Annotated in this window: 51 protein-coding genes and 2 riboswitches (2 of these 53 running past the window's edge); of the genes, 34 read left to right on the forward strand and 17 right to left on the reverse strand. The window is 35.0% G+C overall.

The window, feature by feature from the left end:
- Positions 1-111, reverse strand: partial view of a mandelate racemase/muconate lactonizing enzyme family protein gene (locus BGI23_RS01940; protein WP_070805120.1) — the start only. It extends 999 nt beyond the left edge of the window; only the first 111 of its 1,110 coding nucleotides appear in the window; the start codon lies at positions 109-111; its stop codon lies off the left edge, out of view.
- Positions 112-203: 92 nt separating this feature from the next.
- On the opposite strand from BGI23_RS01940, the gene BGI23_RS01945 reads away from it, so the two are divergent.
- On the forward strand, positions 204-1,475 hold the full coding sequence (locus BGI23_RS01945; protein WP_000972829.1) for a hypothetical protein: 1,272 nt from the start codon (positions 204-206) through the stop codon (positions 1,473-1,475).
- Here the strand turns inward: BGI23_RS01945 and nhaC are convergent.
- Positions 1,464-2,885: a Na+/H+ antiporter NhaC gene (gene nhaC, locus BGI23_RS01950; RefSeq protein WP_000711543.1), complete on the reverse strand. Its 1,422-nt coding sequence runs from the start codon at positions 2,883-2,885 to the stop codon at positions 1,464-1,466. The two genes, BGI23_RS01945 and nhaC, sit on opposite strands and share 12 nt — an antisense overlap.
- A 293-nt stretch (positions 2,886-3,178) precedes the next feature.
- Here nhaC and BGI23_RS01955 point away from each other — a divergent pair, with 293 nt between their 5' ends.
- Positions 3,179-4,294: a M20 peptidase aminoacylase family protein gene (locus BGI23_RS01955; RefSeq protein ID WP_070805121.1), complete on the forward strand. Its 1,116-nt coding sequence runs from the start codon at positions 3,179-3,181 to the stop codon at positions 4,292-4,294.
- 173 nt (positions 4,295-4,467) lie between these two features.
- Positions 4,468-5,076: an SAM-dependent methyltransferase gene (locus BGI23_RS01960; RefSeq protein ID WP_070805122.1), complete on the forward strand. Its 609-nt coding sequence runs from the start codon at positions 4,468-4,470 to the stop codon at positions 5,074-5,076.
- A gap of 47 nt (positions 5,077-5,123) precedes the next feature.
- Here BGI23_RS01960 and ahpF read toward each other — a convergent pair whose 3' ends face one another.
- Both ahpF and ahpC read right to left on the reverse strand, forming a co-directional pair.
- Positions 5,124-6,650 (reverse strand): alkyl hydroperoxide reductase subunit F, encoded by a 1,527-nt coding sequence (gene ahpF / locus BGI23_RS01965; protein WP_000599492.1) that lies wholly within the window; start codon positions 6,648-6,650, stop codon positions 5,124-5,126.
- A 14-nt stretch (positions 6,651-6,664) separates the two neighbouring features.
- Positions 6,665-7,228 (reverse strand): alkyl hydroperoxide reductase subunit C, encoded by a 564-nt coding sequence (gene ahpC / locus BGI23_RS01970; protein ID WP_000924422.1) that lies wholly within the window; start codon positions 7,226-7,228, stop codon positions 6,665-6,667.
- 588 nt (positions 7,229-7,816) lie between these two features.
- On the opposite strand from ahpC, the gene mtnK reads away from it, so the two are divergent.
- The 3 genes from mtnK to BGI23_RS01985 are packed head-to-tail and all read left to right on the forward strand — an operon-like array spanning position 7,817 to position 10,798.
- The gene (gene mtnK / locus BGI23_RS01975) at positions 7,817-9,046 is read left to right on the forward strand and encodes an S-methyl-5-thioribose kinase (RefSeq protein WP_070805123.1); all 1,230 of its coding nucleotides are present in this window, start codon (positions 7,817-7,819) and stop codon (positions 9,044-9,046) included.
- 12 nt (positions 9,047-9,058) lie between these two features.
- Positions 9,059-10,102, forward strand: coding sequence for an S-methyl-5-thioribose-1-phosphate isomerase (mtnA, locus tag BGI23_RS01980; RefSeq protein WP_070805124.1), 1,044 nt, complete (start codon positions 9,059-9,061; stop codon positions 10,100-10,102).
- 54 nt (positions 10,103-10,156) lie between these two features.
- Positions 10,157-10,798, forward strand: a complete 642-nt coding sequence (locus tag BGI23_RS01985; protein WP_000926550.1) for an L-fuculose-phosphate aldolase — start codon at positions 10,157-10,159, stop codon at positions 10,796-10,798.
- Between the two features lie 40 nt (positions 10,799-10,838).
- Here the strand turns inward: BGI23_RS01985 and BGI23_RS01990 are convergent, their stop codons facing one another.
- From BGI23_RS01990 to BGI23_RS02000, 3 genes are read right to left on the reverse strand one after another with little or no spacing between them, the layout of a single operon-like run.
- Positions 10,839-11,846, reverse strand: coding sequence for a FecCD family ABC transporter permease (locus BGI23_RS01990; RefSeq protein WP_070805125.1), 1,008 nt, complete (start codon positions 11,844-11,846; stop codon positions 10,839-10,841).
- Complete coding sequence (locus tag BGI23_RS01995) at positions 11,843-12,883, reverse strand: FecCD family ABC transporter permease (RefSeq protein WP_070805126.1); 1,041 nt, start codon at positions 12,881-12,883, stop codon at positions 11,843-11,845. The genes BGI23_RS01990 and BGI23_RS01995 overlap by 4 nt, the downstream gene beginning before the upstream one ends.
- A 48-nt stretch (positions 12,884-12,931) precedes the next feature.
- Positions 12,932-13,849, reverse strand: a complete 918-nt coding sequence (locus BGI23_RS02000; protein WP_044790831.1) for an iron-hydroxamate ABC transporter substrate-binding protein — start codon at positions 13,847-13,849, stop codon at positions 12,932-12,934.
- Between the two features lie 332 nt (positions 13,850-14,181).
- Between BGI23_RS02000 and BGI23_RS02005 the strand changes: the two genes are divergently transcribed.
- Positions 14,182-15,231, forward strand: coding sequence for an NAD(P)/FAD-dependent oxidoreductase (locus tag BGI23_RS02005; RefSeq protein WP_070805127.1), 1,050 nt, complete (start codon positions 14,182-14,184; stop codon positions 15,229-15,231).
- Between the two features lie 59 nt (positions 15,232-15,290).
- Here the strand turns inward: BGI23_RS02005 and BGI23_RS02010 are convergent, their stop codons facing one another.
- The gene (locus tag BGI23_RS02010; protein ID WP_052587746.1) at positions 15,291-15,788 is read right to left on the reverse strand and encodes a transcriptional regulator; all 498 of its coding nucleotides are present in this window, start codon (positions 15,786-15,788) and stop codon (positions 15,291-15,293) included.
- 391 nt (positions 15,789-16,179) lie between these two features.
- On the opposite strand from BGI23_RS02010, the gene BGI23_RS02020 reads away from it, so the two are divergent.
- Positions 16,180-16,629, forward strand: coding sequence for a YkvA family protein (locus tag BGI23_RS02020; protein ID WP_000482304.1), 450 nt, complete (start codon positions 16,180-16,182; stop codon positions 16,627-16,629).
- A gap of 190 nt (positions 16,630-16,819) precedes the next feature.
- On the opposite strand, the gene BGI23_RS02030 is transcribed toward BGI23_RS02020, so the two are convergent.
- Entirely contained in the window at positions 16,820-17,188 is a 369-nt protein-coding gene (locus BGI23_RS02030; protein ID WP_000235479.1) for a hypothetical protein, read from the reverse strand.
- Positions 17,189-17,537: 349 nt separating this feature from the next.
- On the opposite strand from BGI23_RS02030, the gene tnpB reads away from it, so the two are divergent.
- The 7 genes from tnpB (at position 17,538) to BGI23_RS02065 (ending at position 23,391) form a co-directional block, all read left to right on the forward strand.
- On the forward strand, positions 17,538-18,656 hold the full coding sequence (tnpB, locus tag BGI23_RS02035) for an IS200/IS605 family element RNA-guided endonuclease TnpB (protein ID WP_070805128.1): 1,119 nt from the start codon (positions 17,538-17,540) through the stop codon (positions 18,654-18,656).
- Between the two features lie 136 nt (positions 18,657-18,792).
- Positions 18,793-19,032 carry a helix-turn-helix domain-containing protein gene (locus BGI23_RS02040; RefSeq protein ID WP_080559614.1) on the forward strand — a complete coding sequence of 80 codons (240 nt, stop codon included), beginning with the start codon at positions 18,793-18,795 and terminating at the stop codon, positions 19,030-19,032.
- 236 nt (positions 19,033-19,268) lie between these two features.
- Entirely contained in the window at positions 19,269-19,784 is a 516-nt protein-coding gene (locus BGI23_RS02045; RefSeq protein WP_000051637.1) for a hypothetical protein, read from the forward strand.
- Positions 19,785-19,804: 20 nt separating this feature from the next.
- Positions 19,805-20,248: a hypothetical protein gene (locus BGI23_RS02050; protein WP_000242037.1), complete on the forward strand. Its 444-nt coding sequence runs from the start codon at positions 19,805-19,807 to the stop codon at positions 20,246-20,248.
- 162 nt (positions 20,249-20,410) lie between these two features.
- Positions 20,411-21,079 carry an LSm family protein gene (locus BGI23_RS02055; protein WP_001004273.1) on the forward strand — a complete coding sequence of 223 codons (669 nt, stop codon included), beginning with the start codon at positions 20,411-20,413 and terminating at the stop codon, positions 21,077-21,079.
- 237 nt (positions 21,080-21,316) lie between these two features.
- Positions 21,317-22,582 (forward strand): hypothetical protein, encoded by a 1,266-nt coding sequence (locus tag BGI23_RS02060; protein WP_000434741.1) that lies wholly within the window; start codon positions 21,317-21,319, stop codon positions 22,580-22,582.
- Between the two features lie 428 nt (positions 22,583-23,010).
- Positions 23,011-23,391, forward strand: a complete 381-nt coding sequence (locus tag BGI23_RS02065; RefSeq protein ID WP_000424113.1) for a hypothetical protein — start codon at positions 23,011-23,013, stop codon at positions 23,389-23,391.
- A gap of 27 nt (positions 23,392-23,418) precedes the next feature.
- On the opposite strand, the gene BGI23_RS02070 is transcribed toward BGI23_RS02065, so the two are convergent.
- Positions 23,419-24,051 carry a cyclase family protein gene (locus BGI23_RS02070; RefSeq protein ID WP_070805129.1) on the reverse strand — a complete coding sequence of 211 codons (633 nt, stop codon included), beginning with the start codon at positions 24,049-24,051 and terminating at the stop codon, positions 23,419-23,421.
- Between the two features lie 86 nt (positions 24,052-24,137).
- A riboswitch (SAM riboswitch) is annotated at positions 24,138-24,250 on the reverse strand.
- Positions 24,251-24,399: 149 nt separating this feature from the next.
- Here BGI23_RS02070 and BGI23_RS02075 point away from each other — a divergent pair.
- From BGI23_RS02075 to BGI23_RS26925, 3 genes are all read left to right on the forward strand, one after another.
- Entirely contained in the window at positions 24,400-25,509 is a 1,110-nt protein-coding gene (locus BGI23_RS02075; RefSeq protein WP_044790828.1) for a PRK06851 family protein, read from the forward strand.
- Positions 25,510-25,630: 121 nt separating this feature from the next.
- Positions 25,631-26,413, forward strand: a complete 783-nt coding sequence (locus tag BGI23_RS02080; RefSeq protein WP_001208295.1) for a nucleotidyltransferase domain-containing protein — start codon at positions 25,631-25,633, stop codon at positions 26,411-26,413.
- A gap of 56 nt (positions 26,414-26,469) precedes the next feature.
- Positions 26,470-27,824, forward strand: a protein-coding gene (locus BGI23_RS26925; protein ID WP_157441011.1) for an IS3 family transposase whose coding sequence is annotated in 2 segments (ribosomal slippage) — positions 26,470-26,923 and positions 26,923-27,824 — 1,356 coding nt in all. Because the reading frame shifts where the segments join, the coding sequence is not laid out codon by codon here.
- A gap of 50 nt (positions 27,825-27,874) precedes the next feature.
- On the opposite strand, the gene BGI23_RS02095 is transcribed toward BGI23_RS26925, so the two are convergent.
- Positions 27,875-29,176, reverse strand: coding sequence for an MFS transporter (locus BGI23_RS02095; protein WP_001183073.1), 1,302 nt, complete (start codon positions 29,174-29,176; stop codon positions 27,875-27,877).
- 143 nt (positions 29,177-29,319) lie between these two features.
- Positions 29,320-30,846 (reverse strand): FAD-dependent oxidoreductase, encoded by a 1,527-nt coding sequence (locus BGI23_RS02100; RefSeq protein ID WP_000199950.1) that lies wholly within the window; start codon positions 30,844-30,846, stop codon positions 29,320-29,322.
- A 730-nt stretch (positions 30,847-31,576) separates the two neighbouring features.
- Here BGI23_RS02100 and desB point away from each other — a divergent pair.
- Positions 31,577-32,662, forward strand: a complete 1,086-nt coding sequence (desB, locus tag BGI23_RS02105; RefSeq protein ID WP_000661225.1) for a Delta(10) desaturase DesB — start codon at positions 31,577-31,579, stop codon at positions 32,660-32,662.
- A 52-nt stretch (positions 32,663-32,714) separates the two neighbouring features.
- On the opposite strand, the gene BGI23_RS02110 is transcribed toward desB, so the two are convergent.
- From BGI23_RS02110 to BGI23_RS02120, 3 genes are all read right to left on the reverse strand, one after another.
- Entirely contained in the window at positions 32,715-33,407 is a 693-nt protein-coding gene (locus BGI23_RS02110) for an amino acid ABC transporter permease (RefSeq protein ID WP_070805131.1), read from the reverse strand.
- Between the two features lie 91 nt (positions 33,408-33,498).
- On the reverse strand, positions 33,499-34,293 hold the full coding sequence (locus BGI23_RS02115) for an ABC transporter substrate-binding protein (protein ID WP_070805132.1): 795 nt from the start codon (positions 34,291-34,293) through the stop codon (positions 33,499-33,501).
- Between the two features lie 121 nt (positions 34,294-34,414).
- A complete protein-coding gene (locus tag BGI23_RS02120) occupies positions 34,415-35,137 on the reverse strand; it encodes an amino acid ABC transporter ATP-binding protein (RefSeq protein ID WP_070805133.1) in 723 nt (240 codons plus the stop codon).
- Between the two features lie 210 nt (positions 35,138-35,347).
- On the opposite strand from BGI23_RS02120, the gene BGI23_RS02125 reads away from it, so the two are divergent.
- The 12 genes from BGI23_RS02125 (at position 35,348) to BGI23_RS02180 (ending at position 51,866) form a co-directional block, all read left to right on the forward strand.
- Positions 35,348-36,640, forward strand: coding sequence for a methyl-accepting chemotaxis protein (locus BGI23_RS02125; protein ID WP_070805134.1), 1,293 nt, complete (start codon positions 35,348-35,350; stop codon positions 36,638-36,640).
- A gap of 152 nt (positions 36,641-36,792) precedes the next feature.
- Positions 36,793-37,242, forward strand: coding sequence for an arginine repressor (argR, locus tag BGI23_RS02130; RefSeq protein WP_000711841.1), 450 nt, complete (start codon positions 36,793-36,795; stop codon positions 37,240-37,242).
- Between the two features lie 268 nt (positions 37,243-37,510).
- A complete protein-coding gene (gene arcA, locus BGI23_RS02135) occupies positions 37,511-38,743 on the forward strand; it encodes an arginine deiminase (protein WP_070805135.1) in 1,233 nt (410 codons plus the stop codon).
- A 30-nt stretch (positions 38,744-38,773) separates the two neighbouring features.
- Complete coding sequence (argF, locus tag BGI23_RS02140; protein ID WP_070805136.1) at positions 38,774-39,772, forward strand: ornithine carbamoyltransferase; 999 nt, start codon at positions 38,774-38,776, stop codon at positions 39,770-39,772.
- 99 nt (positions 39,773-39,871) lie between these two features.
- The gene (gene arcD, locus BGI23_RS02145) at positions 39,872-41,287 is read left to right on the forward strand and encodes an arginine-ornithine antiporter (protein WP_070805137.1); all 1,416 of its coding nucleotides are present in this window, start codon (positions 39,872-39,874) and stop codon (positions 41,285-41,287) included.
- A gap of 37 nt (positions 41,288-41,324) precedes the next feature.
- On the forward strand, positions 41,325-42,287 hold the full coding sequence (arcC, locus tag BGI23_RS02150) for a carbamate kinase (protein ID WP_070805138.1): 963 nt from the start codon (positions 41,325-41,327) through the stop codon (positions 42,285-42,287).
- A gap of 199 nt (positions 42,288-42,486) precedes the next feature.
- On the forward strand, positions 42,487-43,176 hold the full coding sequence (locus BGI23_RS02155) for a Crp/Fnr family transcriptional regulator (protein WP_001081912.1): 690 nt from the start codon (positions 42,487-42,489) through the stop codon (positions 43,174-43,176).
- Positions 43,177-43,331: 155 nt separating this feature from the next.
- Positions 43,332-43,997, forward strand: a complete 666-nt coding sequence (locus BGI23_RS02160) for an ABC transporter permease (protein ID WP_070805139.1) — start codon at positions 43,332-43,334, stop codon at positions 43,995-43,997.
- Positions 43,998-44,393: 396 nt separating this feature from the next.
- Complete coding sequence (locus tag BGI23_RS02165; RefSeq protein ID WP_070805140.1) at positions 44,394-46,058, forward strand: glycoside hydrolase family 13 protein; 1,665 nt, start codon at positions 44,394-44,396, stop codon at positions 46,056-46,058.
- Between the two features lie 206 nt (positions 46,059-46,264).
- On the forward strand, positions 46,265-47,902 hold the full coding sequence (locus BGI23_RS02170; RefSeq protein ID WP_070805141.1) for a PTS transporter subunit IIBC: 1,638 nt from the start codon (positions 46,265-46,267) through the stop codon (positions 47,900-47,902).
- A gap of 4 nt (positions 47,903-47,906) precedes the next feature.
- Positions 47,907-48,698 carry an endonuclease/exonuclease/phosphatase family protein gene (locus BGI23_RS02175; protein ID WP_070805142.1) on the forward strand — a complete coding sequence of 264 codons (792 nt, stop codon included), beginning with the start codon at positions 47,907-47,909 and terminating at the stop codon, positions 48,696-48,698.
- Positions 48,699-49,004: 306 nt separating this feature from the next.
- Complete coding sequence (locus BGI23_RS02180) at positions 49,005-51,866, forward strand: YhgE/Pip domain-containing protein (RefSeq protein ID WP_070805143.1); 2,862 nt, start codon at positions 49,005-49,007, stop codon at positions 51,864-51,866.
- 40 nt (positions 51,867-51,906) lie between these two features.
- Here BGI23_RS02180 and topB read toward each other — a convergent pair whose 3' ends face one another.
- The gene (gene topB, locus BGI23_RS02185) at positions 51,907-54,096 is read right to left on the reverse strand and encodes a DNA topoisomerase III (protein WP_070805144.1); all 2,190 of its coding nucleotides are present in this window, start codon (positions 54,094-54,096) and stop codon (positions 51,907-51,909) included.
- A 269-nt stretch (positions 54,097-54,365) separates the two neighbouring features.
- Positions 54,366-54,475, forward strand: a riboswitch (TPP riboswitch).
- A gap of 72 nt (positions 54,476-54,547) precedes the next feature.
- Here topB and thiM point away from each other — a divergent pair.
- The 3 genes from thiM (at position 54,548) to BGI23_RS02200 (ending at position 57,045) form a co-directional block, all read left to right on the forward strand.
- Positions 54,548-55,354 (forward strand): hydroxyethylthiazole kinase, encoded by an 807-nt coding sequence (gene thiM, locus BGI23_RS02190; protein WP_070805145.1) that lies wholly within the window; start codon positions 54,548-54,550, stop codon positions 55,352-55,354.
- 16 nt (positions 55,355-55,370) lie between these two features.
- Positions 55,371-56,030, forward strand: coding sequence for a thiamine phosphate synthase (gene thiE, locus BGI23_RS02195; RefSeq protein WP_044790816.1), 660 nt, complete (start codon positions 55,371-55,373; stop codon positions 56,028-56,030).
- A gap of 79 nt (positions 56,031-56,109) precedes the next feature.
- Positions 56,110-57,045, forward strand: a complete 936-nt coding sequence (locus BGI23_RS02200) for an alpha/beta hydrolase (RefSeq protein WP_044790815.1) — start codon at positions 56,110-56,112, stop codon at positions 57,043-57,045.
- Between the two features lie 58 nt (positions 57,046-57,103).
- On the opposite strand, the gene BGI23_RS02205 is transcribed toward BGI23_RS02200, so the two are convergent.
- Positions 57,104-57,671, reverse strand: partial view of an anaerobic C4-dicarboxylate transporter family protein gene (locus tag BGI23_RS02205; protein ID WP_000498726.1) — the final stretch only. It continues 746 nt past the right edge of the window; the window shows 568 of its 1,314 coding nt (coding positions 747-1,314); the start codon falls outside the window, past its right edge; it ends in the stop codon at positions 57,104-57,106.

Genomic DNA, 57,671 nt, shown 5'->3' on the forward strand with positions numbered 1-57,671 from the left:
TTCCATTTTGACAATAATAGAAGGCATATCAGAATAAGAACCGTAACTAATAACAAACGGATCGCGAAGCGGTAAACGAATTGCATAAAGATGAATAGCTGTAATTTTCATTAGGTAGAGACCCCTTCCTGTTTACAATGGTTTTGTACATTTGATATAGTTGACGTTAAATAGTCGTTAATTAATGATAAGGAGTTAGAGAAATGATGATAAAAATTGCAGTTGTCGGTTCAAAAGAGTTTATGGAGACAATTTTACCTATTGCTCATAAACTAGAAGAAATAGAGATTGATCCATATATTTACCTTCATCCGGCGGAATCTTCTGAACTATTAAAGCGTTTAAAGCCTTGTGATGTCATCTTTTTCTCAGGTGCTTTACCTTATTATATGGCAAAAGAAATAAGAGAACAATTACGAATTCCAAGTACGTACTTACAGCAAGACGAGACAACTGTCGCATCTTCTATTCTTTCTATCATGTATCATCAAAGTATTCAACCACATAACATTTCTATCGATTTAGTAGACCGCTCGTTTATTACAAATGTGTTCCATGATATCGGTATAAAAGAAAGTCCACAAGTGTTTGATTATGAAAATATGCTGTGGAGTAAAGATGAAATAAATAGAGTTATTGATTTTCATGTAGCTAAATATCAATCTGGAGAGGCTCATTTAGCTTTAACTAGTATTCACGCTGTTTACGACGAGCTTCAAAAACTAGGTGTTCCTTCAGAGCGAATGATTGATCCAACACAGTCCATTATACATGGGTTAAAAGGTGCAAAAATAAAAGCTGAGTTAGCAAAAAGCTATTCAGCTACTGTTGGTGCTTGTATTATTTCTTCCTTAGAATTACGAACGAATTTGCTTGAAAAACTAGATGTCATTTCAAAAGAACTACGTGGTTCATTTAAACAAGTGGATGAAATGACATGCATTTTGTATACAACTCGTGGTGATATCGAATCCATTATAAAAACAAATATAATAAATAATTTATTTGCGAGTATAGAAGGAACGATAGCTATTGGATTTGGTTACGGAAAAACTGTGAAAGAAGCGGAGCAAAATGCAAAAATTGCTCAAAGTTTTGCAAAGAATAATCCAATAGATCGTTGTTTTTATATACTAACAAGTGATAAAGATTTATTTGGTCCGTTCCCGAAAGAACAGAGAGTACAAAGTTTGAAAAATGATAATCCGGAACTAATGAAAATAGCGAAGGAAACGAAGCTTAGTCCGGCCAACTTGTCAAAAATTATTCAATTTAGTCAATCGCATCCGTCATTGAAGTTTACAGCAGCTGACCTTTCTGAGTACTTACAAGTGACTCGAAGATCGACAGAAAGGTTGTTAAAGAAATTAGTTGATTACGGGTATGCTCATATTTGCGGCGAGGAAATGCCCTATCAACAAGGGCGACCTCGCGCACTATATGAACTGAATTTACCGCTATTTTTAAGCTTCTAGTTGAGCTTTTTGTTTCTTTAGTAGTTCTGCTTTTTCAATGTCTGATAGTTTTGTAATTGTGAGACCAGTTATACCGTAAATGATTGAGATAATAGGTACAATGAAATTCAAAATAGCATAAGGGGCATATTCAAATGCACCTACGCCAAGTGTTGCGAGAATAAATACACCGCACGTATTCCAAGGAACAAAGACAGAAGTTAATGTTCCACCATCTTCTAATGCTCTGGATAAGTTTTTTGAATGTAGTCCTTTTTCCGTGTATGCATTTGCGTACATTCTTGAAGGGACGACAATTGAAATATATTGTTCAGAGCAAGTAAGGTTTGTTGCAAAGCAAGATGCGATAGTAGAAGCGATAAGCCCTTTTGCTGATGTCGCTAATTTTAAAATTTGATTTACAATGGAGCGAAGAATACCTGTATGTTCTAGTACTCCTCCGAAAGTCATAGCGACAATTGTCATAGAGACTGTATTCATCATCGAATCTAAGCCACCGCGGTTAAATAGTTCGTCTACTAGCTTGTTTCCAGTGTCTATAACAAATCCAGCTTGGAGTGCACCGACAGATGCGGAGACAGAACCACCTTGAATAAAGACTTGTGATAAAAATCCTAAAATAATACCTACGAGAATAGCTGGTATAGCAGGAACTTTTTTAGCAACCAATACCATAACGACTACAGGTATAATTAATAGAAAAGGTGAGATAACAAAGTTTTGCTGCAATACTTGTAATGTTTGCTCGATACTTTTGGCATCAATATTGTTAGCACCGAAGCTTCTTCCTAAGAACGCATAAACGATAAGAGTAATAATTAAACCTGGAATTGTAGTAAATAACATATGACGAATATGTGTGAATAAATCTGTATTTGTTAATCCAGCGGCTAAGTTTGTTGTGTCTGAAAGCGGTGACATTTTATCGCCGAAATAAGAACCGGAAATGATAGCACCGGCAACCATCGGAGCTGGGATTCCCATACTTAGGCCAATGCCCATTCCTGCAACACCAATTGTTCCCATTGTAGACCAAGAGCTACCAATAGCTAATGCAACAATAGAACAAATAATTGTAATTGAAACTAAAAATAGTGATGGAGTTAATAGATTTAAACCGTAATAAATCATTGTTGCGACGATTCCACCACCAATCCAAGCACCGATCGTTAAACCTACTAGGATAATGATAACGATAGCGGGTAATGCGAGGCGAATTCCTTTATACATTGCTTCTTCAATGTCGTTCCATTTGTAACCGTAACGCCAAGCGACGATGGAAGCAACGGTTGTACCGATAATAAGTGGGACGTGAGGGCTTTGTTTTAATACAACAATTGTAACCATCATAACTGCAACTGTAATGATAATAGGGATCATGGCTACACCAAAAGGTATTTCTTTTTTCATAAATGTCCTCCTTGTTATGTATGTTTGTTTGTATTTTTAGAATTGTCGTAAAATAGACGTTTATTAGGTTATGATAACTAAAAATATATGTAAGCGTCAACATAAAAGACAGAAAATAAGTAATATTCTAGTTGTTTGTTTAGTTTGTAATATAGATGTAGAGTAAGCTTTTTTAGTGTTTAAAAATAAATAATTGACTTTTTTCTTAAAATTCAATATGTTCATAAAAATATCTGTTTTTCATAAGTATAATTAACCTGAATGGTTTGGAATTTGGGAAGGAGAATGTAGCTTTGAAAACATTAGAACTACAAGAGCGTTTAACTGAAATTTTTCAGCATTTACATGAAAACCCTGAAGTGAGTTGGAAAGAGTATGAAACGACAGCGTATATTACTAACTTTTTAAAAGAAGAAGGAATTTCATATAAAATATTTGATGATTGCCCAGGCGTGATTGCTGAAATTGGAAGCGGAAATCCTGTTATTGCAATTCGCGCTGATATGGATGCACTTTGGCAAGAAGTGAATGGAGAATTTAAAGCGAATCATTCGTGTGGTCACGATGCTCATATGACGATTGTAATGGGACTTATTTTACAATTAAAGAATATGAGATGGAAAAGTGGTACAGTTAGATTTATTTTTCAGCCAGCAGAAGAGAAAGGGAATGGCGCTTTAAAAATGGTAGAGAAGGGTGCTGTGGATGATGCGGATTTCCTATTCGGTGTTCATTTGCGCCCGATTGAAGAACTATCTTTGAAACAGGCTGCCCCATCAATTCGTCACGGAGCAGCAGGATTTTTAGAGGGTATGATTCACGGAGAAGATGCACATGGAGCACGCCCACATCAAGGGATAAATGCGATTGATGTTATTTCCATGATTAATATCGGTTTGAAAAACATATGGCTACCACCGCAAAGTTCCTATTCAGTAAAGATGACGAGGTGCCAAGCTGGTGGTGATAATTTAAATATTATTCCGGGTAACGGGCATTTTAGCTTAGATGTCAGAGCGGAGAGTAATACATTATTAGAAGAATTGAAGAAAAAAATAGAGCATGTCATAGAATCAGCTGCATCGATGGGATCGAAAACTTCATATGAGTGGATGGATCTCGCGCCAGGAGCTGAAGTTTCAGAAGAAGCTGAGCGATTTATGCGTAAAGGTATTCTTGAAGTGTATGGGGAAGATAAATGTACGGGACCACTTTATACGACAGGAAGCGATGATTTCCATTACTACACAGTGAAGAGACCACATTTAAAAGCTGTCATGCTTGGATTAGGAGCAGACCTACAACCTGGATTACACCATCCGTATATGAAGTTCGATCATAGTTGTATTATGGATGGGGTAGAAATATTAAAACAAACTGTATTGAAAGTGTTAGAAGACAGGGGCTAGGGAGCTCCTGTCTTTTTGTAGAAATTTGTCATTAAGTCGATATCCTTTGTCGAAACGTCGATATATTGAGAAAATCGTCGATATAATTTCACGTACCTATTAATTTGATGAAAAATGAGCATCCAGTACATGGTGTATAATAATAAGTACCATTTCTTAATAGGAGAAAACGAATGAACGAACAATATTACGATGCAGTTTTACATATAAAAACAGTCGGTGAGCAAAAAGGATTTAACAAGTCTATGCATTATCATCGTTATGAACCGACGCCATATAGCGGATTAGATGAGTTATTGAATCAATATGAAATAAGAAGTAGCGACCAGATTGTAGACTTTGGATGTGGAAAAGGACGATTAAACTTTTACATGCACCATAAGTTTGGTGCTTCAGCGGTTGGAATTGAAATGAATGAAGAGTTTTATAAAGAAGCGATGGATAATCGAGATCGTTATGCCCGAAAGGTAAGAAACAGTAAAGACAAAATTCGATTTGAATGCTGTTTAGCACAAGAATATGAGATTGATTCACGTGATAACCGTTTTTATTTCTTTAATCCATTTTCTGTACAAGTGTTTATGAATGTAGTCAATAACATTTTGCTTTCGGTAGAGGAAATAGAGAGAGAAGTGGATATTATTTTGTATTATCCTTCTGAGGACTATATTTTCTTCTTAGAAAATCAGACTGCGTTTGAGCTGAAGAAAGAAGTTAGATTGCCAGGTGCTTATGAGAAGAATGGGAATGAGAGATTTTTAATTTATACATTAAGATTATAAAAAAGCAGGTGCCAAGGCACCCGCTTTTTTTACTCACGTCTATATAATTAGTTACGGATTAAGTAATCAAATGCACCTAAAGCTGCGTTTGCACCTGAACCCATAGAGATGATGATTTGTTTGTACGGATTATTTGTACAGTCACCTGCAGCAAACACTCCTGGTACGTTTGTAGCGCCGTGCTTGTCTGTTACGATTTCACCGCGAACGCGTTCAACTGTTTCGCCTAACCAGTCTGTGTTTGGAACAAGACCGATTTGTACGAATACACCTTGTAATTCAACGTGATGAACTTCTTCAGTTTCACGATCGATGTAAGAAATACCGTTTACTTTATCAGTACCAGTAATTTCTTTCGTTTGAACGTTTTTCAGAACAGTTACGTTTGGTAAGCTGTTAAGACGTTCTTGTAATACAGCATCAGCTTTTAATTCTGGCATGAATTCAAGAACAGTTACGTGCTTAACAATACCAGCTAAGTCGATAGCTGCTTCAATACCAGAGTTACCTCCACCGATAACTGCTACGTCTTTTCCAGTGAATAATGGACCGTCACAGTGTGGGCAGTATGCTACACCTTTATTTTTGAACTCAGCTTCACCTGGTACGCCAACATTACGCCAGCGAGCACCTGTTGAAACGATTACGCTCTTACTTTTCAGAATAGCGCCGTTTTCAAGTTCCACTTCAATAAGTTCTTTTTTCTCTAAACGTTTCGCACGTTGTAGATTCATTACATCGATGTCGTATTCTTTAACGTGCTCTTCAAGACTTGCCACTAGCTTAGGACCTTCAGTGCGTTTTACGCTGATGAAGTTCTCAATGCCCATAGTATCCATTACTTGACCACCGAAGCGCTCAGCAACGATACCAGTGCGGATTCCTTTACGTGCTGCATAAATTGCTGCACTTGCACCAGCAGGGCCGCCACCAACAACAAGAACATCGTATGGATCTTTATCAGAAAGCTCTGATGCATCTGGACCGTTACCCATTTTAGCTAAAATTTCTTCAAGTGTCATACGACCGCTGCCGAAAGATTCGCCGTTTAGGAAAACTGTTGGTACTGCCATGATGTCTTTGCTTTCTACTTCCTCTTTGAATGCAGCGCCATCAATCATAGTATGTGTAATACCAGAGTTAAGAACGCTCATTACGTTAAGAGCTTGTACAACATCAGGACAGTTATGACAACTTAGGCTGATATAAGATTCAAAATGATATTCGCCTTGAATGTTTTTAATTTGATCGATTAATTTTTGTTCAACTTTTGGAGCGCGTCCACTTACTTGTAGTAAAGCTAACACTAATGAAGTAAATTCATGTCCTAATGGAATACCAGCAAATACGACACCAGTGTCTTCACCAGGGCGGTTTACGCTAAAGCTTGGTGTTCTCTCTAATTCAACTTTTTCTACTGTAATCTTAGATGACATAGTAGCTAATTCGTCTACTAGAGCTAACATATCTTTAGATACGTCATCGTCTCCTGCGCTTACTTTAAGTAAAATATCGTTCTCCATTAATTGAAGATATTGGGATAGTTGTGTTTTTATATCTGCATCTAGTATCATTTTGATCGAACTCCTTAGATTTTGCCTACAAGGTCAAGGCTTGGTTTAAGTGTAGCAGAACCCTCTTGCCATTTAGCTGGGCAAACTTCACCTGGGTTGTTACGTACGTATTGAGCTGCTTTAATTTTGTTAACAAGAATGCTTGCGTCACGGCCGATACCGTCAGCATTGATTTCCATAGATTGGATAACGCCGTCTGGATCGATGATGAATGTACCACGAGCAGCAAGACCTTCTTCTTCCATTAAAACGTTGAAGTTTGTAGTGATTGTGCGAGTTGGGTCACCAATCATGATGTACTCGATTTTACCGATAGTTTCTGAGCTATCATGCCATGCTTTGTGAGTGAAGTGAGTGTCTGTAGATACAGAGTATACTTCAACGCCTAACTCTTTAAGAGTTGCATATTGGTTTTGTAAGTCTTCAAGTTCAGTTGGGCAAACGAATGTGAAGTCAGCTGGGTAGAAACAAACTACACTCCATTTTCCTTTTAAACTTTCGTCAGTAACTTGGATAAATTCTCCATTATGGTAAGCATTAGCTTTAAACGGTTTTACTTCTGTGCCGATTAATAACATATTAAAATTCCTCCTAAATGTTGGTTTTGAGCATCAAAAAATAGTGTGCTCATAAAATATATTTTTTAATTAACTATAATAATTCTAATTCGATATTAATTATCATATAGAAGTGGTTATTTTGTCAAGCGAATAAACGAACTTTATATCAATTTAATTAATATTTATTCTCAATTAAGGATAACAGGGAATGGAAAGGTAATTTTAAGTTTATAAATTTTCAATGAGTGCTTGAAAGAGTAGTGTGTATGTTAGAGATATGATGTAAGTATAAATTCTTAGGAAGGAAATATTTCTTAGAAGTTGTCTTTTTGAAAAGGAACTGCGTATTTCTATTTTACAAAGAATTGTGTGATAAATAAAATAAAATGAACTAGAATCTTTTTGAACAATTTTTGTCCTCTCAAATATATAATTAGGAAGCATATTGCAATGATATAGAAACATTGACTCAAGATATTAACAAGATATAATAAAACCTAGATATACATTTCAAAAAGAAGAACATATATTATAGGATGAAAGATTTAATCCTATTATTTTTTATAGCTTTTAGAAAACGCTTACAATTAGTGTGGAGGGGAAACCATGTCTAAGTTCACGAAGTATTTTTTAATGGAAGCTAGCGATGTGATTGTATATGTGAAAGAGAAATTATGTAAGTTTGAACATGTAAAGGGGTTACAGTGTAAAGAAATAGGCGATGGTAATTTAAATTATGTATTCCGCGTTTGGGATGAACAGAAGAACATTTCTGTCATTGTAAAGCAAGCTGGGAATACAGCACGTATTTCAGATGAGTTTAAGTTGTCGACGAATCGTATTCGTATAGAATCAGATGTTTTGCAGTTAGAGGAAGAGTTAGCCCCTGGACTTGTTCCGAAGGTGTATTTGTTTGATAGTGTGATGAATTGTTGCGTAATGGAGGATTTATCGGATCACACAATATTACGTACAGCACTTATAAATCATGAAATATTTCCGAGGCTTGCGGATGATTTAACTACCTTTATGGTGAATACACTCTTATTAACATCGGATGTTGTAATGAATCATAAAGAGAAGAAGGAGCTTGTGAAGAATTATATAAATCCTGAGTTATGTGAGATTACAGAAGAACTCGTATACGCTGAGCCATTTACAAATCATAATAAGCGTAATGAGTTATTTCCGTTAAATGATGGATGGATTAGAGAACATATTTATAGTGATAAAGAGCTCCGTATAGAAGTAGCTAAACTTAAGTTTTCTTTTATGACGAATGCACAGGCGCTTATTCACGGTGATTTGCATACTGGTTCTGTTTTTGTAAAAAATGATTCCACAAAGGTAATCGATCCTGAGTTTGCCTTTTATGGACCAATGGGATATGACGTTGGGAATGTAATGGCGAATTTAATGTTTGCTTGGGTAAATGCAGATGCAACGATGTCAGCTGGAGCTGAGAAAGATACGTATATGGATTGGTTACAATCGACAATAATAGAGGTAATTGATTTATTTAAGAAGAAGTTTTTAGACGCTTGGGATATTCATGTGACAGAGATTATGGCGAAGGAAGAAGGCTTTAACGAAATCTATTTACAATCTGTATTAGAGGATACAGCTGCGGTGACGGGTCTTGAGTTAATTCGTCGTATTGTTGGGCTAGCGAAAGTAAAAGACATTACTTGCATTGAGAATGAGGAAGCACGTGCTAGAGCGGAACGTATTTGTCTTCAAGTTGCAAAGAAATTTATTTTACGAGCGAATCAATATAAAACAGGTACAAGCTTTGTAGAAACGTTAAAAGAACAGTCAATGCACTACGCGAAGTAAGGGGAGAAGATGATGGAAGAGCAATTAATACCAATCCAGTGGAAAGATGATGCTTTAGTTTTATTAGATCAAACATTATTACCGAATGAAGTTGTCTATGAATCTTTTAAAACAGCTGAAAGCGTTTGGGATGCCATTCAAGTAATGAAAGTAAGAGGAGCGCCAGCAATTGGTGTTTCAGCAGCTTATGGTGTGTATTTAGGAACAAAGGAAGTTATTCAAAATACGATGGAAGACTTTATAGAGGAAGTCAAAAAGGTATGTGCATATTTGGCAACATCAAGGCCAACAGCGGTAAACTTATTTTGGGCACTTGAAAGAATGGAGGCAGTCGCGACAGAGAACGCACACTTATCAATCGCCCAGTTGAAAGATAGATTATTAGAAGAGGCAAAAGAGATTCATAGAGAAGATGAAGAAATTAACCGTCAAATTGGAGAACATGCATTAACGTTATTCCATGATGGAATGGGAGTATTAACACATTGTAATGCTGGTGCGTTAGCGACGACTAAGTATGGTACTGCGACAGCTCCGATGTACTTAGCGAAAGAAAAAGGATGGGACTTAAAAATCTATTCCGATGAAACGCGTCCTAGATTACAAGGTTCAACGTTAACAGCATTAGAACTACAGCGAGCGGGAATTGATGTCACTGTCATTACGGATAATATGGCAGCTATGGTTATGTCACAAGGGAAGATTGATGCGGTAATCGTTGGATGCGACCGTGTGGCAGCAAACGGTGATGTAGCAAATAAAATTGGAACATTAGGCGTATCTATTTTAGCGAAATACTACAACATTCCGTTTTATGTAGCAGCACCAACGCCGACAATTGATTTGAAAACACCGACAGGAAAAGAAATTCCAATCGAGGAAAGAGATGCTTCTGAAGTAATTAATCGTTTCGGACAATATTCGGCTCCGAAAGAAAGTAAAGTATATAATCCTGCATTTGATGTCACGCCACATGAAAATGTAACAGCGATTATTACGGAAAAAGGGATTGTAAAAGCACCGTTTACGGAGAATTTAAAAAAGCTATTTCAATAAGTAGATAGAGTTAAAAAGTCAGTCATCATAAGCTTCATACTTAGGGGGATGTATATGTTATTACAAAAAGAGAGAGAAGAAATTGTAGCGTATGGAAAGAAAATGATTTCTAGCGGTTTAACAAAGGGGACAGGCGGTAATATTAGTATTTTCAATCGCGAGCAAGGTCTTGTTGCCATTAGCCCAAGTGGTTTAGATTATTATGAAACAAAGCCTGAAGATGTAGTTATATTAAACTTAGATGGTGAAGTAGTAGAGGGAGAGAGAAAACCATCAAGCGAACTCGATATGCACCTTATTTATTATAGAAATCGTGAAGATATAAATGCGCTTGTGCATACACATTCTCCTTATGCGAAGACGATTGCATCATTAGGATGGGAACTGCCCGCAGTATCATATTTAATTGCTTTCGCAGGCCCGAATGTTCGCTGTGCACCGTATGAAACATTTGGTACGAAGCAATTAGCAGAGGCTGCTTTCGAAGGAATGATCGATCGTCGTGCTGTTTTACTTGCGAACCACGGTTTAATTGCGGGTGCAAATCATATCAAAATGGCATTTACCGTTGCAGAAGAAATTGAGTTTTGTGCGCAAATTTATTATCAAACGAAAAGCATTGGGGAACCGAAGCTATTGCCAGAAGACGAGATGGAGAATTTGGCGAAGAAGTTTGAAGGGTATGGGCAGCAGTAGAATAAAAACACCCTCAAGGAAAGATCTTGAGGGTGTTTCTTTACGCTTTTTTAAGCAACAAATACATAAAGTAAGGAGCACCAATTAAAGCGACAACAATACCTGCTGGGATACCGTTAGGTTCAACGATATTTCGTCCAATTGTGTCTGCTAGTAGCAATAGCCATCCACCGATTAAAAGGGCGATAGGCATGAAGATTTGATGCCTTGGACCTACTAAAGATTTCGCGATATGAGGAGCCATCAGTCCGATAAAGCTAATTCCTCCTGTTACAGAAACAGCGGCAGCAGCAAGCGCAACGGCTGCAACTAATAAATATCTACGCTCTTTTTCAATTTCAATTCCAACGCCAATTGCGACTGGTTCGTTTAATGCTAAAATGTTTAATCGATTTGCTTTATAGAAAACAAATGGAATTAATACGATTAACCATGGGAGCATTGCGAAAATGAAGATCCAATCGTCTCCCCAAATGTTTCCTGCAATCCATTTTGAAATAAAGTCTACTTTCATGCGATCTGCGGATGAAATAAGGACAATCATCATTCCAGATAGTGCAAAGGCAAAACCGATACCGGTTAATGTTAATCGTACCGGCTGAAGTCCACTTGATTTACTATATGAAAATACGTAAATGAGAACAGCTGTCAGAAATGCCCCGATAAATCCAACGACAGGTAGTAAGTAAAGAAATGAACCTACATCTATTGGAAAGTATAAAAAGAAAATAGCAACAGCAACACCGGCCCCAGAGTTGATTCCGAGAATACCAGGTTCAGCTAAATCATTTCGGGTAATTCCTTGCAGAATAGCTCCTGATAAAGCGAGAGCCATACCAGCTAATAATGTAATGATAATTCTAGGTAGCCTTAAAGAGTATAAAACAAATTCCTCTTTAAAAGTTCCTTGTCCCATTAATGTTGGGAGTAGTCGATCATAAGATAAAGATGCTGAACCAAGCCCCATTCCAACTACAATGGTGGTGATGGTCAGTATTAGTAAAGCGAGTATAATAAGACGTTGTTTTCTTAGAATAGATTGCATCATGAGAATGTTTTTCCTCCTTTACGTACAACGAATAGGAAGAATGGCAATCCTACAATTGCGACAATAGCGGCAACTGGTGTTTCGTACGGAGCGTTAATAGTACGTCCGACTGTATCTGCAAGTAGCATAAAGGAAGCTCCAGCAATTGCTGACATCGGTATAACAAATCGGTAATCTGGACCGACAATTGGGCGTACCATGTGAGGTACCATTAAACCGATAAATGCCATATTTCCGACAAGTGCTACAGACGCACCTGCAAGCAAGATAATAATGATAAATAGAATGGTTTTAATAACAATAATTTTTTGACCTAGTCCAATAGCCACTTCTTCACTGAAACTAAGAACTGTCAATTTTTTTGCTAGTAAGATAGCGATAAAGATACTAATTGAAATGACTGGAATAATAACTTTCAATTGGCTCCAAGTAGTTCCGATTACGCCTCCAGCAGTCCAAAGTGATACATCTTGTGAAATTTTGAAGTAAATGCCGACTCCTTCTGAAATTGCGAGTAGAAATGCTGAAACGGCAGCACCAGCTAATACAATTCGAAGAGGGGAGAGCCCGCCTTTTTTCACCATACCAATTCCAAATACCATAATTGCGCCAACTGCAGCACCGATAAAGCAAGCTAATGTTAAGTAAAGATAGCTTATGGAAGGATTGAAAGCAAGTGTTAGTGCAAGCGCAGCATTTGCTCCACCAGATAGCCCGAGTAATCCAGGATCGGCAAGTGGATTTCTTGTTAATCCTTGCATAATTGCTCCAGAAACAGCAAGTCCAGCTCCTACAAAAATAGCGGCAACTTCACGGGGCAAACGTATTTCGCGAATAATAGATATTTTATCCCCTTTAGCGGAGGAAGTGAGTGCTGACCATACGTCTTTTATTGAAGTATCTGCAGCACCTAATACCATTGCTACCATAAAAATAAGAAAGAATGCAATTATGCTCAAAATTAGTTTGTATGTAAAAGCTATAGAACGTGGATTGTCGTGATCTTTTGTCATTCGTTTCACATCTTTTCTGTTCATAGAATAAAGGAAGAGGAATTCTTAAATTAAGAATTCCTCATGTTTGTATTATTTACCAAGAAAGCTCTTCTTGAAGAAGTCTAGTTGGAAGTCTAATGTAAGTGGATCATTGAAATAGAATTCCATCATGTTTGCTTCGTATACGCGATTATTTTTTACTGCTGGGATGTTTTTATATGATTCTGTCTCTTGGAATGAGTTATCAGTATCTTTGTTTTTACTTAAGATTAAGTAATCACCAGCAAATTCAGGTAATACTTCAGTAGATAATGCGTAGTAACCTTCTTTTAATGCTTTTTCTTTTACTTTTTCAGGCATTTTTAATTTCATTTCTTGGTACAGAATTTCTGTTCCACGGCCCCAGTTTTCGCCGTATACATAAAGCTGTTTGTTGAAGTTTTCTACAACAGAAACTGTTGCATCTTCACCGATTTTTGCTTTAATTTCTTTACCAGCGTCTTGTGCACGTTTCTTGAAGTCATCAACCCAAGTTTTTGCTTCTTTTTCTTTATTTAATAACTTACCGATTTCTAAATGCTGTGTTAAGTAATCAACTTTTCCGTAAGTGTACGTTACAGTAGGAGCGATCTTCTTTAACTTATCAACATTTTTAATATTTGATAAACCAATGATTAAATCTGGATTTAGTTCAGCGATTTTTTCAACATTTTCATCTGATACTTCAGCAACATCTTTCAGTTTGCTATCAAAACGTGGGTTTTGTTTAGACCATGAATCTACCCCAACAAGATTTACATCTAATGACATTACGTTACCAGCGAACGATGATAAAACAACAACACGTTTTGGATTCGCAGGAACTTCTACTTTACCATTTTCAGATTGGTATGTAATTGTTTCTGATTTACTACCTTTTGCATCGTTCTTTTTGTCTGTAGAGCCATTGCTACAAGCACTCATAACAAGAACGAAAAGAACTGTTAGTGAAATAAATAACTTTTTCATTGTCTTTCTCCTTTAACATAGATGGTATGTGTATACGATAATTTGTTTAACTGCAATCTGTTTGAAAGAGTAGTGGTAATGCAAAATATTTATTAAAAATCTTGAATGTGAGATTCTACAATATAGTATTAACCATATTAATGAGAGAAGATGTAATCTCAAATTTACTAATTATTAACAAATTGATAATGATTATCACTATTGATTCTTTAAATAATATAATTTTATATAGGTGTATTGTCAATAGTAATTTTGATTGTAAATTTTGCGGAAACAGGTTATATTTTATTGAGAATGATAATCAATGATTGATAGCTGAGGAGTGAGCACGAATGAATCGAGAAGAATTGTTTGATGTAACTGTGATAGGCGGAGGACCTGCAGGGCTTTATTCAGCTTTTTATAGTGGACTCAGAGAAATGAAAACAAAAATAATAGAATTCCAACCACAGTTAGGTGGAAAAATACATGTTTATCCGGAGAAAATGATTTGGGATATTGGCGGATTATTACCGGTTACTGGTGAAAAGTTAATTGAGCAACTTGTGCAACAAGGATTAACATTTCAGCCAGAAGTTGTATTGAATACAAAAGTAGAATCGATTATTCGTAATAAAGATGGTATTTTTACGTTAAAAACAAGCACTGGAGAAGAACACTTTTCAAAAACAGTGATCGTTGCAACTGGAAGTGGTATATTGAATCCACAAAAGTTATCCATTGAAGGTGCGGAGCGATTTGAAGTATCGAACTTAAATTATACAGTTAAATCGTTAAAACGTTTCAAAGATAAAACGATCATTATTTCAGGCGGAGGTAACTCTGCAATTGATTGGGCAAACGAGTTAGAACCAATTGCGAAAAAAGTTTATTTAACATATAGAAAAGAAGAATTATCTGGTCATGAAGCACAAGTGAAGCAACTTATGAACAGCTCAGCGGAGTGTTTCTTTAATACCTCTATTACAAAATTAATTGCTGGTGATAATCATGAAGCGATTGAATATGTAGAATTAACGAATCATGAGACGGGTGAAGTTTCACATTTACCTATTGATGAAGTTATTATTAACCACGGATATGAACGTGACATTACGTTATTAGAAAATAGTGAGTTAGACGTTGCAATTATAGATAATTATTATATTGCAGGGAATGCAAATAGTGAGTCTTCTGTAGATGGCTTATATGCTGCGGGAGATATTTTAAAGCATGATGGGAAATTACACTTAATTGCGGGAGCATTCCAAGATGCTGGAAATGCTGTAAATAAAGCGAAACAATTTATTCAGCCAGATGCAAGTGAGTACGGAATGGTTTCTTCGCATAATGAAGTATTTAAGAAGAGAAATCGTGAATTGATCAAGCAGATGATGAAATAATAGTAAATAAAACAGAGTGATCTTCTTAGGTCTCTCTGTTTTATTTATATAGATGAATATCATTCGATTATTTCTAAATTCAACGCCTCTAATTCAATGTTCGTTGTAATTAAATCAAGCTTTTTTTCTAAACAATGGGCAATAATAGCATCTCGTGTATCTCTAAAATATAAATCGTTATAGCCGCCTTTTTTTAAAAAAAGGTTAGTTTCAGAAACGTTTAATTGAAAAGCGAAGCATAAGCTAATTAACGTATTTCTACTTGGATGTTTTTGTCCTTTTTTTATTTGGTAAAAATATGATTTACTTAGGTTAGCTGCATTAAAGATATCTGTATTTTTCACATCGAGTTTTTTACAGATGTTTTCAATGTAATAGCTGATTAAGGTTGGTTGTCCTTTTATATCGTTGTTTAACATAGATATCTTTTTAATTAATGCTTTCACATTTAATGCACCTAGGACTATAGACTTTAAGGGATTATACGAGACAGCGCTAGTTGCCAGAGGTCCAAGTTCATTTGTAATCTCTAATATAATATTACGTTCTGATTTCATAGATTTCCTCCGTTTGGTCTGCTTTTAGTGGACCATTTTTTATAAGTATATATGTATAATTAAATTATAGTAACGAATTACAGAAAAAGGTAGGCTATAAAAAAATATAGGGATTGGGTAGTATGGTGAAAAAAATAAAGTGCAGTTTAAAAGAGTGGAGTTACAAATATTTTAATGATGTAGTAATAAAAGGAACTAACGCTAGAAAGATAACGTCTTGGTTTTTTAATATTGGAAATATAACAGCGATGTGTCTTTCATGGGAAAGAAACCACTCAGTATTTTGGTTATTTATTAATACATTTTTTGGATGGTTTTATGTCCTGTATTATTGCGTCGTAAATTTTTTATTTTGATTATATAAGTTAAATAATGAAGGAGTGTAGGATCTATGTTTAATAAGAAAAATATTAAAGAGAAATTTGATAGTAAAAAATTTGAAAAAGAAAATAAAAAGTATCAAAATCGGGCTAGTGCATACTTAGAAGATGAAAGTAAAATACAAACTTTAATACAAAAAGGGATGAAAATATCTCAAAATAATAAAGGGGCTTTAACTGATGTTTGGGATAATCTTCAAGTTTTATTTGAAATGATGAATTGTTGGAGAAAAGGGGAATATCGGGAAATTCCGAAGAAATCACTTCTTGCTATTGTAGGCGCAATTTTATATTTTGTATCACCAATAGATTTAATTCCAGATGTCATTTTAGGATTAGGGCTAATAGATGATGTAGCGATAGTTAGTTTAGCCATTAAACAAGTTAGTAGTGACATTGAAAAATTTAAAGAGTGGAGAAATGAATTGGATAACGAGGATAATGTTAGTAATTTCGAATAAAATGTTTAGGGCCCCCATTTACTTCTCTTTTCGAGTGACGAGAGAGGTAAATGGGGGTTTTCCTGTTTACTATATTTTCAATCATTATAATGACACCGGTTTCATCAGTTCATGTGAAATGAACGTTTTATTTGTAAATCTTCCTATAAAACAATGAGTCTATGTTTTGCTGACGCAGAACAGTCTTACATTATGCTGTTCCTTTAGCTCGTTCGTTAGGAAATGGCATATTTAATATAGAAGCAATGTACTGCTTTCCATGCATTCGAGCTAATGATTCTAATATTTGACGGACACGTTTTGTAAGATGTCCTTGTGCCTTTATAGCTTCACAATATGCGTCATAGAAAGCGTATTTAGCCCAAAGGAAATCATCTTGTTGGAATAAAAAATGATTTTTGTACCATTCCCCAATTGTATGGTAACAATTGTTTTCATGTATTGCTGCGCTTTGAGAAAGAATACGATCAGATAAAGATGTAGTTAAATGCGAAATTGTGTTTTCTGTTTCAACCTGTAATGTTTTTTCTAACATTGTAATGATGTGACGAGTAGCCATATGTTAACTCTCCTTTGTGTAAATGGGTAATACCATTCTATATTTAAAAAAATCCTTACTATATTATTATACAATATATGGAATGCATCCACCTTCTTTTTAAATTGCATTTACAAAATCTTTTTTATCAATTTAGCCAAGAAGACTCCTTCCTCAAGGAACGTGAAGGACGTAGTCCAGTGAGTAGGTGGGAGATGAATTGGCTTCGAACAAGAGATGACAGGAAGTCATCTTAATTGTTCGACATATGTAAAGTGTTACCCAACAATTTGTAATAATCACTTCACTACCAATCGAATGTATGTTTGGTATATAATAGACATATATCGAAATGGAGGTGAAACGAAGGATGATTAATAAAGCGTATAAATTTCGTATCTATCCAAATAAAGCACAAGCGATCCTGATTAATAAAACGATTGGTTGTTCGCGTTTTGTATTCAATCACTTCCTATCTCTATGGGATAATGCATACAAAGAAACAGGAAAAGGTTTGACATATGGTACATGCTCTGCCAAACTTCCTGCCATGAAGAAGGAGTTTGTTTGGCTAAAAGAAGTGGATAGTATTGCTATTCAAGCGTCTGTTCGCAACCTTGCGGATGCTTACACACGCTTTTTTAAAAAACAAAACAGTGCCCCGCGTTTCAAATCTAAAAAGAACAACGTACAATCTTATACCACAAAACAAACAAATGAAAACATTGCTGTTGTGGGAAACAAAATGAAATTGCCGAAACTAGGTCTTGTTCGATTTGCCAAAAGTCGTGAAGTAAAGGGACGTATTTTAAATGCTACGGTTAGACGGAACCCTTCTGGTAGATACTTTGTGTCATTGTTAGTTGAAACAGAAGTGCAAGAACTTCCGAAAACACATTCTTATATTGGAATGGATGTAGGATTAAAAGATTTCGCCATTTTGTCAGATGGAACAACCTATAAAAACCCTAAATTTTTTCGCTCATTGGAAGAGAAGTTGGCAAAAGCACAGCGTGTTCTTTCTAGAAGAATGAAAGGATCTTCTCGCTGGAATAAACAAAGAGTAAGGGTAGCTAGAATTCATGAATATATAGCTAATGCTAGAAAAGATTACTTGGACAAAATCTCAACTGAAATCATCAAAAACCACGATGTTATCGGTATAGAAGATTTACAAGTATCGAATATGTTAAAAAATCATAAGTTAACAAAAGCGATTAGTGAAGTATCTTGGTCACAATTTAGAACATTGCTAGAATACAAGGCAAAATGGTATGGAAAACAAGTCATTCCGGTATCCAAAACATTTGCTTCAAGCCAATTATGTTCTTGTTGTGGGTATCAAAACAAAGACGTTAAGAATCTAAATCTACGTGAATGGGATTGTCCTGCGTGCAATAGTCATCACGACAGAGATATTAACGCAAGTATCAATCTTAAAAAAGAAGCTTTAAGGCTTCTAACCGTAGGAACTACGGGGATAGCCTAATGAATTAGAAGCCACTAGGTTTCTGTACTTAGGAATCTCCCACTTTAAACAGTCCATAAGGACGTTAAGTGGTGAGTAGTTCAATTGTTTACAAAAATAAAGTAAGATACAGTATATAAGAAAAAATAATAAAGGAATGAACACGTTGTATATAACAGTAGAAGAAGCTGCGGAGTATTTGAATTTGCCAAAGTCGTATATTGAAGAGTTAATTCAGCAAAAGAAAATTCGTGCACTATTTGATGGAGAGCAATATTTATTAAATAAAGAACAATTCAATACACATTTAGAACAAATGGAGAAATATAAGCAATTAGTGGAAGAAATATTGAACGAACCAATTCCAGAAGATATGGATGTTAAAGACGAAGATTAAACTATGGGAAATCCCTTATGAAGATATGCAGAAATGTATCTTCATAAGGGATTTTTTTGTTTAAAGATATTAAAAGCATAAGGAGTTCTTAGCCTTTCTTCAAATTTTGATAGGTAGTAGTCTACCATGTTAAAAGCATATTTTTTTCTAGCTAGGACAAACATAGAGAACGTAACCTGTACAGATACATATACTATCAGTGCAAAAGCTTATAAATTAATGGAAGGGGTTTTCTCGTGAGTTTATTTCATTGGGATTTTTTGAAAGACTTAATTGGATCTTTTGTAAGAGTAAACAGGGGTGGTCCAGAATCTCAAAAAGGAACAATAATATCAGTATGTCCGGACTACTTCGTATTGCAGAATGAAAAAGGTGAGCTTTATTACTATCAACTTAATCATCTGAAAAGTATTACAAAAAATGCGAAAGAATGTGGATCAAGTGATTGCGAGTGGGAAGATTGCGCCTGTGCAGAAGACTTTGAAGCACTGCTTGAAAGTTTCAAATATTGCTGGGTGAAAATTAATCGCGGTGGTCCAGAGAAAGTGGAAGGCATTTTACAAGATGTTTCTTGTGACTTCGTAACATTAATCGTAAAAGAAGAAATTATATTAATTGCAATAAAGCATATTAAAAGTGTTAACTATAATGCTTTAGCTTGTGGAGAGAGCGATGAGAGCGACGATAGCAAGGAAAGTAGCGATAATTCAGGTCGTGCTCGTGCACAAAGACAATCAAGTAGAGGAAGATAATAAGAAAGGGGGATACAAAATTGGTATTATGCTGTGACCAAATTAAATGTTTAGTTGGTGAGACTGTAAAAGTAAACCTTCACGGACCAGAAAGTCGAGTTGGTGAGCTTGTATCGTTAGGCAAAGATTATCTAACGTTACAATTACCACATGGTGAATTAGTATATTATCACTTGAAGCATGTGAAGAGTCTAGTTAAGAAAGTAAAAGAAAGTAAATGTGGCGATTGCTATAGTTCATGTTTTTGCTCCGATGAGGATACTTTTCTAGATATATTAAAAGACTTGAAGTATAAGTGGGTAAAAATTAATCGTGGCGGTCCAGAATGTGTGGAAGGTTTGTTAAGTGAGGTACACCATGGCTGCATTACACTAGTAAATGGCGATGAAGTTATTTATGTAGTTAAGTCTCATATTAAGAGTGTGAGTCAAGTAGTTAAATGTAAAAAGAATGAAGATGAATAATGTTTAATAAATAAGAGGGGCATTATGAGGGAAAGAGAAGAACAATTTCTTATTTCGATAGTATGAAAAGGAATTACTTACTATTAAAACAGAACTTTGCCCTGATTATTTTTTTAGAAATGAAAGACAGGAAAGAAGAAATTCATAGGAAGGAGGATATAGATGAATGAGTTAAACAAAAGTATTGGAGAAAATATATATGTTAAATTAATTGGTGAAAAAAGGTTTAAAGGTGTATTAATAGACGTAGGAAATGATATCGTTGTTCTTTACAATGGACAAGACTACGTATATATATCTTTATACCATGTACAATATTATAAATTTTTACGACCACATGATGAAGAAATCTCAAAACCAGATGTGGATTCTGTAATTAAGAGAGAGTCACCTTCAATTTCTTTGAGGAAAGTATTAAGTACTTCCAAAGGGATTTTTACGGAAATTTATGTAGCAGGAAATGCTCCAATACATGGGTATGTTACAAGTGTAATGAACGATTATATTGTTTTTTATAGTCCAGTTTATAAAACTGTATATATATCTTTAAAACACTTGAAATGGTTAATTCCGTATAAAGAAAATCAAGTGCCTTACGCCCTCAATAAAAATGAACTCCCCGTGAATCCCTTAAATATTACGTTAGCTCGAACGTTTGAAGAACAACTTATTAAAATGTCTGGCAAAATTATGGTGTTCGATTTAGGTGAGGAATATAATAAAATCGGAAAGATGGCGAAGATTGATGAAGGGCATATTGAAATATTAAAAGCGCGTGATGCGAAAATGTATGTAAATATTCAACATGTAAAATCTGTCCATTGTCCGTAAGTTAATTGAAAGGGCTGGCTTTTTCTTTTATATGCAGAAGAAAAGGTCGAGCCTATTTGTTTAGCTTGATCTGAATATGAGGGGAAAAATGAATTGAATATAAATATGTTAGTATGACTGTTGAAGAGGAAATTTTGTACTAAATTATAAAGAATATGTACGAGCTATCTTTTGATGTATTCAATTTATTTTTTTGAGGGAGAACTGCTTAACTAATATATTAAAGGGGTTTTGTTGGTGGAGCAGTTTCCAAATTCGTTATCGATTACATTACTTGGTAGTGCTGGTGGAGCAGCAAAAGCAGTTTTAGCGATTTTAAATCAAGCGATAGTAAATGAAAAAGACCCGATTTATGAAGTGATAAAGAATGTTACATTTTATTTGGTTGATATAAAACAAAAAGATAGGACGTATTATGACGAGTTGTTTCCAAATTTGGAAGATCAATTGTTTTTATCCGAAATAGATCTCCAAGATGTAGTGACATTTAAAAAACATTTAAAAGAAAGTAGTACGAGCGTTGTGATTGATGTTTCAGGGGCAGATACGATCAGAGTATTAAGCTGTTGTAATGAACTTGGAATTTGTTATATTAATTCAGCTTTGGAAAACGAGGCAGTAGATCAGGACGATAGTTTAATCGGCTTTCAGCTTACGGAAAGATATACGAGATTTGAGAAGGAAAAAGATAAATTTAAAAATACAAAAGCAATTATAGGTTCAGGTATGAATCCAGGGGTTGTTCAATGGATGGTTGTTGAACTTATGAAGGAACGCCCGAATGAAAAGCCAAGAGCATGCTATATAGTAGAACATGATACGTCATTTTTGAATGATACAGCACTGATAAAGCCTCATACACTGTATGCTTCATGGGCAGTAGAGCGATTTCTAGATGAAGCGATATGGAGTTATCCGATGTATATGAGTCATCATCGTCCTCTTTACTTTTATGAAGATGTATATGCTTCAGAGTATAAAGTAAAGTTGGGAGAGAAAGAGTTTTACGGTTGTTTGATGCCGCATGAGGAAGTTTTAATTTTAGGGAAAAACTTTAACATGGAAGTAGGGTTTCTTTACCGAATTAACGAGTATACAACAAATATAATTAGACAGAATTTAGATAAGGTAGAAGATCTATGGAATTGGAATCGTAAAGTATTTAATCCAGCCGAAGAAGAGATTGCGGGCGAGGATCTAGTCGGTGTATTACTCGTTTATGAAAATAGCGAGACCTATATGTATAACGTGATGAATAGCAGTCAAGTTTTTCATAAATATAAAACGAATGCGACATACTTCCAAGTAGGATGTGGCATTTATGCTGGCTTGTGTAGTTTACTGTTCGATAACTTTAAACAAGGTGCCTATTATGTAGAGGAATTATTATTAAATACAGAAAGTAAGTACGGAGAATATTTGAATTTATATATGAATGATTTTGTAGTTGGTGGAAATGACTTTACGGATGGACTGCTACATGATCGAGTAAGGTGGATATAAATTGTGATGAAAAGGAAGGGGAAATCTCCTTCCTTTTCCCGTTATAAGGTTACAGATTGCTCTGAAAGTAATTTCATACTTATAATTTAATGAGATAATATGTAGAGTTTTTGTATTGATCATGAGGAGTAGCAAGGAAGTATTGCGATTCAAAGTAGCGGAGAGCTAGGAATGAAAGTGGAGATTTTTTTACTGATAGTATAATGTGCTAGAAGAAAATATTTTTCAGAAAAGTGTTCTTGTTGTGTAAATATAAACATTTGATAAAATGTTTCAAGAAGGGTTTTTTTTATAAAATACTTCGTTTATAATGGAGGAAAATATCGACATGAGATTTGTTATTCATGTAACGGTTCGGTAGTGTTAGAAAAAGAAGGGGTGCACGCGCATCCTTTTTTCTATGCAGATATTATGAAAGAGGTGGTATGATGGAATTAACATTAAATTCGACTGTATGCTTGCACACAATTCAATTTCGAAAAGAGCAAAAGAATTATATTGTAAAAGATACAATTACAGGAGAAAAATATGAAATGCCGCCACTTTGGATTGATGCATTGGCAATGATGCGTGACGGTTTTTTATTAGGGGAAATTGAGGAGAAATTAAAAGAAGAGTATCCGGAAGAAGAAATAAATATGTTAGCATTTACGAGGCAACTGTTAGAGCTAGAGCTTGTCGGAATGGTCGATGGGGAAGAAATAGCTTGTACAAAGAAGAAAGAGAAAGATTATTTAGCTTGGTTACGTCCTCGCGTTGAGCAATTCTTTCTTAGTTTAAATAAAAGAAATAGAAGCAAAGGTCAATGATGATCTTTGCTTTTTTGTATAGTTTGTTTAAAAAATTACAGCGAATGCTCTTGCGAAAGCACCGTCGCTATTTTTAATTTTTAAAGGTGCCGCTGAGAAAAAGAAACGTTTCGCATTAATGGCATCTAAGTTTGTTAAGTTTTCGATTAAATAAATATTATTCCCAAGTAGTATGTGATGAATTGGCGATGTTTCTGTCGTTACCTCGTCAGGAGAAAGGAAATCTAAACCGACAGATTTTACTTTTAATTGAACTAATTCTTCAGCTAATTCTTCGGAAAGATAAAAGGCTTCTTGTTCATACGCTTCTGTATTCCATTTATTAGATAGGTTGGAATGGAAAATGACAATATCACCTTCTTTTATGTCAGCATTGTGTAATACTTCTTTAGGTAGTTTTCGTTCTTGTACATGAGTTACGTCGATAAGAACAGCTTCACCTACAAATTGGTCTAGGGGCAATTGATCAATAGTCGTTGCGCCTGAAATGAAATGAGCAGGAGCATCACAATGTGTACCAACATGAACGACAGAATGAAAATCTGTAACTTGATAACCTGTTTCTTCAACGCTTGTAATGGCTTCTAAATTGATTTTTGGTGTTCCAGGAAATTGAGACATATTTTTTTCAAATGTTTGGGATAGGTCAATTACTTTCACTTTAAATACCTCCAAATATATATTTTGAAATATAAAAAACTCACCTTTCATAATCAAGAAAGATGAGTTTTGCACACAATAGTTACGTTTTATCTTTCAAAATGCAATGCATTTTGCAGGAATTAGCACCTATTCAGTTTGTATAAACTGAGGTTGCTGGGCTTCAAAGGGCCGGTCCCTCTGCCTCTCTTGATAAAGGTATATTCAATTTAAAGTTCGGAATTTTCGTGATAATAAAATTGTAATTCATTTCCTTTTTCTGTGCAACACAAAATAGGTATTCACCCAAATAAAGTTGCTCGCATATTGTAGCTTATGTAAATAGAATGCTGCGAAGGAGTGAGTGCAGTGACAGGAAATGTATTGAATTATTATGCTGGTGGAAATACAGCTAGAGGATTTCATAATTTATATGAAGAGAATTTAAAAGGACTAAACAGATTATTTATTTTAAAGGGTGGACCTGGAACGGGAAAATCTTCTTTAATTAAGGTAATAGGTCGTGAATGGGTTGAAAAGGGATATGATATTGAATTTTTACACTGTTCTTCTGATAATAAATCGGTTGATGGTGTCATTATACCGAAGTTAAAAGTAGGAATTGTTGATGGAACATCACCGCATGTTATTGAGCCAAAAATGCCAGGAGTTGTCGAGGAGTATATTAATTTAGGAATTGCTTGGGATTCAGATAAGTTAAGAAAGCAGAAAGTGGAAATTGAACGATTTGTTTCAGAAGCAAGCAAAGCTTTTCAAGCTGCTTACGCTTGTTTTAACGAGGCATTAGTTATACATGATGAGTGGGAGAAAATATATATTAGTAATATTGATTTTAATAAAGCGAACGAACTAACCGAGCAGCTCATTCGGAAATTATTTACAGATAAAGTTGGGAAACAATCGCTTGTGAAACATCGGTTTTTAGGAGCAGCTACACCGAAAGGAGCAGTTGATTTTGTTCCTAATTTAACAGAAGGATTACCACATCGTTATTTTATAAAAGGACGCCCAGGTTCTGGGAAATCAACAATGCTCAAAAAATTAGCTAAGGCAGCAGAAGAAAAAGGATTTGAAGTTGAAGTATATCATTGTGGGTTTGATCCAAATAGTCTTGATATGGTGATCGTAAGAGAATTAGGGTTTGCGATTTTCGATAGCACCGCACCACATGAATATTTTCCGAGCCGTGAAGGTGATGAAATTATAGATATGTATGCCCTTATTGTAACACCAGGGACGGATGAGAAGTATGCGGAGGAAATTCGTGACGTCTCTATTCAATATAAAGCAAAAATGAATGAGGCGATGTCTTTTTTAGCGAAAGCGAAATCAGTTCGTGATAAATTAGAACGAATTTATATTGCTGCTATGGACTTTTCAAAAGTAGATGCATACAAAGAGGAGATTCAAAAAGAGTTTGAACGAATTGCGGTTAGTGTAACTGAAAAGAACAAGTAAAAAATAACGAATTTTGACAGGCTGTCGGAAATTTTCTGACAGCTATTTTAGTATGTAGTAAACTTAGTAATATATTTGTCGAAATTCCAAGGAAATAATCAAAAAATGGAGAGGGTATGAAATGAGAGAGAAAATTAAGTTGGAGTTAGAACGAATTGAGAAAGAAAATGATGTGAAAATTTTATTCGCTGTGGAGTCAGGGAGTCGTGCATGGGGATTTCCATCAAAAGATAGTGATTATGATGTTAGATTCGTTTATATGCACCCGGTAGAATGGTATTTATCCATTCATGATAAACGAGATGTAATTGAGTATCCGATTAGTGATGATTTAGATATAAGTGGATGGGATATTAAAAAAGCGTTACAACTATTTGCAAAGTCAAATCCAGCTTTACTCGAATGGATTCGATCCCCCATTTTTTATTCGAAAAACTCTAATTTTCCAGAACAGCTTCAGCAAATGAGTGAAAAGAACTTTGATCCGAAAGCAACGATATATCATTACTTACATATGGCTTCAAAAAATTATCGTGAATTTTTGCAAGGTGAGAATGTAAAGTTAAAAAAGTACTTTTATGTATTGCGTCCTATTTTGGCTTGTAAGTGGCTAGAGGAGAAAACAACTTTGCCTCCTGTAGAATTCGATCGATTAATTACAGAATTATCATTGGAGCGTAGCGTATTAGATGAAATTGAACAGTTGTTAATAAAGAAAAAGACAGGTACTGAATTAGATGTTGGATTAAAAATTGATGTGTTGAATCAATTTTTAGAAGAACAAATTCATTACTATCAGCAATATGTAAAAGGAATTGAAAAGGGATTAGGGATCGATATTGAGATTTTAAATACATTGTTTCGAGATATGTTGTTTGCGGGATATGAAAAAGAGCACAAGTAAGTTGAACTGCACCCCAATTGTTAGACACAGTCTAACAATTGGGGTGCAGTTTTTCTATGGCTAAATTTACAGCTGATGAAAAAATACAAATCGTTCTACGTTATTTGAACGGAAATGAAAGTTATCGAGAAATGGGTAAATCGATTGGTATAAGTGACACAATTATTTTGAATTGGGTAAACCAATATAAACAGAATGGTATGGAAGCTTTTCTAAAACGATGTACAAATTACACACAACAATTTAAACTAGACGTACTAAACTTTATGATTGAAAACGGTATGTCCTTATTTGAGACGGCAGCTATCTTTAACATTCCTGCCCCTTCAACGATTTCTGTTTGGAAAAAACAGCTCGAAACACAAGGAATTGATGCCCTTCAATCTAAGAAAAAGGGGCGTCCATCCATGAAAAAAGATTCAAATAAACAAGTAAAACAAGCTTTAGCTGAAGGGTCAGTCGAAGCACTTGAAGCACGTATTCAACAGCTTGAAATGGAAAATGAGTACTTAAAAAAGTTGAATGCCTTAGTTCAAAACAAGGAAAAATCACGAAACAAGACAAGGCACAAGTAGTCTATGAATTAAGGCATAAATATTCGGTGAAGGCACTCGTGGAGCTAGCTGGTATTCCACGGAGTACGTATTATGTTTTAGTAAAGAAAATGAATCGTCCGGATCAAGATGCCGATTTGAAAGCTGAAATTAAAGCAATTTATGAGGAAAATGAAGGTCGTTATGGCTACCGTCGCATTCGTGATGAGTTAACGAATCGTGGCCAAAAAGTGAATCACAAGAAGATTCAGCGCATTATGAAAGAGCTTGGATTAAAGTGTGTTGTGCGTATGAAGAAATATAAATCCTATAAAGGGAAAGTCGGTAAAATTGCACCTAATATTTTAGAGCGTAATTTTTATACAGATGCCCCAAATCAAAAATGGGTAACCGATATCACAGAGTTTAAATTGTTTGGAGAGAAACTGTATGTATCACCTGTATTAGACTTGTATAATGGTGAAATTATTACCTATACAATTGGTTCTAGACCGACATATTCACTTGTTTCAGAGATGTTAGAGAATGCATTAAAACGTTTACCTGAAAACCATCAACTATTAATGCATTCGGATCAAGGATGGCATTATCAAATGAGACAATACGTCCGTACACTTGAATCAAGGGGGATCGTACAGAGTATGTCTCGAAAAGGAAACTGTTACGACAACGCAGTAATAGAGAATTTCTTTGGGATTATGAAGTCGGAGTTCCTCTACATAAAAGAGTTTGAAAGTGTAGATCATTTTAAAATAGAATTAGAAAAATATATAGATTATTATAATATGAAACGGATTAAGGCAAAATTAAAAATGAGCTCGGTACAATACCGGACTCACTTTTATCAAGTTGCCTAATGAAATAACCGTGTCTAACTTTTAGGGGTCACTTCAAGTTTGTGCTCTTTTTATTTTGTAGGAATAAAGAAAACAGATATAGCCGCGAGAAGACCTGCAAATGAGAATAAGTAAAAATTCCATACTAAGTCATATTGCATTGTCATAATAATACCGACAAGAATAGGGCCAGCAATCGCACCAACTCGGCCAAGTCCAAGTCCCCAGCCTAAGGAAGTAGCTCGGATATGGGATGGGAAGTATTGTGTCACATATGCATTTAATATTTGAGTAATACCGACCGATCCAATTCCAGCAAGACCAATTAAAAGATAAATGATTGTAACAGATGGTTTAATTGTTAATAGTCCAATACATACAGCTGCCAGAAGATAGGAGATGCTAATAACAATTTTGGCTCCTATACGATCTGCGATTGCTCCAGCAAATAATGCACCGATAGCGGCGGTAATATTTAGCATAAGTAGAAATGATAAACTAGATCCAAGAGGATATCCTGCCTGTCGCATCATCTGAGGCAACCAAGTATTTAAACCGTATATTAAAAACATCCCCATTATATAAGTGATCCAAAAAAGCAGCGTTGCTTTTATGTATTCTTTTGAGAATAAAGTAAGAAATCCATTTTTCTTTCGTATATTAGATGGGGGTTGATGAGTTTTCTCTTTTGCATGGAATTCAATTTGAAAACGATTAAGAATTTTATCCACTTCTTCTTGGCGGTTACGTGATAACAAAAATTGAATGGATTCAGGTAAATAACGAATAATGAAAGGAATGAGGAGTAGTGGAATCATTCCGATGCCAAACATAATTCTCCATCCGAAGTCTTCTAACATAAACATGGACAAAATAGCGCCTAACACGATACCTAAAGGATAGCCAGTAAACATAAGAGCGTAAATAAAAGATTGTCGCTTTTTTGGTGAATATTCAACAGTAAGTGCGGAAGCTGTTGGAATAACACCCCCTAATCCGATCCCTCCAATAAATCGCCATATCCCAAATAATTCAGGAGAAGGAGCGATAGCAGCTAGGCCCATTGTAATAGAAAAAAGTGCTAAACAGCATATAAGCGTCCATTTTCGACCGATTAGATCTGTAATGGTTCCAACTAGAATAGCGCCAATAAACATTCCAAACAAAGCATAGCTTGCAATTGTACCAGCATGAGCTGGTGATAGTGCCCAGCTGTTGTCTTCCAGTAGCTTAGGCAGGACGGCCCCGTAAATACCTAAATCATAGCCGTCAGCTAGAATGGCTAGCCAACAAATAAAAACAACAAGTTTTGTAATAGAGTTTGAAAAGATAGTTTTTGTAGGTTCTAGATGAGGTGGAGCTGAAGGTTGCATAGTATTCACCCCTTTTAATTTGTAGATGAGTATATTATTTTATTTGGTGTTAATATTTTCCTTCTTGTATCGGGATTTATATGAAAAGGTTTTATAACAAATAAAGAAGTTCAACAGAAATCCTGTTGAACTTCTTTATTTATTTACTCATTATCAACTCGTTTTAACGGTTGATCTGCCGGACCTTCAATAACATCTCCCTCAATTGAAAAGCGTGAACCGTGGCAAGGACAGTCCCAAGTACAATCTCCATTATTCCATTCAACTTCGCAGCCGAGATGTGTACAAGTTGTATCGACAATATGTAATTTTCCATCTTTGTCCTTATAAGCACCTGCTCGTTTCCCGTTAACATGTACGACAGATCCTTCACCAACTTCGAGGTCTTCTGGTTTACGTAATACAGTTTCAATCTTTCCTTCAATTAAATGTTTCGCAACATCAAGGTTTTGGGAGAGGAACGTTTTTATATCTGGATTTGCATGGAAGCGTGATGGTGCATACAGTTCTTTATATGGACTGTCTACTTTTAGAATGGAATCCTTCAGTAAATGAGCGGCAGCAGTTCCAGTTGTCATTCCCCATTTACGATATCCAGTTGCAACAAATATATTTGGATTGCTCTCGTTAATATGTCCAATATAAGGGAGCTTATCTAGCGTAATTAAATCTTGTGCTGACCATCTATAAGGAACTTCATCTATTCCAAACGTTGCTTCCGCAAAAGAATAAAGTGCTTCGTAATGAAGCATCGTGTTTATTCCTTGTCCTGTTTTATGACTTTCCCCGCCAATTAAAATTAATTTTTCCCCATTGTTTGTTGTGTAACGTAAGGAGCGTTTTGGGTCATCAATACTTAAATACATGCCACCTGGATAATCTGTTTTTGCTTTAATAGCAAGAGCATAAGAGCGTTCTGCGTACATTCGCGTAAAGAAAAAGCTATTCGCATCATAAAAAGGAAAATGTGAACAAGAGACAATATATTCACAAGTGATGCGATGTCCGCCTTTTGTAATGACTTGTGGATAATCACCCTTTTCTACATCAATAGCAGTCGTTTGTTCATAAACTTTTCCGCCCAACTCCACAAACTTTTCTAAAAGTGTTTTCAAATAAAGAAGGGGATGGAATTGTGCTTGATTTTTCATGACAAGTGCAGATTGTACTGGAATTGGAATCGATAGAGATTGAACATAGTCACAAGGTATATTTAATTTTTGATAGGCTTCATATTCTTTCGATAAATTTCTTAATCCATTATCAGTAGTTGTATATAAATATGAATCTTCATTTGAGAAATTACAGTCGATTTTATATGTTTGCACAGTTTCATTAATAAATTGTAGAGCATGATTATTTGCTTCATAGTAAAGCCTGGCTTTTTCCAAACCGAAATGATTTATGAATTCATCATAAATTAAATCATGTTGAGCTGTTACCTTTGCTGTTGTATGCCCAGTCGTCCCGTTTAAAATAAGCCCAGAATCAATTAACACAACATCGATGCCTTCTTTTGCAAGTAAATAGGCAGTAGTAATACCTGTAATACCAGCACCGATAACAGCAACTTTTGTCTTTATATTTTCAGATAAAGGGGGAAAAGTTGGGATTTGGGTAGATTCAATCCAATAAGATGATGGGAATTGTGGAAACGTATCGCTTGTCATTAAGGAAACCTCCTGATTTAGAACAATTTTCCTTTTAATATTTCCATATGATATGAAATTCATGTGTGTTGTTTTAGAGGTAGGATATTTTTATCCCACTTTAATGGGTAGTAAGACCCCCACCTCAAAATTCAGCGAGAGTGAAGAAGTTAGGTGGGGGGCAGGCTACCCATTAAAGTCCGATTGGTGAGGGCTAATAATCAGTGGGAGATGAAGCCCCCCACTGATTAAAGTTTCACTTTATTTAAAAGAAAGATAAAATTATTTTAATATAATTATTGGGCGTTATCGGTATGAAGAGATAGGAGTTGTGTAAAGCTAGATTTAGATGAGTATATTTGTTGTTTAAACAGAGAGTTCTTGAATAAGATAGAGTCTATAGCATGGCAAAGTACGTATATGTATAATGAATGAAACCTTATAAAATCTATGTTTTTTCTTTAGTGGAATAAAGTATAATTATAAAAATATAATCAACTTTTATTACTAGGTCATAAAAGTTGTTGACAATGTGGAAATTCTATTGATATGATTCATCATGTGGAAAGGTTGATAGAGAGTAAAAAGATAAATGTTTTTCATTGATAATAAAAGCGAAAAATAAGTGACGATAGAGTGAGTATATTTTCCTTATAATAGATGCTTTTTAATCACCTAGTAAAATCAATCTGGAAGCAAGAATTGATATATGTAAGTTGCGCAAGGCGCGGCATAAGAAAGGAGCAAAAGGATGAAGGAGCTTCATACGTTTGGGTGGTATGCAGCACGTGTATCACCACATTTGCCGAAAAAAGCATTTAAACCAGTGCCTACTCGTTTATTTGGTGGACTGGCTTATTTGCTTGTGGCATTGGCGGGGTTAATATCGATTGGTGTATTTGAATTGAATGTGTGGGCGAATCTAGGAATTGCGATTGTTCTTGGATTATGTTTTGCTTCACTAGGATTTTTAGGGCATGAAATTTTACATGGAACTGTTGTAAGAAAGGCATGGCTTCGTGACTTCTTAGGCGCGATTGCATTTATGCCATTATCAACAGGGCCAAAGCTTTGGAGAAAGTGGCATAATGCAACGCATCATGTTCATACACAACATGAAGAGAATGATCCAGATGCATGGCCTACACTTGAGAAGCTTAAAAAGAGTAAGTTTTTGAGCTGGGTATATCGCATGCCTCTTCATGTACGTTCATTCTTTAGTTTTCTGTCACTAACCATTCAATTTACATTGCATTCGACTCGAATGTTCTTTCATTTTATAAAAGAGTTCAAGTCATCCAATCAAAAATCTGTATGGCTTCAACTTCTTTTGCCTTGGACAGTTTGGATTAGTTTATTGTTTATTATGGGACCTGGAAAATGGTTATTTGCATATGTCATTCCGTTGTTAATTGCTAACTTTATTGTAATGGCATATATCGCAACAAATCACCGCTTAAATCCAATTGTTCCAGTAAATGATCCGTTAGCAAACTGTTTGTCAGTAACAGTGCCGCGCTGGGTAGACGTTTTACATTTCAATTTCTCATATCATACAGAACATCATTTGTTCCCTGCTATGAGCTCTAAATACTACCCGTTAGTAAAAGAGAAAATTAAAGAAATGTGGCCGGAACGCTATCATGAGATGCCGATGACAAAAGCTTTGGCAGCGCTATGGAATACACCACGTGTGTATTATCAAGGAAGTGAATTAGTGGATCCGCATAGAGAGCATTTCTATGGTTCTTTAGGAAATGGACTAGATCCTCATAATATTTCATATCGTGAGGAACATATAGAGGAAGAAGAGAGTATTAAAAAAGTAAATCAGTAAAAATTGATATATGTTGCAGTGAAAAAGCAAGCCATCTCAGGCTTGCTTTTTCTTATAAAGAAACTTCCTTTTTGTTCTTTGTATGGACTTGGACGGAGTTAGTTTCTTTTCTTTGTAGTCGTTTTTCTAAAAGGTTAACAAGGTAAGTGAATAGGAGAACGAGCACGAGATAATATAAACCAACGATTATATATGTATCTAATTGTTGGAAGTTCCCTGCAGCGATTGATAAACCTGACCCCCATAATTCGGACAATCCTACGTAAGCAACAAGTGAAGAATCTTTTAATCCAATAATAAATTGATTTCCTAAAGGAGGAATAGATTGACGAAATGCTTGCGGTAATACAATACGTCGCATTGCTAAAGAATACGGCATCCCTAGAGAGCGAGCAGCTTCCATTTGTCCACGATCGACAGATTGGATAGAGCCGCGAAAAATTTCAGTAATATATGCACCGTTATGGATTGCTAAAGCAATGGCTCCTGCCCAAAAAGGAGTAAAAACAACAACGGATGTAATCCCAAAATAGAGAATGGCGATTTGAACAATTAAAGGTGTACCACGAATAATGGCGATATATACGTGAGCAATACTATTTAAAACTTTATTGTTAGAGATTCGAAAGAAAGCGAATAGTAATCCAATTAGTGAACCGAGTAATAGGGATGTTAGTGTTAATTGTAATGTGACAATAGTAGCTTTTAAGAGTGTGGGATAGGTAGAGATAAAAATTTCAAACATGCGTTTCACCTCATATTGTATAGATTTTAGTAGAGAATGAAATGCCCCACACAAAGTGGGGCATGATTTATGGAAACTTTGAAGGGCTAAATTACTTCGTTTTTTCCTCTTCACCAAGAATATTACGCCCAAACCATTTTTTACTGATCTTTTCATACGTACCATCTTTAATAATTTCATCTAAAGCTTTATTTACTTTCTCGACCATTTCTTTATCATCTTTACGAATAGCAATTCCCATTTCATCAAGGTTTAGTGGTTTTCCAGCTTCTTTTATATTTGATTTACCTTCTTTGATCATTCTTAAACCAACCATTTGATCAGTGATTACCGCATCAATACGTCCAGGCTCTAAGTCCATAAGTGCAGTAATATCGCTATCGTATTCTGTAATTTGATCTGTATATTTTGCAACGAGGTTTTTAAAGGTACTAGCTTTTACAACACCAACTTTCTTACCTTTCAAATCCTCTGGAGAAGAGATAGATGCATTCTTTTTAGTCACAAAAATTTGGGCACCAGAACGATAATAAGGATTTGAGAAATTAACAGCTTTTAAGCGTTCTTCTGTAATTGCCATACTGCCCAGTATTACATCATACTTTTTCGCTTTGAGACCTTGGATTAGCGTTTCCCATGGATTTGTAATAGGGGTTGGTTTCATATTCATTTTTTTCGCAAGTGCTTCACCTAGTTCTACATCAAAACCGACAAGTTTTCCGTCATTTTCTTTATAGTTAAAAGGTTTATATAAGCCACTCATCGCATAACGAAATTCTTTTTCACCATTTGAAGAAGTAGTAGCACTTTCCTTACTACAGGCTCCTAGTATAAAGGATGTGCATAATGTAATACTCGCAACAATGGTTAATAGTTTTCTTTTCATAAAACCCCTCCTATATATTAATCATACGGATGGTTTTAAGTATGTTATTGAAATATTTTATTTAGATGATTAGTTGTGCACCGTATGAATGTATTTCTTTTCGTTTGAAACAGAAGTTATATTATAAAACGTTACGTAAAAATTGTTTCGTTCGTTCATGTGATGGAGCTGAAAAGAATTGTGCTGGCGGAGCATCTTCTACAATTTTTCCATCATCCATAAAAATGACGCGATCAGCTACATCTCTTGCGAAATTCATTTCATGAGTAACAATAACCATGGTCATTCCTTCTTCAGCAAGTTCTTTCATAACTTGCAATACTTCTCCAACAAGTTCAGGGTCTAAAGCTGAGGTAGGTTCATCAAATAGCATAATTTTAGGATTCATAGCAAGAGCTCGTGCAATAGCAATACGCTGTTTTTGACCACCTGATAGGAGATGGGGCGTTACATCTGCTTTATCTTGTAGGCCGACTTTTTGCAGAAGCTGATTTCCGATTTCTTTTGCATTTGCTGCTTCTAATTTTTTTACATGAATAGGTGCTTCTATGATGTTTTCTAGTGAGGTCATATGAGGAAAGAGGTTAAAGTGCTGAAAAACCATACCGACATTTTCGCGGACTTTGTTTAAATTGGAGTGCTTGGGATCGATTTGTTCACCTTGTAAGTGAATTTCACCTTCATCGTACATTTCTAAAAAGTTAAGACAGCGAAGTAATGTACTTTTACCGGAACCACTGGCACCAATTAAAACGACAACTTCTTTTTCTTGTACTTCTAAATCAATTCCTTTTAAAACTTCAAGTGAGCCAAATGATTTTACTAGATTTCGAACCTGAATCATACAAAACCCCCAGTCAAAAATAAATTTTACAAATGTTGCCCCTTATTTCTGTTATTAGTCACAAATTGTCAGAATCCTTTATTTTTTTTAGTGGATTTGATATTCAAGGAAATAATAATTTTTTAAATCCCTATATCCTTCTATAATGAAAATATGGATAATAATATATAGGTAGTACTTATATTACTTATAAAAAGGGGGAAAGAAGAGATGGAAAAAGAAAGGAAGTCATTTTCCTTTGGCTTACGTACACAACTTATGCTATTCACTACAGTTTTAGCTTTAATTACATATTCAACAAGTATATTTTTTATTTATGTGATATATGATTATTTTCAAAGTTATGTAAGTCAAACTGCATATAATATTATCGTTATGTTATTAGGGGTAGTATGGTCTGGAATTTTAGCATATGGAGCAGCGGTATTTTTAATTAAACCGCTTCGAAAGTTAGAGGAGGCGGCGAGAAAAGCAGCTGAAGGAGATATTCGTGAAGATGTTCCATTACCAAAGACTGATGATGAAATTAAATCTTTAAGTGTTGCATTTAATATGATGCTAGGGAACTTAAGGGGCATGGTAAAAAATATTGATACAACATTTTCGTATACAAATAATCAAGTACAGCAAATTAGAAAACAAACAGGCGAAGCAACGAAACAAGCACAAGGTGTTTCTGAAACACTTGCAGAGATTTCTTCTGGAGCTGAGCAATCAGCGGCGTCCATTCAGGCAATTGTTTCTGCTGTTGATACCACAACTTCTATTGCAAGTGAAGTAGAAGAGAAAGCGAAACAATCTGATGAGTTGTCTTCAGAAATGGTTCAAGCTTTGGGGCATAGTACTCGTGTCTTTACGTCTTTAATTCATGGTATTCAAACATTGGCGAAAGAAAATGAAGATTCAATGCAAAATGTACAGAAGTTAGAGGAAAGAATGAAACAAGTAGAACACATTGTATCTGTTGTGAGTGAGATTGCTAGCCAAACGAATTTATTAGCACTTAATGCTTCTATTGAGGCTGCTCGTGCTGGAGAGCATGGACGGGGCTTTGCCGTTGTAGCTGAAGAAGTACGTAAACTTGCAGATGAAAGTGACCATTCTGCAAGAAATATATCGCAGTTATTACGAAATATGCAAGAGGAAGTGCAACAAGTTGCAACGAAAATGACAGAACAAGTGAAAATAGCTAAAGAAGAGGCGAAACGTGGGGAAGCTACCGAATTAATTTTAAAAGAAATGTCATCAAGTGTTATGGAAGTAGCGGATGCAACGAAGCAAATTAGTAGCTATATGAATGAACAAGTGAGTCACATTCATCAAACAGGTGCACAGACGAAGGCTGTAGCAGCAATTGCTGAGGAAACATCAGCTGGTTCACAAGAAGTGGCGCGTGTGACGTTGCAACAATCTAAAAATATGGTAGTAATTGATCAATTATTAAAGGATTTAGAGCAACAAGCAGAGAACTTGAAACAAACAATTGAACGATTTTCAATGTAAAAGAGAAGAACAGAATACTGTTCTTCTCTTTTTTAGCTAGATTTAATATCTATAGTTAAAAGATATAAACTATGAACGTTTCCGCAACATTCTTTTCTGTCCCTTTCGGATGAAAATTATAGCGAGCTATAATATTAAAAGGGGTGTCTTTTATGAAAAAAGAAAAAAGACAACGATTAATTAAACAATTTGTAAAAGAGTATGAAATAGAGAAACAAGAAAGATTAGTAGAATTGTTAGCAAAAAAGGATGTATTAGTAACACAAGCTACGGTTTCTCGAGATATTCGTGAGTTAAACTTAACGAAGGTACCTTCTCAAGAAGGATTGATGATATATAAAATTTTCTCAGAAGAGCATTTACAAACTGATATAAAGTTAAAGAAAAAATTACGAGAGGTTGTTGTGAAAATCGATTGTGTAGATCAATTAATGGTTATTAAAACATTACCTGGAAATGCACATGTTATTGGTGTTTTGTTTGATGAGTTAGATTGGAAAGAAAAAATAGGATGTATATGTGGAAATGATACATGCCTTATAATTTCTCAGTCGAAATCAGATAGGGAGGTTTTAGAAGAAAGATTAAATTTAATTCTTTAGATGCAAAATCCTGTTTTTAATTTTTATTAAAAACAGGATTTTTGTGTAAATACGGAAGTTAAATATTCAACATATATGCGTAATATATGTATTTTTTATTAAAAAATCAGGATGGATTATTATAAAAATACAAATTAATATGATTTTAAAAAAATAACTTGTTTAATATTTCACAATGATAATGTGGATGATTTCACAAAGATGAAAGCGTGTAGCATTTATTATGTACTTGTAAGACATCAAACATATTTAAAAGGAGGTACAACAAATGAAGCATCCGATACATGTTACTTCAGAAATTGGGGAGTTACAAACGGTTTTATTAAAACGACCTGGTAAAGAAGTGGAAAACTTAACACCAGATTATTTGCAGCAATTATTATTTGACGATATTCCATACTTACCAATTATTCAAAAAGAGCATGATTATTTTGCACAAACGTTACGCAATCGGGGTGTTGAAGTTCTTTATTTAGAAAAACTAGCCGCTGAGGCGTTAGTAGATAAAAAACTTCGAGAAGAATTTGTTGATCGTATTTTAAAAGAAGGACAGGCCGACGTAAATGTTGCACATCAAACTTTAAAAGAATATTTACTTTCCTTTTCAAATGAAGAATTAATTCAAAAAATTATGGGTGGTGTACGGAAAAATGAAATTGAAACAAGTAAGAAGACACATTTATATGAATTAATGGAAGATCACTATCCGTTTTACTTAGATCCAATGCCTAATTTATATTTTACTCGTGATCCAGCAGCTAGTGTGGGCGATGGCTTAACGATAAATAAGATGAGAGAACCAGCGCGTAGACGTGAATCATTATTCATGGAGTACATCATTAAATATCATCCAAGATTTGTAAAACATAATGTACCAATCTGGTTAGATCGTGATTATAAATTTCCAATTGAAGGTGGCGACGAGCTAATTTTAAATGAAGAAACAATTGCGATTGGAGTATCTGCTCGTACTTCAGCTAAAGCAATTGAACGTTTAGCCAAAAATCTCTTTAGTCGACAAAATAAAATTAAGAAAGTGTTAGCAATAGAAATTCCAAAATGCCGGGCATTTATGCATTTAGATACAGTATTTACAATGGTTGATTATGACAAGTTTACAATTCATCCAGCTATTCAAGGGCCAAAAGGGAATATGAATATTTATATTTTAGAAAAAGGACCAGATGAGGAAACCCTCAAAATTACACATCGTACTTCTTTAATGGAAACATTAAAAGAAGTATTAGGCTTAAGTGAATTAGTTCTTATTCCATGTGGAGGAGGAGATGTAATTGCTTCTGCTCGTGAACAATGGAATGATGGCTCGAATACATTAGCAATCGCGCCAGGTGTAGTTGTTACATATGATCGCAACTATGTATCTAATACGTTATTACGGGAACACGGTATAGAAGTGATTGAGGTGCTAAGTTCGGAATTATCTCGTGGTCGTGGGGGTCCACGTTGCATGAGTATGCCAATTGTTCGTAAAGATATTTAGTATAAATAACGGAGAAAGTAGGGATGAAGTATGTTAATGACTAGACCAAATTTAAAAGGAAGAAGCTTTCTAGCAGAAAAAGATTTTACACAAGAAGAATTGTTATATTTTCTAGATTTGGCAGCAGAATTAAAAGAGAAAAAGAAAAATGGTATCCCGCATCATTATTTAGAAGGTAAAAATGTGGCACTCTTATTTGAAAAAACTTCCACTCGTACGCGTTGTGCATTTACAGTAGCATGTACAGATTTAGGAGCGAATCCTGAATATTTAGGGAAAGGTGATATTCAGCTTGGGAAAAAAGAATCTGTAGAGGATACAGCAAAAGTATTAGGGCGTATGTTTGACGGAATTGAGTTTCGTGGATTTAATCATGAAACTGTAGAATCTTTAGCACAAAATTCTGGTGTGCCGGTTTGGAATGGATTAACAGATATGTGGCATCCAACACAAACACTAGCAGATTTATTAACAATTAGAGAACATGTAGGGAAATTGAAAAATGTGAAGCTCGTTTACGTTGGAGATGGACGAAATAATGTTGCTAATAGCTTACTAGTTGGTGGCGCAATCGTTGGAATGGATGTACGTATTTGTACACCGGAAACTTTATGGCCTGCACAAGAAGTAATAGATTTAGCAAAAAAATATAATGAACAGGTAATGATAACAAGTAATGTGGAAGAAGCTGTTGCGAATGCAGATGTAATTTATACAGATGTATGGGTGTCTATGGGGGAAGAAGAAAAATTTGCTGAACGTGTCGAGTTATTGAAACCTTATCAAGTAAATATGAAAATGATTAAAGAAACAGGGAATGAAAACGTGATTTTCTTACATTGTTTACCTGCATTTCATGATGTCGAAACAATGTATGGCGAAGAAGTTTATGAGAAATATGGGTTGAAAGAAATGGAGGTAACTGACGAAGTATTCCGCAGTAAACATTCAAAAGTATTTGATCAAGCTGAAAATAGAATGCATACAATTAAAGCGGTTATGGCAGCTACTTTAGGAAACATGGAGTAAAGAAGAAAGGGAGTCTTCCTTTCTTCTTTCTCCTCCTTTAGACACTATCATTCACTATTGCTTTTGTATTGTTATTGCAATTAAAGAGAGGTGAGTGGAATGGGTGAAGATAAGAAACTAGGGTTGTTTACATTAACGGCTCTTGTAGTGGGGTCTATGATTGGCGGTGGAGCCTTTAATTTAGCGAGTGATATGGCAAAAGGTGCTGGAGCTGGAGCCATTATTATTGGCTGGGTTATAACAGGAATTGGGATGATTGCACTTGGATTATCTTTTCAAAATCTAACTGTAAAACGGCCAGATTTAGATGGTGGTATTTTTAGCTATGCAAAAGCAGGTTTTGGTAATTTTATGGGGTTTAATAGTGCGTGGGGATACTGGCTATCTGCTTGGCTTGGGAATGTAGCTTACGGCACATTATTGTTTTCTTCATTAGGGTATTTCTTCCCGATCTTTGAAGGCGGGCAAAATGTAGCGTCCATTGTTGGTGCGAGCGTATTATTATGGTGTGTTCACATGTTAATTTTACGTGGAGTTCAATCAGCAGCACTTGTGAATTTAGTAACTACAATCGCAAAATTAGTGCCTGTATTTGTATTTATTGTCATAGGAATCTTCACGTTTCATATTGATATGTTTTTAGATGGATTTTGGGGGCAAACTGGTTCTTTTTCATGGGGAGCAGTTGGCAGCCAAGTTAAAAGTACAATGCTTGTAACTTTATGGGTATTTATTGGGGTAGAAGGTGCTGTTGTTTTATCCAGTCGGGCAAAAAATAGAAGTGATGTAGGGAAAGCAACGGTTATTGGCTTAATTGGTACACTCATCATTTACATTTTAATCACATTATTGTCTCTTGGACTTATGCAGCAAGCAGATATTGCTGGTTTGAAAAATCCGGCTATGGCTTATTTATTTGAAAGTGTTGTTGGAAAATGGGGTGCTATCTTTATTAATTTAGGTTTAGTCATCTCTGTATTAGGTGCTTGGTTAGGTTGGACTTTGCTCGCTTCTGAAATTCCATATTTAGCGGCTAAAGATGGAGTATTTCCAAAATGGTTCGCAAAAGAAAATAAAAATAAAGCTCCAGTAAATTCATTATGGATCACAAATGGTTTAATTCAAATGTTCTTGTTAACATTCGTCGTTTCTGATCAGGCGTATAACTTTGCATTCTCTTTAGCATCTTCAGCTATTTTAATTCCATATGCTTTTTCAGCATTTTATCAACTGAAGCATAGCTTAAAGTCTGAGGAAGTAGATCGAAATAAAAATATAGTAATTGGCTTGATAGCAAGTATTTATGGCGTTTGGTTAGTTTATGCAGCTGGTTTAGAGTATCTATTATTAACAATGACTTTATATGCGCCAGGTATTTTTATTTTTTACAATGTTCAAAAGCAAAAGAGTTCGAAGCGAATATTTACTCGAGTGGAATTAGCGTCATCCGTAGCAATTGGTGCTTTAGCATTTTTTGCGATTTATGGATTAATTACAGGCAGCATTACTTTATAAAGCTCTGTGAAAACGAAATAAACTGGAGGGCTGAAATATGGCACGAAGAAAAATTGTAGTTGCACTAGGGGGAAATGCGATACAGTCTGGAAAAGCTACTGCGGGAGCGCAGCAAGAAGCGTTGGAAAAAACGGCGGAACAACTTGTAAAAATAATGGAAAATGATGTAGATATAGTAATTGCACATGGAAATGGCCCACAAGTGGGGAATATTTTATTGCAGCAAAAAGCTGCAGAAACGGAAAAGACACCTGCAATGCCATTAGATACTTGTGGGGCAATGAGCCAAGGAATGATTGGATATTGGATGGAAAATGCGATTGAAAAGGCATTGAAAAAACGGAATATAAAAAAAGATGTAGCAACGGTTATAACACGCGTTGTTGTGGATAAAAAAGATGAGGCATTTAAAAATCCAACTAAACCAATTGGTCCTTTTTATACAGAAGAAGAGGCCAGAAGATTAATGGAAGAAACAAAAGCAGTGTTTAAAGAAGATGCGGGTAGAGGGTGGAGACGTGTTGTTCCATCACCGAAGCCTGTAAGTATTCATGAACATAAAGTGATTAATTCTTTGGTGGAAGATGGAAATATAGTGATAGCTGTTGGTGGTGGTGGAATTCCAGTAATTGATTCTGAAGAAGGACTAAAAGGAACTGAAGCGGTTATCGATAAAGATTTCGCTGCGCAGAAATTAGCAGAATTAGTAGATGCCGATACGCTCGTTATTTTAACTGCAGTTGATCATGTGTATGTAAATTATAATCAACCGAATCAAAAAAAATTAGAGCATGTCACAGTGAATCAATTAGAAGAATACATTGAGGAACAGCAATTTGCTGCGGGAAGTATGCTTCCAAAAATTGAAGCTGCTATCAATTTTGTTAATACAAATCCAGAACGAAAAACAATTATTACGTCTTTAGAAAAAGTATATGAAGCATTAGAAGAAAAAGCTGGTACTATTATTTCAAAACAGAATGTATGCATGTATGTTTAAGTAATTATGTACGCTACTTATTAGTAAAAAGAATGAAGTTAGTAACTTCATTCTTTTTATTTATTAATATTTTTTGTGCTCATTGTTCATAAAGTTTTCATGATGCAATCCAAATATATAAGTTAATTATGATAAAATTCAACTTGAATACGCTTTCTTGATTTTTCGATCCAACATACAGCAAGAGAGAGGGAATTTTATGAATAGACGCAACGTAGTTAAAGACTTAAAGCAGTTTGAATTATTTGCTCATTTAACAGAAAAGAAATTGAAAGGTTTGACGGAGTTTGTCTATTGGCGAACTTATAAAAAGGGTCAATTTTTATTTTTAGAAGGGGATTCAAGAGAAAGAATTTACTTCATGTTAGATGGATTTGTAAAGTTAGAGCGGGTAAATCAAAGTGGGAATTTATTATATGATGACTATGTAAAGAGGTATTCTATTTTTCCTTATGGTGGTATGTTTACAGACAGAGGATATAACTATACGGCAGAAGCGATGACAGATGTAGAGGTCTATTATATTCCGACAGTAATTTTTGAAGATATGGTGAAATCTAGTAGGACACAATTAATGTATGTTGTTCAGCAATTATCATCGATATTAAAGCTAAACGAAAATCGAGTACAAAATATTACAATTCCTAATGCACAAGATCGGGTCATTCAAACATTAAATTATTTAATGCAGGATTTAGGAGAACAGAGTGGCGAAACGATTGTAATTTCCTGCCCACTTACAACAATTGAAATATCGAAAATATCTGGTACGTCTCGAGAGACGGTTAGTAGCGTATTAAAACAATTAAAAAATGATAGTATTGTTACAATTCTAGATAAAAAAATTACAATACATAATCCAACATATTTTGAGGAAATCTCTATGTGAAAATTGTAGATTGATTTTTTAATTCATATTGTATATTAATAAGGTTCTTTATATATTTATAAGGAACTTTTTTACGTTATCCTCTATAAAAAGATTGTATAGTATAGTAATAATGGCTAAAATCGATAATAAAAACAAAGTGAAGGGGAGAAGGAATGATTCGCATTGAGTATGATCGATTAGTAGCTATTTTTTACAGTATAGGGGTTTTATTATTATTAAAAATTCCAAATGATAATGAATTAATAGGGGAAAAGCTATTTAATCTCTATAAGGTTCCGATACATACGGATATTTATATGAATTACAAAGTTTCAAATATATTGATTGTTTCTTTCTTACTACATGTAATTGCATTTATATTATTTTTAAAATGGCTAGGAAAAAAGGAGCCTAGTACATTTAGAAAAATGAATAAGATAAAAGTAGTAGGTATTAGTATTTTGATTTTAATGATGCCGTTTATTTTAAATAACATCCTCCAGACATTGAATAAAACATGGTACTACGCAGGAAAAACAGGCTTAGAAGCAATAGAATATAAAAAAGATGATAGCCAGTGTAGAATGGAGAAAAATGGAGAGGATATCGAACGAAAGTGCATTGTTACTTTAAAAAATTATCGTAATCATTCACAAGCATTAAAAGTTGTTTTATATGAGGATTCAAAAAGTTATCCAGTACCAAATCCAATCTATTTACAAAAATATGAGACAAAGCAAGTCGAATTTCAAATTCCTGTTGTTTATAGTAGCGGTATTGAAAAAGATGAAGTTCCAAATATTAAAATACATTCATTGCATGAAAATGATACGAAATAAAATTAATCTGTAAGTAAAAGTTTATGAGTAGGAGCAATAATTTGAAACGATATAGAAAATCACCTTGAATCATCCGACATGCTACGAGGCAATAGCATATTGGATGATTTTTTATTTTATCCCCTTTTTACGTATGAAAAGGTGGGATACAAAAGAGAAAAATTTTCGTAACTATGATGTAAGCTTCTTAACCGAAATGGTATACGACGTTCACGTGCGTGGACAAGAGCCGTTGAGGAATGAGATTTGCCTTTGTGAGAAATAAATAAAGCATAAGAATAAAGAAACTACATAGAGTTCAATGAAAACAGTTGCAAACTATTCATATTTTGTTATGATAGTGTTACGAAAACGTTTGCATAAAATTATGATGAGATGCAAAAGGAGAGAATGACTATGAATAAGACATGGTGGAAAGAAGCGGTTGCTTATCAAATTTATCCACGTAGCTTTATGGATTCAAATGGCGATGGTATTGGAGATTTACAAGGTATTATTGCGAAACTGGATTATTTAAAAGATTTAGGAATAGATGTAATTTGGATTTGTCCAATGTATAAGTCACCTAATGATGATAATGGTTATGACATTAGTGATTATCAAGATATTATGGATGAGTTTGGTACGATGGAAGACTTTGATGCTTTACTAGATGAAGTTCATAAACGTGATATGAAGCTTATTATTGATTTAGTTATTAATCATACAAGTGATGAACATCCATGGTTTATTGAGTCTCGTTCATCTAAAGACAATCCGAAGCGTGATTGGTATATTTGGCATGATGGTAAAGATGGTGCGGAACCAAACAACTGGGAAAGTATTTTTAATGGTTCGGCATGGGAATATGATGAAGTAACAGGACAATATTATTTACACTTATTCTCGCGTAAACAACCAGATTTAAACTGGGAGAATAAAGAAGTTCGAGAAGTGCTATACGATACAGTTAATTGGTGGCTTGATAAAGGAATTGATGGTTTCCGAGTAGATGCAATCAGCCATATTAAAAAAGAAGACGGCTTTAAAGATATGCCAAATCCAAAAGGACTAAAGTATGTTCCATCTTTTGATAAACATATGAATGTGGATGGTATTCAACCGTTATTAGAAGAATTAAAAGAAAATACGTTTTCTAAGTACGATATTATGACTGTTGGTGAAGCGAATGGCGTTAAGATTGAAGATGCTGAGCTTTGGGTTGGAGAAGAGCAAGGTAAGTTCAATATGGTATTCCAATTCGAACATTTAAGTTTATGGGATGCAGAAAAGAAGAAAGATCTTGATGTTGTAGGGCTGAAAAAGGTATTAACGAAATGGCAAAAAGGGTTAGAAAATAAAGGATGGAATGCTTTATATATTGAGAATCACGATAAGCCGCGTATCGTTTCAACTTGGGGAGATGATAAACAATATTGGCGTGAAAGTGCAACGGCTCTAGGCGCAATGTACTTCTTTATGCATGGTACACCGTTTATTTATCAAGGGCAAGAAATTGGGATGACAAATGTCCAATTACCAAAAGTTGAAGATTACGATGATGTTGCAACTAAAAATTTATATCGTGAGAAAATTGCAGAGGGCGTATCCCATCAAGATATGATGGAAATTATATGGGCTTCTTGCCGCGATAATTCACGTACACCTATGCAGTGGAACGATGAGATGAATGCTGGCTTCACAACAGGTGCACCTTGGTTTAGTATAAATCAAAACTACAAAGAGATTAATGTTGAAAAGCAGAAAAATGAAGAAAACTCTATTTTCAATTTCTATAAGAAAATGATTGCCTTGAAAAAAGAGCACGATGTACTGAATTACGGTACGTACGATTTACTTTTAGAAGATGATCCGCAAATTTATGCATATACTCGTACATTAAACGATGAAAAAATCGTTGTAATTAGTAATATCTCAAAAGAGGAAGCTGTATATAATGAGGGTTTATTTGCACTAGAACGCAAACGTTTGCTTTTAAATAACTACGAAGTTGCGGAACATGAACCAGTAACTACAATCACGTTAAAGCCTTATGAAACAAGGGTTTATCGCATTTCATAATAAAAAAGGATGCTCCTAGAGCATCTTTTTTTATGAAAAAAAATAAATTTCTATTGCAAAGTGAAAACGCTTTTATTAAAATAGATTTATGAAAACGGTTGCGTAAAGGATAAAAACAAATTAAAATGAGGAATCGTTTTCATAAAGGGAACAGAAATTATAATTTAAATCATTATGTTGTTATAAATAAAGGGGAGGAAGAACAGATGAAAATTACGTCTTTTGATTTTTGGCAAAAGTTCGGGAAAGCGTTATTAGTTGTTGTAGCTGTAATGCCAGCAGCTGGTTTAATGATTTCTATCGGTAAGTTAATTGGAATGTCTGCTGGGGATATTAACGCAGTTCATACAATCGCTCGCGTAATGGAAGACATCGGTTGGGCAATTATTACTAATCTACACATCTTATTCGCAGTAGCAATTGGGGGATCTTGGGCGAAAGATCGCGCAGGTGGTGCATTTGCAGCGCTATTAGCATTCGTCTTAACAAACAGAATTACAGGAGCTATATTTGGCGTAAACGCTGAAATGTTAGCGGATTCAAAAGCGAAAGTTTCTTCAGTATTAGCAGGGGACTTAATTGTAAAAGATTACTTTACTTCTGTACTTGGTGCACCAGCATTAAACATGGGGGTTTTCGTAGGGATTATCACAGGTTTCTTAGGAGCTACTTTATATAACAAATATTATAACTATAACAAACTGCCACAAGCATTAGCATTCTTTAACGGAAAACGATTCGTACCATTTGTTGTAATTGTTTGGTCTACAGTAACTGCAATTGTATTATCACTTTTATGGCCATTCATCCAAAGTGGATTAAATGAATTTGGTCGCTGGATTGCAGCTTCAAAAGATAGTGCACCAATTGTTGCACCATTTGTATATGGAACGTTAGAACGTTTACTATTACCATTCGGTTTACACCATATGTTAACAATTCCGATGAACTATACTGAGCTAGGTGGAACATATACGATGTTAACTGGTTCGAAAATTGGACAAGTTGTAGCAGGACAAGATCCTTTATGGCTTGCATGGATTACAGATTTAAATAACTTATTAGCAAATGGAGATACAAAAGCATATAACGATCTATTAAATAATGTTGTACCAGCTCGTTTCAAAGCTGGACAAGTTATCGGTTCAACAGCAGCATTAATGGGTATTGCTTTCGCGATGTTCCGTAATGTTGATAAAGAAAAACGTGCAAAATATAAACCAATGTTCTTATCAGCAGCATTAGCAGTATTCTTAACAGGTGTAACAGAACCAATTGAATTCATGTTCATGTTTATTGCTCCAGTATTATATGTTGTATATGCAATTACAACAGGACTTGCATTCGCATTAGCAGATTTAATTAACTTACGTGTTCACGCATTCGGATTCATTGAGTTAATTACTCGTACACCGATGATGGTTAATGCAGGATTAACTAGAGATTTAATCAATTTCGTTATCGTTTCATTAGTATTCTTCGGTCTGAACTTTACATTATTCAATTTCTTAATTAAAAAGTTCAACTTACCAACACCAGGACGTGCAGGTAACTATATTGATAATGAAGATGAGTCATCAGAGGGAACAGGAAATGTACAAGATGGTTCATTAGCAACAAAAGTTATTGATTTATTAGGTGGAAAAGAAAATATTGCTGACGTAGATGCTTGTATGACTCGTTTACGTGTAACAGTAAAAGATTTAGATGTTGTTGCACCAGAAGCGCAATGGAAACAAAATGGTGCTTTAGGACTGATCGTAAAAGATAAAGGTGTACAAGCGGTATATGGCCCGAAAGCTGACGTATTAAAGTCAGACATTCAAGATATGTTAGGTGCGTAATAATATGAAATTGCTAACTTTAAACTGTCACTCTTGGCAAGAAGAAAATCAAATAGAAAAGATAAAATATCTTGCTAAAGTCATTCAAGAAGAAGAGTACGATGTTATCGCATTGCAAGAAGTAAGTCAGTCGATAGGAGCTAAAAATGTATGCGGTAACAAGAAAGAAGATAATTTTGGACTTTTACTATTAGAAGAGTTAAAAGCGTTACATGTAAAAGATTACAATATTACTTGGGATTTCTCTCATATTGGTTATGATGTGTATGAAGAAGGATTAGCGATTATAACGAAGCATAATGTTGTAAAAGAAGATACGTTCTTTATTTCAGAAAATAAGGATACAACGTATTGGAAAACACGCAAAATTGTAAGTGCAACAATTGCTTACAATGGTAAGAACATCACGTTTTACTCTTGCCACCTCGGTTGGTGGAATGATGAAGAAGAATCATTTAAAGATCAAGTGAATCGTTTGATGGAGCGTGTAGATAGCAATGAACTTTCCTTCTTAATGGGTGATTTTAATAATAACGCTCGTTTGCAAGGAGAGGGTTATGAATATATGATGCAAGAAGGTTTGTACGACACATATGAATTAGCAATAGAGAAGGATGAGGGAACAACTGTCCAAGGTGAGATTGCTGGTTGGGATGAAAATAAACATAATTTACGAATCGATCTAATATTGTGTAACCGAAGTGAAAAAGTTCGTTCTTCAAAAGTCGTTTTTAATGGTACAAACCGAAATGTAATTTCAGATCATTTCGGTGTAGAAGTACAAGTAGATATATAATAGAAGAAATCCTCACAGATGATGAAAAGCTGTGAGGATTTTTTTGAGGAATACAAGTATTTCCAAGAGAAAATACTTGTATTTTTTATGACATTTCCTATATATTTGTTATTATTGAATGTAAAACCGATTTGGTCATTTTGTATTCATACTTTGACTTACTTCGTTATATAATGTAGTAAGTCAAAGTTAATGGGAAAAAATAGTTCGTTTTTGGTTAATCCACGATGTAGAAAGTGATATAATTGCAAAATGTATGTATCATTTTCTAAAGAAGGAAAAATATATAATTAGGTGATAACTTCTATGAAACAAATTTGGCGTATTTATAAGACAGATTTACGGAATGTAGCCAAACATTGGGCTGCAATTGTTATTGTTGTAGGGTTAATGATTTTACCATCGTTATATGCATGGTTTAACATTAAAGCTTCTTGGGATCCGTATGGAAATACAAAAGAGGTTCCCATTGCAGTTTCTAACCAAGATGCAGGCTCTAATTTAAGAGGGAAAGATATTAATATCGGGGACGAGATTGTAGATTCCCTTAAGAAAAACAAAAATCTTGGCTGGAAATTTGTAGATGAAAAACAAGCAATTTACGGAGTTGAACGTGGGGATTACTATGCAAGCATTACAATCCCAAAAGACTTCTCTGAAAAGATTGCAACTGTTCTGGATGAAAATCCACAGAAACCAGAACTTGATTACTATGTAAATGAAAAGGTAAACGCGATTGCACCGAAAATTACAGCAAAAGGTGCATCAGGTATTACAGAAGAAATTAGTAAAAACTTTGTTAAAACAGCGAACGGTGAGATTTTTAAAATCTTCAATGACCTTGGAATCGATTTAGAAACAAACTTACCAAGTATTGAGAAAGTAAAAGATCTTGTATTTAAGTTAGAAGCGCAGTTCCCAGAAATGAATACACTGATGGATAAGGCGTTAGATGATGCGACTCGAGCAGAGGATGTTGTGAAAGTAGCGCAGAAAGAATTGCCGGTTGTGGAAAGTGTTATTAATGATGGTCAAGAAGCGTTAGGGAATTTAGATAAATTCTTTGCAAGACAAGATCAAACATTGAAAAATGCTCCAGGGACGATAAGAAATGATTTAGTAGCAGCAAAAGGTGTTATGGATAGTGCAGCTGCATTTACTGATTTTCTAATGAATCCAGGTGTAGAATTAAATATTCCTGACTTGTCTGGAATGAATGGATTACCTGAATTCCCAGCGAGACCGGATCTTTCTAAGTTGAATAGTGATGGTTATAAGAGTATAGCGCAAAGTATTAATCAAACAGTAAATAATGTTTTAAGTTCATCACGTGCAGGAACAGCTTATGGGAAAAGTGTTTTAAATGGCTTACAAAATGGCCAATTTGACCCTGAACAAGCAAAGAAAGATTTAAATTCGGTATCAGATAAATTGCAGACTGGTACAGATGGTATTTCATATCTTATTAATTTCTTTACTGAACTTCAGGACTCAGCGACGACTGATTTTGGTCAAAGCTTTTTCAAAGGGCGAGTGGGTCACTTAACTAATGTTAAAAAAGGTATGGAAAATGCAAACAATGGTATTAAAGATATTGTAAATGTTATCGGTACAGGACAAGAAGTAAAGAAAGATGTAACAGATGTAGCGAATCAAAAATTAGATGCAGCAAATGGATTAATTGATCAAGCAGAAAAAGATTACAATGAAACATTTGTAGCAGATTATAAAAAAGCAGTTAGCACAGTAGATCAAGCTAAAGTTGATGCAAATGCAGCATATGACAATGCAAAAGCAGATTACGATAAGGCAAAAAATGGCCTTGAAGGTGCAAAAGCAGATTTACAAAAAGCAAAAGAAGATGTACAAAACAGAGGTATTAACGGTTTAGATTCAACGAAAGTAGCTTTAAATAGTTTAAATGGTCAGTTCCAATCTGGAATCGGTTTAATCGATGATATGATCCCTGTTCTAGAAAGCACAAATAAGGTTTTAGCAGATGTAAATAGTGATAAAAATCTTAATAATGGAATTGCAAAATTAAATAAAGCGAAAAGTAGTCTGCAAAAAGGTGTAGATGCAACGAATAAGGGAATTACACTTCTTAACAATGGACAGAAACCTACAAAAGATGTAATTGAAAGTATTAACAACGCAGCGAAGGGCGGATCAGCTCAGTTAACAGATGTATTATCGACGTATGATTCAGAAATTGTACCTAATTTCAATACAGCAATTGCTCGTACGAAAGAGATGTCTAAAAACACATCTCAAATTTTAAAAGAAGCAGACAAAAAGCTTCCGGATGTTAAAAAATTACTAGAAGATTCATCAAAAGGCTTAGTAGATGGTAAAAAGAAATTAGCAGATATTAAAGCTGAAATGCCAGCTACTGAGAAAAAGATTAAAGAATTGGCAGATAAAATTCGTGATTTTGAATCTGAAGAGGATTTAAAAGATATCATACGCTTATTGAAAAACGATGTTGAGAAGCAAAGTGATTATTTTGCGAATCCAGTAAATTTAAAAGAGAATAAATTATTTGCAATGCCGAACTACGGTTCAGCAATGTCACCATTCTATACAGTGCTTGCATTATGGGTAGGCGCATTATTAATGGTTTCATTATTAACAGTAGAAGTACATGAAGAGGGCGCGAATTATAAGAGCCATGAAATTTACTTCGGACGTTTATTAACATTCTTAACGATAGGTCTTTCACAAGCGTTTATCGTATCAATGGGAGATATATTCTTACTCGGTACGTACGTAGTCGATAAGTTCTGGTTTGTATTATTTAGTTTATTTATTGGTGGAGTCTTCGTTTGTATCGTATACTCACTCGTTTCTATTTTCGGAAACGTAGGGAAATCGATGGCGATCATTTTACTTGTACTACAAGTAGCAGGGTCGGGCGGAACATTCCCAATTCAAATGACACCGAAATTCTTCCAAGCAATTTATCCGTTCTTACCGTTCACATATGCAATTAGTGCAATTCGTGAAACAGTAGGCGGAATGCTGTGGGATATTGTAACGCGAGATTTACTTGTATTAAGTGCTTTCGTAGTAGTTATGATTGTTGCTGCGTTATTACTGAAAACACCAATTAACAAATCGAGTGAAAAATTCGTTGAGAACGCAAAAGGAAGTAAAATCATTCACTAACATAAAAGGTTCCTACCGATAGAGGTAGGAACCTTTTTGTTTAATCAAATTTTAATTTCTTTAATGCTTCTGCAAATGGGTTATTTAATGGTTCTTCTTCTTTTTTCTGTTGTTTCATATATTTTTGAACGTCACGCTTATCAGCTTTGTTTCCAGATTCTTTTTTACGTCTTTCTTGGAATGTGGATAATTTTTCGCGATAGCCACATTTACATGCAAAGATTTGTCCTGCACCTTCACCACGTAATTCTAACTTCTTCTTACACTGAGGGCAACGAGCGTTTGTTGTACGAGATACATTTTTACGATGACCACATTCACGGTCTTGGCAAACGAGCATCTTTCCTTTTTTACCGTTTACCTCTAGCATTGGTTTACCGCAATCTGGACAAGACTTCGTTGAAATATTGTCATGTTTATATTTTTTATCACTCGATTTAATTTCAGAAACAATTTCTTTCGTATAGTTCTTCATTTCGGAAATGAATACTTCTTTTTTCAGTTTACCCTTTGCAATTGCCTCTAGCTTTTGTTCCCACTCACCAGTTAGTGTAGGTGATTTTAACTCTTCTGGTACTAAATCAAGTAACTGACGGCCTTTTGAAGTAATGTGAATATCTTTACCACGTTTTTCAATTAAGAATGAATTGAATAGCTTGTCGATAATATCAGCACGCGTTGCTACAGTACCTAATCCACCAGTTGATTTTAACGTATCAGCAAGTTGTTTATTTTGCGTATCCATATATTTTGTAGGATTTTCCATTGCTGAAAGTAAAGTTGCTTCGTTAAAACGTGCAGGTGCTTTCGTTTGACCTGATGTTTGCATAATTAACTTTACAGTTAATGTATCGCCTTTTTCGATGCGAGGTAGAAGTTGCTCTTTTACGTCATCAGTTACATCATCATCTTCAAAGCGATTTTCATATACTTCCTTCCAACCTGCATGTAAAATTGTTTTTCCGCGTGCAATGAACGTTTCATTGCCGACTTTTGTGCGTAACGTTAGTTGTTCGTATTCGAATGCTGGGAATAAAACAGCTAAGAAACGTTTTACAACTAAATCATAAATTTTACGTTCTTTATCTGTGAAGGCGGAAAAGTTAACGTATCCTTCTGTCGGAATAATTGCGTGATGATCACTTACTTTACTATCATCAACAAATGATTTATTAGCCTTGATAGGCTTTTGTAATACTTTATGTGCTAAGGAACGGTACTCTCCAACACCACATGCTTTTAGACGTTCTGGAAGTGTTCCAACGATATCAGATGAAATATAGCGTGAATCTGTACGAGGGTATGTTAGGACTTTATGTTGCTCATACAATTTCTGCATAATGTTCAATGTTTCTTTCGCAGAGTAACCGAACTTTTTATTGGCATCACGTTGTAATTCAGTTAAATCGTAAAGACTAGGAGAGAATGATTTCTTCTGTTTTTTATCAATTTCCACAACGGTAGCATTATGCTTATCTAAACCTTTTACAATACCATCAATTTTTTCTTTATTGAAGCTGCGGCTATTGCCGTTTGCATCTTGCCACGTTAGTTTTAACTGATTTGTCGTTTGAGCCTCGATGCCGTAGTAAGTTTGAGCTTTGAAATTCTTTATTTCATCTTCACGATTAGCGATCATTGCGACAGTAGGTGTTTGCACACGGCCGCAATTCAGTTGGGCATTAAAGCGAGTCGTTAAAGCTCGAGTCGCGTTAAGACCGATATACCAGTCAGCTTCTGAACGTGCGACAGCTGAAGCGTATAAATTGTCATATGCTTTACCTGGTTTTAAATTTGCGAAACCATCTTTAATTGCTTTATCAGTAACAGATGAAATCCATAGACGTTTGATTGGTTTATTAACTCGAACTTTATCAATAATCCAGCGAGCAACTAATTCTCCTTCACGTCCAGCGTCTGTCGCTACAATAATTTCATTTACATCTTTTCTAAGAAGCTGACTTTTTACAGCATTAAATTGTTTCCCAGTTTGTTTAATAACTGTTAATTTCAAACGCTCAGGTAGCATCGGTAAATCTTCTAAATTCCACTTTTTATATTTCACATCATAGCTTTCTGGATCTGCTAATGTAACAAGATGACCTAAAGCCCAAGTTACAATATATTTACTACCTTCAAGGTAGCCATTTCCTTTTTTATCGCACTTCAGTACACGTGCAATATCTCGTGCAACGGAAGGCTTTTCAGCGATTACAACGCTTTTTGACATATTTAAAACATCCTTTCAAATTTCCATACGTTAACTATAGCATACATCTTCTTGAGATTCAGTTTCGCTCCATATTTGAACGGTTTTTAATGGGATAACATCTGTTTGAAATTGAATGATCGTGACAAAACATAATATGCACCATGATGAGACTGTGAGAAATAGATAGTTATTATGCGTATTGTTTTATTAGTTGCTTCTATAATTAAATAGAAAAGTAAAGAACTTGTTATTTTACTAGAATAAGAGTAGACTTTGAAGTAGAAGAATACTAAACACATGGGAGTTTGTGGATACAAACTGAGAGTATGACTAGTCCGTCATTGACCATTTGAACCTGTTGGATAATGCCAGCGTAGGGAGAGTGTAAAAGCACATGTTCAGGCACTTTGCGTACGCGCAAAGTGCCTTTTTGTGTATCTCCCATAACTATAGTTAGGAGATGAGAAGGATGAATAGGAAAGAAATTAGTAAAGTAGTGGATTTGGTGAGAGAATCTAGTCCGCTCGTTCATAATATTACAAATGTTGTTGTAACAAATTTTACAGCTAACGGTTTGTTAGCGTTAGGGGCATCGCCTGTAATGGCGTATGCAAAAGAAGAAGTGGCAGAAATGGCTAGCATTGCTGGAGCGTTAGTATTAAATATGGGAACACTTCGTCCGGAAGAAGTAGAAGCGATGTTACTTGCCGGTAAATCAGCAAATGTGAACAATGTACCAGTACTGTTTGATCCAGTTGGTGCAGGAGCAACATCGTATCGAACAGAAGTTGCGAGACATATTCCGGCTGAAATTGAATTAGCGATTATTCGCGGAAATGCAGCTGAAATAGCGAACGTTATTAATGAGAGATGGGAAATTAAAGGGGTAGACGCTGGTGCTGGAAATGGTAATGTCGTAAGTATTGCAAAACAGGCAGCGGATGAATTGAATACAGTTGCGGTGATTACTGGAAAAGAAGATGTTGTTACAGATGGAGAGCGAACTGTTCTCATTCGAAACGGTCATCCTATTTTAACGAAAGTTACGGGAACAGGTTGTTTACTAACTTCTGTAATAGGAGCATTTGTAGCGGTAGAAAAGGATTATGTAAAGGCAGCGGTAGCGGCATTAACGTTTTATGGGGTAGCTGCGGAACTGGCAGCTGCCAAGACGGTGGAAAAAGGACCTGGTAGTTTTCAAATTGAATTTTTGAATCAATTAGCGAATACGACTTCAGGTGATATAGAGAAGTATGGGAAAATTGAGGTTATATAGTAAGGAGGGAAAATAAATGTCACGTATTTCAAAGGCAGAAATGTCTAAGTTATTATCAGTATATTTTATTATGGGAAGTAACAATTGTACGAAGGATCCACTACAAATATTGAAAGATGCACTTGAAGGTGGTATAACAATTTTTCAATTTCGTGAAAAGGGGGAAGGCGCTTTAACGGAAGAGAAACGCATTTGTTTTGCAAAAGAACTACAAGCAATTTGTAAGGAGTACGGTGTACCGTTCATTGTAAATGATGATGTGGAACTAGCTCTCAAGTTAGATGCAGATGGCGTGCATGTTGGGCAAGATGATGAAGGAATTACCTCTGTTCGTGAAAAAATGGGTGATAAGATTGTTGGTGTATCTACACATACAATTGAAGAAGCACGCTGGGCAATTGAAAATGGGGCTGACTATTTAGGTGTAGGACCTATCTTTCCAACGAGTACGAAAAAAGATACGAAAGCAGTGCAAGGAACGAAAGGGTTAGCTCATTTTAGAGAACAAGGAATTACAATACCGATTGTCGGAATTGGAGGCATTTCAATTGAAAATACCGCTTCGGTTATAGAAGCAGGTGCGGACGGTGTTTCAGTTATTTCAGCGATTAGTTTAGCTGAATCTGCGTATGAAAGTACGAAGAGGCTAGTAGAGGAAGTGAGTAACAGTTTGTAGAAGAAGGCTATGTAGTATTAAAACGCTACATAGCTTTTTATGTTTTGATATCGATAGTTAGAAAAAGGGGGAGGATTGTTTGAAAAGGAAACAGTTTATAGAGTTGCAAAATGAGTTGTTTCGTTTATTCGAAAAAAGAGAATTCGAAGCGATTTATAGATGCATAGATAAAGCAAAAAGGGAGTTTCCTGAAAGAATAGAAAAAACTAGTTTCTGGGAAGTGTGTGCACTTTCGGCAGAAGGTAAGTATGAGGAAGCGATTGTTAGTTTAAACGAAGCTTTAGAAAAGGGGATTTGGTGGAATCCACATACACTTATGGGGGATGAAGATTTAAAGGGATTACGAGAGAATGCAGCTTTTAAAATGATAGTGAAAAAGTGTGAAGAAATCTTTAAGAAACAGCAGCTAACAGCCGAACCGAAATTATTTACTTATGGAAATAAAGAGGCGAAGATAGGGTTATTTTCTTTGCATTGGAGAGGATCAAATATAAATGATTTTGCACCATATTGGTGTGAAGAAGAAATACTAAATGAGTATATATTAGGTTTTCCCCGGTCCTCACAAATACATGGAATGAAGTCGTATAGCTGGGATAATCATGAAATAGCTATAAAAGACGTTATGAAAACTTTTAATGATTTTGTAAATAAATATAACTTGGAGGACATAATCATCGCGGGAGCTTCTCAAGGGGGAAATATAGCGATAGAGTTAGCGTTAAAGAATATGTCAGCGACTCAAAAATTTATTGCAGTTATACCTGCTATTCGAGATGTTAAGGAAATTGAAAGTATAGTTGTATCAAATGATATAACGAATGTAGAAGGATATATTGTTACGGGAGACAAAGATCCATTTTATGAAAACACACTTCAATTAATGTCTATGTTTGAGGAATATAATGTGGACTGTAAATTAATTGTGAGAGAAGGTTTGGGGCATCTTTTCCCAGCGGATTTTACACAAATATTAAAGAACATAATGGAAGAATGGACAGTTAAAAATATTTAAACAAACGTTTGATTAAAAAAGCACAAACCCTTTAAAACTTTGGGTTTGTGCTTTTTCTTTAAAACATAATTGAAATTAAGAGCATTCCAATTCCGATAGAAGTGAATGTTGCGATTAGGCCTGGAATCATAAAGCTATGATTTAAAACATATTTACCAATGCCAGTTGTACCAGTACGATCAAAGTTAATGGCAGCAACGATTGTTCCGTAGTTTGGAATGAAGAAATATCCATTTACTGCAGGGAACATCGCGATCAGTAGTGCTGGTGGAATACCGAGTGATAATCCAAGAGGCATTAAAGCACGTACTGTTGCGGCTTGGCTATATAGTAAAATAGATAGAATGAATAATGCGATGGCAAATAGCCATGGCGCACTTGTTACTAGATGCTGAATTGATCCTTGAATCATATTTAAGTTTCCGTTAAAGAAAGTATCTCCCATCCAAGCGATACCGAAAATAGCAACAACTGCTGTTGCCCCCGCTTTAAAGACGTTACCAGACACGATGCTTTCTACATTTGGTTTACAGAAAATAATAATAAGAGCTGCAATCGTTAACATAACCATTTCAATTGTGTTTGGCATGGAAAGACGGGCTAACTTCCCATCAACTATCCATCCT

The sequence above is a fragment of the Bacillus sp. ABP14 genome (assembly GCF_001831375.1).
GTDB lineage: Bacteria > Bacillota > Bacilli > Bacillales > Bacillaceae_G > Bacillus_A > Bacillus_A paranthracis.

Bases quoted from the DNA above. Each gene is read 5' to 3' on its own strand.
- BGI23_RS02055 (WP_001004273.1), top strand. From the start codon at position 20,411: ATGAATGAGTTAAACAAAAGTATTGGAGAAAATATATATGTTAAATTA.
- BGI23_RS02160 (WP_070805139.1), top strand. From the start codon at position 43,332: ATGATTCGCATTGAGTATGATCGATTAGTAGCTATTTTTTACAGTATA.
- BGI23_RS02080 (WP_001208295.1), top strand. From the start codon at position 25,631: ATGAGAGAGAAAATTAAGTTGGAGTTAGAACGAATTGAGAAAGAAAAT.
- BGI23_RS02120 (WP_070805133.1), bottom strand. From the start codon at position 35,137: ATGATTCAGGTTCGAAATCTAGTAAAATCATTTGGCTCACTTGAAGTT.
- BGI23_RS01995 (WP_070805126.1), bottom strand. From the start codon at position 12,883: ATGAACAGAAAAGATGTGAAACGAATGACAAAAGATCACGACAATCCA.
- arcA (WP_070805135.1), top strand. From the start codon at position 37,511: ATGAAGCATCCGATACATGTTACTTCAGAAATTGGGGAGTTACAAACG.
- BGI23_RS02110 (WP_070805131.1), bottom strand. From the start codon at position 33,407: ATGTTTGAAATTTTTATCTCTACCTATCCCACACTCTTAAAAGCTACT.
- BGI23_RS01990 (WP_070805125.1), bottom strand. From the start codon at position 11,846: ATGATGCAATCTATTCTAAGAAAACAACGTCTTATTATACTCGCTTTA.
- BGI23_RS02100 (WP_000199950.1), bottom strand. From the start codon at position 30,846: ATGACAAGCGATACGTTTCCACAATTCCCATCATCTTATTGGATTGAA.
- BGI23_RS02175 (WP_070805142.1), top strand. From the start codon at position 47,907: ATGAAATTGCTAACTTTAAACTGTCACTCTTGGCAAGAAGAAAATCAA.
- BGI23_RS02170 (WP_070805141.1), top strand. From the start codon at position 46,265: ATGAAAATTACGTCTTTTGATTTTTGGCAAAAGTTCGGGAAAGCGTTA.
- BGI23_RS02000 (WP_044790831.1), bottom strand. From the start codon at position 13,849: ATGAAAAAGTTATTTATTTCACTAACAGTTCTTTTCGTTCTTGTTATG.
- BGI23_RS02010 (WP_052587746.1), bottom strand. From the start codon at position 15,788: ATGAAATCAGAACGTAATATTATATTAGAGATTACAAATGAACTTGGA.
- tnpB (WP_070805128.1), top strand. From the start codon at position 17,538: ATGATTAATAAAGCGTATAAATTTCGTATCTATCCAAATAAAGCACAA.
- BGI23_RS02065 (WP_000424113.1), top strand. From the start codon at position 23,011: ATGGAATTAACATTAAATTCGACTGTATGCTTGCACACAATTCAATTT.
- BGI23_RS02030 (WP_000235479.1), bottom strand. From the start codon at position 17,188: ATGGCTACTCGTCACATCATTACAATGTTAGAAAAAACATTACAGGTT.
- mtnA (WP_070805124.1), top strand. From the start codon at position 9,059: ATGGAAGAGCAATTAATACCAATCCAGTGGAAAGATGATGCTTTAGTT.
- BGI23_RS02020 (WP_000482304.1), top strand. From the start codon at position 16,180: ATGTTTAATAAGAAAAATATTAAAGAGAAATTTGATAGTAAAAAATTT.
- BGI23_RS01945 (WP_000972829.1), top strand. From the start codon at position 204: ATGATGATAAAAATTGCAGTTGTCGGTTCAAAAGAGTTTATGGAGACA.
- arcC (WP_070805138.1), top strand. From the start codon at position 41,325: ATGGCACGAAGAAAAATTGTAGTTGCACTAGGGGGAAATGCGATACAG.
- BGI23_RS02165 (WP_070805140.1), top strand. From the start codon at position 44,394: ATGAATAAGACATGGTGGAAAGAAGCGGTTGCTTATCAAATTTATCCA.
- BGI23_RS02095 (WP_001183073.1), bottom strand. From the start codon at position 29,176: ATGCAACCTTCAGCTCCACCTCATCTAGAACCTACAAAAACTATCTTT.
- BGI23_RS02005 (WP_070805127.1), top strand. From the start codon at position 14,182: ATGAATCGAGAAGAATTGTTTGATGTAACTGTGATAGGCGGAGGACCT.
- BGI23_RS01985 (WP_000926550.1), top strand. From the start codon at position 10,157: ATGTTATTACAAAAAGAGAGAGAAGAAATTGTAGCGTATGGAAAGAAA.
- ahpC (WP_000924422.1), bottom strand. From the start codon at position 7,228: ATGTTATTAATCGGCACAGAAGTAAAACCGTTTAAAGCTAATGCTTAC.
- BGI23_RS02115 (WP_070805132.1), bottom strand. From the start codon at position 34,293: ATGAAAAGAAAACTATTAACCATTGTTGCGAGTATTACATTATGCACA.
- BGI23_RS02155 (WP_001081912.1), top strand. From the start codon at position 42,487: ATGAATAGACGCAACGTAGTTAAAGACTTAAAGCAGTTTGAATTATTT.
- mtnK (WP_070805123.1), top strand. From the start codon at position 7,817: ATGTCTAAGTTCACGAAGTATTTTTTAATGGAAGCTAGCGATGTGATT.
- thiE (WP_044790816.1), top strand. From the start codon at position 55,371: ATGTCACGTATTTCAAAGGCAGAAATGTCTAAGTTATTATCAGTATAT.
- argF (WP_070805136.1), top strand. From the start codon at position 38,774: ATGTTAATGACTAGACCAAATTTAAAAGGAAGAAGCTTTCTAGCAGAA.
- BGI23_RS01960 (WP_070805122.1), top strand. From the start codon at position 4,468: ATGAACGAACAATATTACGATGCAGTTTTACATATAAAAACAGTCGGT.
- desB (WP_000661225.1), top strand. From the start codon at position 31,577: ATGAAGGAGCTTCATACGTTTGGGTGGTATGCAGCACGTGTATCACCA.
- BGI23_RS02180 (WP_070805143.1), top strand. From the start codon at position 49,005: ATGAAACAAATTTGGCGTATTTATAAGACAGATTTACGGAATGTAGCC.
- nhaC (WP_000711543.1), bottom strand. From the start codon at position 2,885: ATGAAAAAAGAAATACCTTTTGGTGTAGCCATGATCCCTATTATCATT.
- arcD (WP_070805137.1), top strand. From the start codon at position 39,872: ATGGGTGAAGATAAGAAACTAGGGTTGTTTACATTAACGGCTCTTGTA.
- BGI23_RS02040 (WP_080559614.1), top strand. From the start codon at position 18,793: ATGAACACGTTGTATATAACAGTAGAAGAAGCTGCGGAGTATTTGAAT.
- thiM (WP_070805145.1), top strand. From the start codon at position 54,548: ATGAATAGGAAAGAAATTAGTAAAGTAGTGGATTTGGTGAGAGAATCT.
- ahpF (WP_000599492.1), bottom strand. From the start codon at position 6,650: ATGATACTAGATGCAGATATAAAAACACAACTATCCCAATATCTTCAA.
- argR (WP_000711841.1), top strand. From the start codon at position 36,793: ATGAAAAAAGAAAAAAGACAACGATTAATTAAACAATTTGTAAAAGAG.
- topB (WP_070805144.1), bottom strand. From the start codon at position 54,096: ATGTCAAAAAGCGTTGTAATCGCTGAAAAGCCTTCCGTTGCACGAGAT.
- BGI23_RS02125 (WP_070805134.1), top strand. From the start codon at position 35,348: ATGGAAAAAGAAAGGAAGTCATTTTCCTTTGGCTTACGTACACAACTT.